Origin of the sequence: Mucilaginibacter pallidiroseus (assembly GCF_007846085.1) — a bacterium.
GTDB classification, from domain to species: Bacteria; Bacteroidota; Bacteroidia; order Sphingobacteriales; family Sphingobacteriaceae; genus Mucilaginibacter; species Mucilaginibacter pallidiroseus.
On record NZ_VOEJ01000010.1, the window covers coordinates 1 to 57,671 of the forward strand.

Annotated in this window: 52 protein-coding genes and 1 rRNA gene (1 of these 53 running past the window's edge); 25 read left to right on the plus strand and 28 right to left on the minus strand. The window is 43.2% G+C overall.

The annotated features are described in order from the left end of the window. Positions 1 to 85: ribosomal RNA gene (gene rrf, locus FPZ43_RS17525) — 5S ribosomal RNA — on the plus strand; the annotation flags it as partial. Between the two features lie 126 nt (positions 86 to 211). Here the strand turns inward: rrf and FPZ43_RS17530 are convergent. Together FPZ43_RS17530 and FPZ43_RS17535 are read right to left on the minus strand one after the other, a co-directional pair. After that, complete coding sequence (locus FPZ43_RS17530; RefSeq protein WP_146383244.1) at positions 212 to 1,132, minus strand: helix-turn-helix domain-containing protein; 921 nt, start codon at positions 1,130 to 1,132, stop codon at positions 212 to 214. A gap of 83 nt (positions 1,133 to 1,215) precedes the next feature. Next, positions 1,216 to 2,061, minus strand: a complete 846-nt coding sequence (locus FPZ43_RS17535) for an SDR family NAD(P)-dependent oxidoreductase (RefSeq protein ID WP_146383245.1) — start codon at positions 2,059 to 2,061, stop codon at positions 1,216 to 1,218. Between the two features lie 294 nt (positions 2,062 to 2,355). Between FPZ43_RS17535 and FPZ43_RS17540 the strand changes: the two genes are divergently transcribed. Next, positions 2,356 to 3,243 carry a bestrophin family protein gene (locus tag FPZ43_RS17540; protein ID WP_146383246.1) on the plus strand — a complete coding sequence of 296 codons (888 nt, stop codon included), beginning with the start codon at positions 2,356 to 2,358 and terminating at the stop codon, positions 3,241 to 3,243. Between the two features lie 110 nt (positions 3,244 to 3,353). Here the strand turns inward: FPZ43_RS17540 and FPZ43_RS17545 are convergent, their stop codons facing one another. Beyond that, entirely contained in the window at positions 3,354 to 3,614 is a 261-nt protein-coding gene (locus FPZ43_RS17545; RefSeq protein WP_261381128.1) for a hypothetical protein, read from the minus strand. 110 nt (positions 3,615 to 3,724) lie between these two features. On the opposite strand from FPZ43_RS17545, the gene FPZ43_RS17550 reads away from it, so the two are divergent. Then, entirely contained in the window at positions 3,725 to 7,429 is a 3,705-nt protein-coding gene (locus FPZ43_RS17550) for an ATP-binding protein (RefSeq protein ID WP_146383247.1), read from the plus strand. A 6-nt stretch (positions 7,430 to 7,435) separates the two neighbouring features. On the opposite strand, the gene FPZ43_RS17555 is transcribed toward FPZ43_RS17550, so the two are convergent. Then, the gene (locus tag FPZ43_RS17555; RefSeq protein WP_146383248.1) at positions 7,436 to 8,362 is read right to left on the minus strand and encodes a helix-turn-helix domain-containing protein; all 927 of its coding nucleotides are present in this window, start codon (positions 8,360 to 8,362) and stop codon (positions 7,436 to 7,438) included. A 93-nt stretch (positions 8,363 to 8,455) separates the two neighbouring features. Continuing rightward, the gene (locus FPZ43_RS17560) at positions 8,456 to 9,220 is read right to left on the minus strand and encodes an SDR family NAD(P)-dependent oxidoreductase (RefSeq protein ID WP_146383249.1); all 765 of its coding nucleotides are present in this window, start codon (positions 9,218 to 9,220) and stop codon (positions 8,456 to 8,458) included. A gap of 31 nt (positions 9,221 to 9,251) precedes the next feature. Here FPZ43_RS17560 and FPZ43_RS19370 point away from each other — a divergent pair, with 31 nt between their 5' ends. Genes FPZ43_RS19370 through FPZ43_RS17570 form a run of 3 tightly spaced genes read left to right on the plus strand, consistent with a single transcriptional unit; the run spans position 9,252 to position 11,062 of the window. Then, positions 9,252 to 9,392, plus strand: coding sequence for a hypothetical protein (locus tag FPZ43_RS19370; protein WP_186461885.1), 141 nt, complete (start codon positions 9,252 to 9,254; stop codon positions 9,390 to 9,392). Beyond that, positions 9,382 to 10,122 (plus strand): SDR family oxidoreductase, encoded by a 741-nt coding sequence (locus FPZ43_RS17565; RefSeq protein WP_146383250.1) that lies wholly within the window; start codon positions 9,382 to 9,384, stop codon positions 10,120 to 10,122. The genes FPZ43_RS19370 and FPZ43_RS17565 overlap by 11 nt, the downstream gene beginning before the upstream one ends. Positions 10,123 to 10,165: 43 nt before the next feature. After that, on the plus strand, positions 10,166 to 11,062 hold the full coding sequence (locus FPZ43_RS17570; RefSeq protein WP_261381129.1) for a helix-turn-helix domain-containing protein: 897 nt from the start codon (positions 10,166 to 10,168) through the stop codon (positions 11,060 to 11,062). Positions 11,063 to 11,080: 18 nt separating this feature from the next. On the opposite strand, the gene FPZ43_RS17575 is transcribed toward FPZ43_RS17570, so the two are convergent. The 3 genes from FPZ43_RS17575 to FPZ43_RS17585 are packed head-to-tail and all read right to left on the minus strand — an operon-like array spanning position 11,081 to position 12,878. Further along, the gene (locus FPZ43_RS17575) at positions 11,081 to 11,656 is read right to left on the minus strand and encodes a Crp/Fnr family transcriptional regulator (RefSeq protein WP_146383251.1); all 576 of its coding nucleotides are present in this window, start codon (positions 11,654 to 11,656) and stop codon (positions 11,081 to 11,083) included. 17 nt (positions 11,657 to 11,673) lie between these two features. After that, positions 11,674 to 12,030, minus strand: a complete 357-nt coding sequence (locus FPZ43_RS17580; protein WP_146383252.1) for a hypothetical protein — start codon at positions 12,028 to 12,030, stop codon at positions 11,674 to 11,676. A gap of 56 nt (positions 12,031 to 12,086) precedes the next feature. Continuing rightward, positions 12,087 to 12,878, minus strand: coding sequence for an alpha/beta fold hydrolase (locus FPZ43_RS17585; protein WP_186461886.1), 792 nt, complete (start codon positions 12,876 to 12,878; stop codon positions 12,087 to 12,089). A gap of 292 nt (positions 12,879 to 13,170) precedes the next feature. Here FPZ43_RS17585 and FPZ43_RS17590 point away from each other — a divergent pair, with 292 nt between their 5' ends. Beyond that, the gene (locus FPZ43_RS17590) at positions 13,171 to 13,881 is read left to right on the plus strand and encodes a MarR family winged helix-turn-helix transcriptional regulator (RefSeq protein ID WP_146383254.1); all 711 of its coding nucleotides are present in this window, start codon (positions 13,171 to 13,173) and stop codon (positions 13,879 to 13,881) included. Positions 13,882 to 13,907: 26 nt separating this feature from the next. Here the strand turns inward: FPZ43_RS17590 and FPZ43_RS17595 are convergent, their stop codons facing one another. Then, the gene (locus tag FPZ43_RS17595; RefSeq protein ID WP_261381130.1) at positions 13,908 to 15,239 is read right to left on the minus strand and encodes a putative sensor domain DACNV-containing protein; all 1,332 of its coding nucleotides are present in this window, start codon (positions 15,237 to 15,239) and stop codon (positions 13,908 to 13,910) included. A 178-nt stretch (positions 15,240 to 15,417) separates the two neighbouring features. Further along, on the minus strand, positions 15,418 to 16,716 hold the full coding sequence (locus FPZ43_RS17600) for an MFS transporter (RefSeq protein WP_261381137.1): 1,299 nt from the start codon (positions 16,714 to 16,716) through the stop codon (positions 15,418 to 15,420). Between the two features lie 216 nt (positions 16,717 to 16,932). On the opposite strand from FPZ43_RS17600, the gene FPZ43_RS17605 reads away from it, so the two are divergent. Next, a complete protein-coding gene (locus FPZ43_RS17605; protein WP_146383256.1) occupies positions 16,933 to 17,706 on the plus strand; it encodes a DNA-formamidopyrimidine glycosylase family protein in 774 nt (257 codons plus the stop codon). A 33-nt stretch (positions 17,707 to 17,739) separates the two neighbouring features. Here the strand turns inward: FPZ43_RS17605 and FPZ43_RS17610 are convergent, their stop codons facing one another. The 4 genes from FPZ43_RS17610 to FPZ43_RS17625 form a co-directional block, all read right to left on the minus strand. Continuing rightward, on the minus strand, positions 17,740 to 19,290 hold the full coding sequence (locus tag FPZ43_RS17610) for a DEAD/DEAH box helicase (protein ID WP_146383257.1): 1,551 nt from the start codon (positions 19,288 to 19,290) through the stop codon (positions 17,740 to 17,742). 12 nt (positions 19,291 to 19,302) lie between these two features. Next, on the minus strand, positions 19,303 to 20,037 hold the full coding sequence (locus FPZ43_RS17615; protein WP_146383258.1) for a DUF3891 family protein: 735 nt from the start codon (positions 20,035 to 20,037) through the stop codon (positions 19,303 to 19,305). Positions 20,038 to 20,297: 260 nt separating this feature from the next. Then, a complete protein-coding gene (locus FPZ43_RS17620; RefSeq protein ID WP_146383259.1) occupies positions 20,298 to 21,131 on the minus strand; it encodes a helix-turn-helix domain-containing protein in 834 nt (277 codons plus the stop codon). Then, positions 21,132 to 22,103 carry an aldo/keto reductase gene (locus FPZ43_RS17625; protein ID WP_146383260.1) on the minus strand — a complete coding sequence of 324 codons (972 nt, stop codon included), beginning with the start codon at positions 22,101 to 22,103 and terminating at the stop codon, positions 21,132 to 21,134. 179 nt (positions 22,104 to 22,282) lie between these two features. Between FPZ43_RS17625 and FPZ43_RS17630 the strand changes: the two genes are divergently transcribed. After that, positions 22,283 to 22,648 (plus strand): nuclear transport factor 2 family protein, encoded by a 366-nt coding sequence (locus FPZ43_RS17630; RefSeq protein WP_261381131.1) that lies wholly within the window; start codon positions 22,283 to 22,285, stop codon positions 22,646 to 22,648. Between the two features lie 82 nt (positions 22,649 to 22,730). Next, a complete protein-coding gene (locus tag FPZ43_RS17635) occupies positions 22,731 to 23,474 on the plus strand; it encodes a DUF6683 family protein (protein ID WP_146383261.1) in 744 nt (247 codons plus the stop codon). A gap of 38 nt (positions 23,475 to 23,512) precedes the next feature. On the opposite strand, the gene FPZ43_RS17640 is transcribed toward FPZ43_RS17635, so the two are convergent. The 6 genes from FPZ43_RS17640 to FPZ43_RS17665 form a co-directional block, all read right to left on the minus strand. Next, positions 23,513 to 23,923: a nuclear transport factor 2 family protein gene (locus FPZ43_RS17640; RefSeq protein ID WP_146383262.1), complete on the minus strand. Its 411-nt coding sequence runs from the start codon at positions 23,921 to 23,923 to the stop codon at positions 23,513 to 23,515. Positions 23,924 to 24,081: 158 nt separating this feature from the next. Continuing rightward, positions 24,082 to 24,987 (minus strand): alpha/beta fold hydrolase, encoded by a 906-nt coding sequence (locus FPZ43_RS17645; RefSeq protein WP_146383263.1) that lies wholly within the window; start codon positions 24,985 to 24,987, stop codon positions 24,082 to 24,084. 433 nt (positions 24,988 to 25,420) lie between these two features. Then, entirely contained in the window at positions 25,421 to 26,419 is a 999-nt protein-coding gene (locus tag FPZ43_RS17650) for a hypothetical protein (protein ID WP_222431001.1), read from the minus strand. 58 nt (positions 26,420 to 26,477) lie between these two features. After that, complete coding sequence (locus tag FPZ43_RS17655) at positions 26,478 to 27,371, minus strand: helix-turn-helix domain-containing protein (protein WP_146383264.1); 894 nt, start codon at positions 27,369 to 27,371, stop codon at positions 26,478 to 26,480. A gap of 116 nt (positions 27,372 to 27,487) precedes the next feature. Beyond that, positions 27,488 to 27,811, minus strand: a complete 324-nt coding sequence (locus FPZ43_RS17660; protein WP_146383265.1) for a nuclear transport factor 2 family protein — start codon at positions 27,809 to 27,811, stop codon at positions 27,488 to 27,490. A gap of 19 nt (positions 27,812 to 27,830) precedes the next feature. After that, positions 27,831 to 28,625 carry an SDR family oxidoreductase gene (locus FPZ43_RS17665; protein ID WP_186461887.1) on the minus strand — a complete coding sequence of 265 codons (795 nt, stop codon included), beginning with the start codon at positions 28,623 to 28,625 and terminating at the stop codon, positions 27,831 to 27,833. Between the two features lie 203 nt (positions 28,626 to 28,828). Here FPZ43_RS17665 and FPZ43_RS17670 point away from each other — a divergent pair, with 203 nt between their 5' ends. From FPZ43_RS17670 to FPZ43_RS17740, 15 genes are all read left to right on the plus strand, one after another. Beyond that, positions 28,829 to 29,740: an AraC family transcriptional regulator gene (locus FPZ43_RS17670; protein WP_146383266.1), complete on the plus strand. Its 912-nt coding sequence runs from the start codon at positions 28,829 to 28,831 to the stop codon at positions 29,738 to 29,740. A gap of 510 nt (positions 29,741 to 30,250) precedes the next feature. After that, positions 30,251 to 33,367, plus strand: a complete 3,117-nt coding sequence (locus FPZ43_RS17675) for a SusC/RagA family TonB-linked outer membrane protein (RefSeq protein WP_146383267.1) — start codon at positions 30,251 to 30,253, stop codon at positions 33,365 to 33,367. An 11-nt stretch (positions 33,368 to 33,378) separates the two neighbouring features. Continuing rightward, complete coding sequence (locus tag FPZ43_RS17680) at positions 33,379 to 34,737, plus strand: RagB/SusD family nutrient uptake outer membrane protein (RefSeq protein WP_146383268.1); 1,359 nt, start codon at positions 33,379 to 33,381, stop codon at positions 34,735 to 34,737. A gap of 19 nt (positions 34,738 to 34,756) precedes the next feature. After that, positions 34,757 to 36,103 carry a DoxX family protein gene (locus tag FPZ43_RS17685; protein WP_146383269.1) on the plus strand — a complete coding sequence of 449 codons (1,347 nt, stop codon included), beginning with the start codon at positions 34,757 to 34,759 and terminating at the stop codon, positions 36,101 to 36,103. Positions 36,104 to 36,115: 12 nt separating this feature from the next. Further along, positions 36,116 to 37,720, plus strand: coding sequence for a hypothetical protein (locus tag FPZ43_RS17690; RefSeq protein WP_146383270.1), 1,605 nt, complete (start codon positions 36,116 to 36,118; stop codon positions 37,718 to 37,720). Next, positions 37,717 to 39,180 carry a phytoene desaturase family protein gene (locus FPZ43_RS17695; RefSeq protein ID WP_146383271.1) on the plus strand — a complete coding sequence of 488 codons (1,464 nt, stop codon included), beginning with the start codon at positions 37,717 to 37,719 and terminating at the stop codon, positions 39,178 to 39,180. Before FPZ43_RS17690 ends, FPZ43_RS17695 begins: the two co-directional genes overlap by 4 nt. Next, positions 39,164 to 40,420 carry a YeiH family protein gene (locus FPZ43_RS17700; RefSeq protein ID WP_146383272.1) on the plus strand — a complete coding sequence of 419 codons (1,257 nt, stop codon included), beginning with the start codon at positions 39,164 to 39,166 and terminating at the stop codon, positions 40,418 to 40,420. Before FPZ43_RS17695 ends, FPZ43_RS17700 begins: the two co-directional genes overlap by 17 nt. 3 nt (positions 40,421 to 40,423) lie before the next feature. Further along, on the plus strand, positions 40,424 to 41,005 hold the full coding sequence (locus tag FPZ43_RS17705; RefSeq protein WP_146383273.1) for a c-type cytochrome: 582 nt from the start codon (positions 40,424 to 40,426) through the stop codon (positions 41,003 to 41,005). A gap of 5 nt (positions 41,006 to 41,010) precedes the next feature. Next, positions 41,011 to 42,234 (plus strand): sulfite dehydrogenase, encoded by a 1,224-nt coding sequence (gene soxC, locus FPZ43_RS17710; protein WP_146383274.1) that lies wholly within the window; start codon positions 41,011 to 41,013, stop codon positions 42,232 to 42,234. A 193-nt stretch (positions 42,235 to 42,427) separates the two neighbouring features. Then, a complete protein-coding gene (locus FPZ43_RS17715) occupies positions 42,428 to 43,678 on the plus strand; it encodes a YdcF family protein (protein WP_146383275.1) in 1,251 nt (416 codons plus the stop codon). A gap of 20 nt (positions 43,679 to 43,698) precedes the next feature. Beyond that, positions 43,699 to 44,574: a hypothetical protein gene (locus tag FPZ43_RS17720; RefSeq protein WP_222431002.1), complete on the plus strand. Its 876-nt coding sequence runs from the start codon at positions 43,699 to 43,701 to the stop codon at positions 44,572 to 44,574. Positions 44,575 to 44,937: 363 nt separating this feature from the next. Then, on the plus strand, positions 44,938 to 48,231 hold the full coding sequence (locus FPZ43_RS17725; RefSeq protein WP_146383276.1) for a SusC/RagA family TonB-linked outer membrane protein: 3,294 nt from the start codon (positions 44,938 to 44,940) through the stop codon (positions 48,229 to 48,231). Between the two features lie 23 nt (positions 48,232 to 48,254). After that, on the plus strand, positions 48,255 to 49,790 hold the full coding sequence (locus FPZ43_RS17730; protein ID WP_146383277.1) for a RagB/SusD family nutrient uptake outer membrane protein: 1,536 nt from the start codon (positions 48,255 to 48,257) through the stop codon (positions 49,788 to 49,790). A 53-nt stretch (positions 49,791 to 49,843) separates the two neighbouring features. Further along, complete coding sequence (locus FPZ43_RS17735; protein WP_146383278.1) at positions 49,844 to 51,892, plus strand: glycoside hydrolase domain-containing protein; 2,049 nt, start codon at positions 49,844 to 49,846, stop codon at positions 51,890 to 51,892. Between the two features lie 15 nt (positions 51,893 to 51,907). After that, positions 51,908 to 52,771 (plus strand): glycerophosphodiester phosphodiesterase family protein, encoded by an 864-nt coding sequence (locus tag FPZ43_RS17740; RefSeq protein ID WP_146383279.1) that lies wholly within the window; start codon positions 51,908 to 51,910, stop codon positions 52,769 to 52,771. 88 nt (positions 52,772 to 52,859) lie between these two features. Here the strand turns inward: FPZ43_RS17740 and FPZ43_RS17745 are convergent, their stop codons facing one another. The 8 genes from FPZ43_RS17745 to FPZ43_RS17780 form a co-directional block, all read right to left on the minus strand. Further along, complete coding sequence (locus tag FPZ43_RS17745; protein ID WP_146383280.1) at positions 52,860 to 53,768, minus strand: helix-turn-helix domain-containing protein; 909 nt, start codon at positions 53,766 to 53,768, stop codon at positions 52,860 to 52,862. A 13-nt stretch (positions 53,769 to 53,781) separates the two neighbouring features. Next, positions 53,782 to 54,135, minus strand: a complete 354-nt coding sequence (locus FPZ43_RS17750) for a hypothetical protein (RefSeq protein WP_146383281.1) — start codon at positions 54,133 to 54,135, stop codon at positions 53,782 to 53,784. Between the two features lie 15 nt (positions 54,136 to 54,150). Continuing rightward, positions 54,151 to 54,339 (minus strand): hypothetical protein, encoded by a 189-nt coding sequence (locus tag FPZ43_RS17755; RefSeq protein WP_146383282.1) that lies wholly within the window; start codon positions 54,337 to 54,339, stop codon positions 54,151 to 54,153. Positions 54,340 to 54,358: 19 nt separating this feature from the next. After that, the gene (locus tag FPZ43_RS17760; RefSeq protein ID WP_146383283.1) at positions 54,359 to 54,793 is read right to left on the minus strand and encodes a DUF2147 domain-containing protein; all 435 of its coding nucleotides are present in this window, start codon (positions 54,791 to 54,793) and stop codon (positions 54,359 to 54,361) included. Then, on the minus strand, positions 54,790 to 55,593 hold the full coding sequence (locus FPZ43_RS17765; RefSeq protein WP_146383284.1) for an SDR family oxidoreductase: 804 nt from the start codon (positions 55,591 to 55,593) through the stop codon (positions 54,790 to 54,792). The genes FPZ43_RS17760 and FPZ43_RS17765 overlap by 4 nt, the downstream gene beginning before the upstream one ends. Positions 55,594 to 56,033: 440 nt before the next feature. Further along, on the minus strand, positions 56,034 to 56,948 hold the full coding sequence (locus FPZ43_RS17770) for a helix-turn-helix domain-containing protein (protein ID WP_146383285.1): 915 nt from the start codon (positions 56,946 to 56,948) through the stop codon (positions 56,034 to 56,036). 13 nt (positions 56,949 to 56,961) lie between these two features. Continuing rightward, positions 56,962 to 57,216 (minus strand): Atu4866 domain-containing protein, encoded by a 255-nt coding sequence (locus FPZ43_RS17775; RefSeq protein ID WP_146383286.1) that lies wholly within the window; start codon positions 57,214 to 57,216, stop codon positions 56,962 to 56,964. Between the two features lie 2 nt (positions 57,217 to 57,218). Continuing rightward, positions 57,219 to 57,671, minus strand: the 3' portion of a protein-coding gene (locus tag FPZ43_RS17780; RefSeq protein ID WP_146383287.1) for an SDR family oxidoreductase. It continues 405 nt past the right edge of the window; 453 of the gene's 858 nt are visible here — the last part of the coding sequence; its start codon lies off the right edge, out of view — the gene reads right to left on this strand; it ends in the stop codon at positions 57,219 to 57,221.

Genomic DNA, 57,671 nt, shown 5'->3' on the forward strand with positions numbered 1-57,671 from the left:
CTCTTCCCATTCCGAACAGAGAAGTTAAGCCCGCCAGAGCCGATGGTACTGCAGTAAAATGTGGGAGAGTAGGTCGGTGCCATCCTTTACTAATCAAAACCCCTTCAATCAAAAGTTGAAGGGTTTTTTGCGTTTATATGGATTTGATAGTCTTAATACCGAAATAAAAATGTGCAGTTTACTGCGCATTTTCTCAAATACCGTGTTTTATTTAATTGAAAGCTTTCCTAAATTCAAGGGGAGATAAATTTGTTTTGGTTTTAAATAGCTTACTAAATGATTGGGAATGTTCAAAGCCAAGCGAGTACGCAACTTCGCTTACACTCAGGTTTGTGGTGGTTAACTTTTCCTTAGCTTTCTCTATTAACTTGTCGTGAATGTGTTGCTGCGCGTTTTGGCCGGTGAGCGAGCGCAGCATATCACTCAGGTAACTTGGCGATAAATTTAATTGGCTGGCGATAGAAGCCACAGTGGGTAACCCTTTATTAGCGGATGCATCGCCAGTAAAAGACTTGTCCAATATTTCTTCCATCTTTTGTAGTAGTGTATTGTTAACCAGCTTACGAGTTATAAACTGTCGTTTGTAAAAGCGGTTGGCATAGCTAAGCATTAGTTCAATCTGTGCTATTACTACATTTTGGCTAAAATCATCTATCCTGCTTTCAATCTCCGTTTCAATCATTTTGAAGATATTCATTATAGTTGCTTTTTCGTCGTCGGACAGGTGCAAGGTTTCATCAGCTGAATAAGAGAAAAAACCGTATTGCTTAATCGTTTTTGCCAAAGGATAGCCTAAGAGAAAATCAGGGTGAATCAATAAAGTGTATTCTGAACAAGCGCTTACATCGTTATCGTTGCCGCCAACTACCTGGCCTGGTGCAGCAAATAGTAATCCACCTTCATCAAAATCATAATAGCCTTGCCCGTATTTTAATTTGCCGGCCAGTTTTGGTTTGTATGAGATTTTGTAAAAACTCAATACATGATTTTGCGCCATGTCACCCAATTGCACCTTGGTGTTGGTACCGTTAAGCAAACTGATCAACGGATGTTTTGGTGCAGGCAAGCCGAAAGCTTTGTGCGCGTCCGACAGCGATGTAAATTTATGCGGAATAGTTTCTTCCTTCTTCATGACATTTTATTAAAGCAAAAATAGCCGATATTATATACAAATATCGGCTACGTTTGCTTATTTGTTAAGTAGTGACCTTGAGATTACTTTATATTGCCTTGTGCTGATGCAGATACCTCTTGCCAGGCTTCCCAGGTTGCCATGCGTTCTGCATAAGCACTTTGCGTCCATGCCAGGTTATTACTGCCGAGGTTAAACCTAAGCGGCGGATTTTCTGAATCAACAACTTTAAATAACGCTTCTGGCGTAGCATTTGGGTCGCCGCGCTCCATTGATTTTAGGCCAGTGAAAAATTGTTCCTTATATCCTCCGTAAATATCCATGCCATTTGCAAACTTCAATGAACCGGGCGATCCGAATTCTGTTGCATAGGCGCCAGGTTCTATTATGGTTACCTTGATACCAAAGTCTTTGACCTCTGCTGCCAAAGCTTCATGAATTGCTTCAAAAGCCCATTTAGATGAGCAATAATAGCCTATTACAGGTAACACAACGTGCCCTAAATTACTTGAGGTTCCCATGATGTGGCCGCTGCCTTGCTCACGTAGAAGCGGGAGCGCCGCTTTTATAACCGCAAGCGTCCCGAAGATATTGGTGTCGTACATTGCTTTCACGTCATCGGCACTTGCTTCCTCAATGGTGCCCACTAATGAGTATCCTGCATTGTTAAGTACTATATCCAGGCGACCGAAATGAGCGTGTGCAGCTGCAACAGCTTTATTCACTTGGTCGGTGTTGGTTACATCTAGCGCTAAAGTCAGTACGTTTTCGCCGTAAATTTCATTAAGAGCGGCAATGCTGTCGAGGTTGCGCGCCGTAGCTGCAACTTTGTCGCCGCGTTTTAACGCTGCCTCTGCCCACACTCTACCAAACCCGCGTGAAGCGCCTGTAATAAACCATACTTTATAAGCGTTACTTTGATTTTCCATTTTTTAACTATTTAAATTGTTATTACAAAAGTCTGTTGCTGCGCTTATTCTGTTGTATGCTAATTGCGGGCATTTGTAATCGTTTTGCGGATGTTTGCTAAGCTATCATATCAAACCGCAAGGATTATTAACAGTGTCAAATTTTGACTATTATTTTTAAAGGATGAGATGCGGTTAATTAAGCCTTAGTTTTTATTCAGCAAAATCAAACCATTTACGCAATTTGCAGTTTACAAAGCTGTTGCAGGATTATAAGTTTTTTATAGTGTGACCTAATTATCCTTAATTCATTATATGCTAATTAAAAAAAGAATATCAATTGTATATTTCTTAAAAACCGTTAAGTGGGACATCATAGCCATTGCCATTTACGCAATACTTGCCGGGGCTTTTGATCATTACGGGATGCTGAGGCAAGTGTCAATACCATTGGCTCTTACTGCGTTTGCCGGTACCGTATTATCATTGTTGCTTGCTTTCCGTACGTCACAATCATATGAGCGTTGGTGGGAGGCGCGTGTGGTTTGGGGGGCTATAGTAAACGATAGCCGCACACTAATTAGGCAGGTAAAGCAGTTTATGCCTAACACTGCAGAGGGATTAGAAGTAGCGAAAGACTTTGCACGTAGGCAGGGTATCTGGTGTTTTGCATTAGGAGAGGCGCTACGTAAGGTTGATAACAGCAGCAGGGTCAAGGCATATTTTGAGGAGCACAAAGTTGATGCTGGTAATAAACCAAACAATATCCTGGACATACATGCTGACGAACTTGCAAAAGCGTGCGACAAGTTTGATGTAAACCCTAATAAACAGGTGCAGATTGATGCTACCATTTCCCGCCTGTGCGACAGTATGGGTAAATGTGAGCGCATAAAAAACACTGTATTCCCCAGAGCTTATAGCGTGTTAATACATTTTTTGATTTATGTATTGATGACATTGCTTCCTTTTGGTTTAGAAGATCAAGGTAAATTGGTAGAAGTTTCACTAACGATAATTGTGCCCACGCTATTTATTATAATTGAGCAAACCGCCATACTGATGCAGGATCCGTTTGAGAACCGCCCGACTGATACGCCGATGACCAATCTTGCTATGTCCATCGAAAATACTTTGATGGAGATGGTAGGCGAAAAGCCGGTTAATAAGATCGAGCCACCGGATACATATTACATCTTGTAGTTTTTAAGCAAAGCTTGAACATATAATAAAGAGCGCCGCAGTTAACTACTACGGGCGTTTTTTTAAGTGTTTATTAAATAATTCCCGAATAACTCCTTCAACCTGGATAGTTATCTTGCTTGTTTACCAGCAACGGCCATGTTTATCAATGCAGCTTTGGTTTCGGACCACTTGTGGATTTTGAGGCCGCAGTCGTGATTAATCCATATATTTTGCGCAGTTAATAAATCGGCCGCTTTAGTCAGTAGCGAAACTATTTCTTCGGGACCGTATCTCAGAGTGCTTGCAGTGAAATCAGGACTGCTGACACGTGTATGTCTGTAACGATTAGCCAGATTACTATGCTTAAATGAGTTAGATATGCACAGCAAAATTATAAAACTAAATATTCTTTTTGAGGTTGGAAGGGATGAGTTATCTTTAGGCGTTTCTCTTCTTCGTTAGCGATGCTGCTGTTGACTTTAACGTTTTTACCATATTAATGAATTCAATTTTATCCGAAAGTACGGAACAGTTCCTTTCCGGCGGTGGCGAAATGGGTAAGCTTATCCGCTCGATGGACTGGTCAACAACTGCGTTGGGCCCGGTTGAAAACTGGCCACAAAGTTTAAGAACGTCCGTAAGCCTTTGCCTGTCTTCCACATTTCCAATTCTGATTGCGTGGGGGCCAGAGACCATACAAATTTACAACGATAGTTACCGGCCTATATGTGGTGCTAAGCATCCCGAGTCGATGGGGATGAATTTTAGGATTTGTTGGGAAACTGCATTAGAAGTTGTTGGCGACGCCTTTAGCCGCGGCGAACAGGGCGAGGGTACATATATAAACGACCAGCGCATGTTTCTGGATCGTTATGGTTATCTTGAGGAAGCCTGGATGACTTTTTCTTTTGCACCCATACGTGATGAATCGGGCGGTGTTGGCGGGATTTTCCATCCTATTACCGAAACTACGGTTAAAATGTTAAGTGCGCGCCGCACACAAGCACTTCGTGATTTAGGTGCAGCCTTAGGTAAGGCTAAAAGCATACAGGATATTGGCGCTATAACTACCGAAAGATATAATGATTACCTGCTTGATATTCCATTTATGCTGGTTTACCAGCTGGATCATCAAACTGATACGGCGAAGCTAATAAGCGCTGCAGGAGTTGCTTCGGGGAATTCTTTAACGCCGGAAACTATTTATTTAAACAACAATACTTTTTGGCCTTTCGCCGAGGTTCGCTCATCCGGTGGGATACTAGAGGTGAAAGAACTGACAACTAAGTTTGGCGATCTTACCTGTGAGCCCTACCCTGAGGCCCCACACAGCGCCATGATTTTGCCTATCCGCATTAGCGGGCAGGATGATGTTTTTGGTTTCATTGTGGCTGGGGTAAGCTCGCGTCGCGCCCTTGATACCGATTATATAAACATGTATGATCAGTTGGCCAATACTTATAATACGGCCGTATCTAACGTTTATGCATATGAGCAGGAACAGAAACGTGCCGAAGCCCTGGCCGAAATTGACCGATCAAAGACGGCTTTTTTCAGCAATGTAAGTCACGAATTTCGTACCCCGCTTACGCTGATGTTAGGCCCTCTGGAGGATATGTTAAGCCAATCTTCACTGCCTGCAAACTTTAAGGCACCTGTTGAATCAACACATCGTAACGCCTTACGGTTATTAAAACTGGTTAATAATCTGTTGGATTATAGCAGGGTAGAGGCTGGTAGGGCGCAAGCAGCCTACCAACCGGTAGACCTAAGCGAGCTAACGGCAGACTTAGCCAGCAGCTTTCGGTCTATCATTGAGAAGGCCGGTATGGAGCTTACTGTTACAACGGGTTTGCGAAGCACTGCTTATGTAGATAAGCAGATGTGGGAAAAAATTGTACTCAACTTGCTTTCAAACGCATTTAAATATACACTTAGGGGGCGCATTGATGTTACACTTTCGCAAGAGGGAAACGCAGCGGTTTTGAAAGTGAAAGATACCGGGGTGGGCATACCCGAAAAAGAATTACCACACATGTTTGAGCGTTTCCACCGGGTCGAAAACTCCGCAGGGCGCACGCATGAGGGCACAGGTATAGGCTTGTCATTAGTAAACGAATTAGTACACCTGCACGGTGGCCAAATAGCCGTTGAGAGTGTTGAGCACGATGGCAGTACCTTTACCGTGAGTATCCCCTTAGGTAAAGCACACCTGCCCCAGGAACATGTGCTTGAAGCATCAAAGGATACCGACTCTGCAGCACTTAAGGGTGCATTTATACAGGAAGCATTCAGCTTGCTTCAGGAAGGCGCTCAAACCGAGCTTGGTGCTGATGCTGCAACAACAACCGGCGATGTTACCGCTCACCAGGATTTTTCAATACCTGCCGATACCTGTATTTTGATAGTTGATGATAACGCAGATATGCGCGCGTATTTAAAACGGTTACTGGAACCTTACTTTACCGTGCAAATTGCATTAAATGGTGCCGATGCATTGATGAAGATTCATGAGATGCAACCGGACCTTGTTTTGAGCGACATTATGATGCCGGTAATGGATGGTAAGGCAATGTTAGAACAACTCAGGTTAAGACCCAACACTTCCCGTTTGCCGGTAATCTTCCTGTCCGCACGCGCGGGCGAGGAGGCGCGTATAGACGGATTGGAAGCCGGTGCAGACGATTACCTTGTAAAGCCATTTTCTGCAGCGGAGCTGCTTACAAAAATAAGGGCACAAATCAAGATTACAAAGGCACGTAGCTACGCCGAACAACAGCTACGCAACCTGATAACCGAGGCACCTGTGGCTATAGCAATTTACAGGGGTAAAGAGCATACTATTGAAATGGCCAACGAGCGCATGTTGCACTATTGGGGCCGCACAGCCACCGAAGTTACTGGCAAAACATTGGTTGACGCTACTCCCGAGCTTGCCACGCAAGGCTTTTACGAAATAATGGATAGTGTATTCAATACTGGTGAGCGCTATGTATCCGGCGAGGTTCCTGTGATTATGATGCGTGCCGACAAGCAAAAAACACAGTATATCAATTTAACTATAGAGGCGCTTAAAGAAGATAACGGCCGCGTTAGTGGCTTAATGGCTGTAGCCGCTGATGTTACCGAACAAGTTGCTGCACGCAAGGAACTGGAAAATATTAACGACACCCTGAAACTTGCCATGGATGCTGCTAATTTGGGAATCTGGCGGTCTGACTGGGGAACAGACAACCTTTTTGTATCAAATATTGGCCGTATCATGCACGGCATCCCATTGGACAAGAGTTTATCTTTTGATGAAACGCTGGAAGTGGTAGTTCCGGAGCATCGTGAGCGTTTTGTGCAAGCCATCAAATCTGCTGTGGACACAAAGGGGCGATTCAGTGAGGATTACCAGATTCAACCATTTCATGGCGGTAAAAGAAAATGGCTAAATTCTACCGGCAAGGTAGAGCTTAACGAGAATGATGAGGTGGTTGGTGTAATAGGCACATTGCTTGATATTACCGAATCTAAAGAAGATAACCAGCGTAAAGACGATTTCATTGGTATGGTAAGCCACGAGCTGAAAACGCCCCTAACATCTATGGGTGGTTACACGCAAATGCTGCAGATGCATGCCAAGCGGTCAAGCGATAAGTTTGCTGAGGAAAAACTTGTGAAGTTGGGCAGCCAGGTTAAAAAGATGACTACGCTTATTAATGGTTTCCTTAACGTATCCCGTTTGGAAGCAGGTAAAATACATTTAAATATCCAGCACTTTAATTTAAAGGAGCTGATCGAAGAAGCGATTGACGAATCACAAAGCAGCACCGGCACTCATGAGCTAACATTTGAGCCATGTGAAGGTGTGACCGTAAACGCCGACCGTGATAAGATCAGCTCTGTACTATCTAATTTGATAGGTAATGCTATTAAATATTCGCCCAAAACTACCATCGTAAATATTGGGGTGACATCAACCGAACACAACATTGTTGTAAGTGTAAAAGATGAGGGTATGGGTATAGATTCGGCAGACCTGGAAAAATTATTTGATCGCTATTACAGGGTAGAGAGTAACCTGATGCAACACATATCGGGATTTGGCATCGGTCTCTATTTGAGTACCGAGATTGTCAACCGACATGGCGGTAAAATTTGGGCTGAAAGCGAGTTGGGTAAAGGCTCTACTTTTTATTTTTCGTTGCCAAAGGCTTAAAAAGTTTTATGTACCTGCAGCTACTGATGCGCGGTATTGTACGGGGGAAACTTTCGTTTTAAGCTTGAACAGCCTGCTGAAGGATTGCGAATGCTCAAAGCCCAACTGATAAGCCACTTCGCTAATAGTCAAGGTTGTTGTAGATAGTAATTCTTTGGCCCGCTCTATGAGTTTTTCGTGTATGTGCTGTTGCGCATTTAGCCCGGTGAGCGATCGCAGCATATCGCTTAAATAGTTTGGTGTATAGTTCAGTTTATCTGCCAGATACTGCACCGTGATTATGCCTTTTACTGCGGGCTGCTGCTCAATAAAGTAATTGTTTAACAAAGTTTCCAATTGCGTTAGCAACGTACCACCTGCTGCATGGCGGGTTAAAAATTGCCTTTTATAAAAGCGCTTCGCATAGCTAAGCAGTAATTCAATCTGAGCAATAACCACTTCATGGCTAAAATCATCTATCCTGCTGTTAAGCTCATCCTGGATGATGGAGAAGATTGCCGACACAGTTGCCCTTTCCTTGTCGGATAGGTGCAACGCTTCATTGGAAGTATATGAAAAAAAGCCATACTGTTTGATCTTTGACGCCAGCGGATACCCCTGTAAAAAGTCCTGGTGAAAGATGAGCGAATAGCCCTCGTTACCTTTGTAAATTGCTGTGCTGCCAACAATTTGATTAGGCGCGGTAAATACCATGCTGCCCTCATCAAAATCGTAATAACCCTGCCCGTATCTGAATTTTCCACCCAATTTACTAATGAAAGAAATTTTATAAAGTGTGGTTACATAACTTACCGGCAGCTTGCTCAAATTAATACTTTCCTCACGTGTATCCAGCAGGGTTATCAGTGGGTGTGTAGGGCCCGGTATATCCAACGTACGGTGAATCTCGGTTATCGAGTCGAGCTTTGTAATTTTTGGCTGGCCGTTTTTCATATCGGAAATTAATAATAAATAACCGGCCGCTGTTTCAGCCGCCGGTCATTTATGGGGTGTAATCTAAGATTGATGTATGGCTAACATTGCTGTTTACCAAGGCATCGGTCCATCGGGCCCTGTAAAGCCGCCGGTCGGGCCATCCGTTTCCAGTGCTACGCGTATAGGTTCGCGCGAGCCAACCTCAAGGCTATCGGTACCCCGGAAATTGTTAAGCGCCGTAGCCGTGTAGCCGGGGCTGGTAGCATTTACTTTTATGCCTTCTTTCTCCAGCTCTAAGGCAAAAGCAACAGTCACCGCGTTCAATGCGGTTTTTGATGCTGCGTAAACAATGCCGAAATGTTCACGGGCCCAGCATTCAGGGTCAGTTATCCAGGTGAGCGAACCAAGACCGCTCGAAACATTCACAATACGTGCAGCAACTGATTGGCGCAACAACGGCAAGGCGGCTTGCGTCATGGCTATAACGCCAAATACATTTGTTTCCCAAACGGTGCGTACCTCATCAAGCGAAACCTTTACTGCTCGGCCGGATGCCATTAGCTCCTCCGGGTTTTTAGGCGCCGTGCCGCCATGAGAAATACCTGCATTATTTACCAGCAAATCCAGTCGGCCATGCGCGTTATTGATGGTTTCGATAGCGGCACTAATGCTTTGCTGACTTGTAACATCCAATTGAATGGCCTTTGCATTTTTACCAATTTCTGTTGCCGCTTTTTCGCCGTTCTCCAATTTGCGTGAGCCTACATATACAATGTAACCGTTGGCTACAAGTGCTTTGGCAATTTCATTGCCTACTCCCTGGTTTGCACCGGTAACCAGTGCGATTTGTTTATTTGATGCTGTTTGATCTTCCATAGAAATAAATGATTAATTAATAAATACAAAAGTGCTTATCATACCTGTGGTTATCGTAACTAAATCAAGGGAAGTTGTAACCAAAACGGCTACACATTTAACCGTAATGGCTACATCTGTAAAGCGCCGTTTTAACAACTTTGCTATCAAATTAATTGATTATGGAAAATAGAATAGCAGGAAAGGTAATAGTAGTTACAGGTGCCGGCAGCGGCATAGGGAAAGCAACGGCAGAACTATTGGCAGGCCTTGGAGCAAAGGTTGTTTTGGGTGCCCGCCGTACAGAAAATATCAGGATGGTAGCAGATACAATTAACCATAGCGGCGGGCAGGCTGCGTTTTTAGCAACCGACATAATTCAAAAGGAAGATTTGAATGCGTTGGTAGGGTTTGCTATTAAACAATTTGGCCGTTTGGATGTGATGATCAATAATGCAGGCATCGCACAGTTACAGCGTATGGAAGAAGTTGATATAAGCGGTTGGGAACAAATGATTGATGTAAACATAAAGGGTACATTGTACGGTATCGCCGCAGCAATGCCCGAGTTTCTTAAAAATGGGTCCGGGCATTTTATAAATATCCTGTCAACCGCAGGGATTGCCATTGTGCCTGCAATGGGTGTTTATGCAGGGACTAAAAATGCTGTACGCACCATAAATGAAGCGCTACGCCAGGAGTCTGAAGGGCGTTGGCGGGTTACAGGTATATCACCAGGTTTTGTGGCATCGGAGTTTGTGAGTAATATAAAGAATGAGGCCATAAGGAGCGCCAGCCAGGCAACTGCAGATAAAATCGCTATCCCGGCTAAAGCTATTGCCGAGGCCGTTGCTTATGCCATTGGCCAGCCCGATATCGTTGATGTAGGAGATATAGTTGTACGGCCAACGGTTCAAGGCTAAAATCTTATGCCTATATTTATTATTAAACAGTAAATGTTGCCAAGTGAACACATTAAGATTTAAGTCGATAACGGATTTGATGCATCGCCTCGGTTTAAAATCACCCGCCAATCCACTTATCGCGCTGGTTAATTACGACCAGGAAAGTGTAAATCTCCGGGATGCAGGCCATTGGTTTGAGCTTGATTTTTACAAGGTAACGTTTAAGAGAGATTTTAAGGGAAGTGTGAAATACGGACCCGGCGCGTACGATTTTAAAGAAGGGGGGATGGCATTTCTGTCACCGGGTCAGGCTGTGCAGATGACAGCGGATATCAACGACTATCAGGGTTACGCTTTGTACTTCCACCCTGGTTTGCTAATGCAATATCCATTAGCACAAAGCATTCATCATTATGGTTTTTTTGACTACACAGTTGCCGAAGCGCTTTTCCTTTCCGAAAAAGAAAAAGACGTTATTGAAGCGCTTTTCAAGGCTATAAGTTTGGAGTTGGCTAACAACATCGATCAATTTAGTGCTGACGTACTTGTATCGCAACTGGAGCTATTACTTAATCACAGCAATCGCTTTTATAACAGGCAGTTTATTACCCGTAAAAATCAGCATCGCGAGTTGATTGCTAAGATAGACGCATGGCTTAGTGACCGTTTTGATGATACGCTTATAAATGGTTTGCCATCACCCCATGATATTGCTGCGCACTTAAATATCTCACAGCGTTACCTATCAGATATGCTTAGGGCGCTTACCGGAAAAACAACACAGCAGCATATACATTTGGCATTAATTGAAAAGGCAAAGATACTGTTGAACCAAACGGATATGACTACTGCCGAGATTGCTTATAGGCTGGGTTTTGAACATCCGCAGTCATTTAATAAGCTGTTTAAGCAACGTACGCACATCACGCCGGTTCAGTATAGGCAACAAGTAAACTAAATATCGAAAAAAAAATCGCTAAAGATTTTTCTCTTTACGCATCATGCTTAAAAAGGCCGCGGTAATGCCAAGATAGCTTGCAATATCCTTTTGGTTGATGCGCTGCTCCAGGCCGGGATAATGTCGCCTGAATTCGAGATAGCGTTGTTCGGCCGTAAGCGATAGGTTTGATGTTACGCGCCGCTGAAACATGTCAAAACCGTTTTGAGTAAGTATGCGGAAAAAACGCTCGAGTTTTGGTATTTGGTTAAACAAGTTTTCTAAGTCGAATAGGGTAAAGCAACACAGCTCCGAATCCTCCATTGCTTGTATGGTGTTGGTGGCTGGCTTGGCCTTAAAGAAACTGGCAATATCACTGGCCCACCAATTTTCGGGAAAGAAGCAAAGGTTATGCTCATGGCCGTCGGTATCTGTATGGAACATTCGCAAACAGCCCTTGTCAACAAAATAAATATGCCTTTCGGTTTTGCCCGGCTGCACAAGCACCGTCCTTTTGTTAACCGCTTGGCGATGCATAGCAGATAGTACCTGCTCCTGTTCCTCAGGAGAAAGTACTACGTGCAATGCTAAGTTGGCTAGCAGTTGTTGAGACATACAGGCAAGTATAGTCTTTATAAATTAATTTGCCTGGTCATTATCAATTTTAGCTCTGCAGTGCCTGCCAGGCGCAGCGGGTTTGCAATGGTATGATAAACCTCACTTTGGGCGATAGAGAAAAAAGCTTCGGCACTTGGATATTCTACTAGCACCACTTCGTCCCATTGGTCGTTATCGTCAGCAATGATATTGGCAACAACCTCACTTACTACTTTAACATCAACACCGTCTATGCCCAGCTGCTTTACTACTTCCTCAAAAGCAGGTATGTATTCTTCGAAATACACCCTTTTGTCTTTAAATTTAATAAGGTTAAGCATCAACACAGGGCCTTGACCTGGTTTGATGTCGGGAAATTTGATGTCTTCCATAAATCAAAGGTCGGTCTATGCTGTCTTAAAAAAGTTCAGGTAGTTGAAGAGTTTAGCTATGCCTTTAAAAATTTTATGATGTGTTCATTCACAACATCTGCTGAGTCGATCTGTGCAAGATGCTTTGCCCCTGCAATGGAGACATATTTAGCCGATGGCAGCTTCTCAGTTATAGTTTGCATGATAATCGAACTCATATCTAACTCGCCGCCAAGCAATAATACCGGCACTTTTATGCCGTTTAAACGTTCATGCATGTCTGTCCCCAAACAGCCTTCCAGCACATTGGCTATGGAGCTACCAACATTTTGACTGGCCTGGGCATGATATAGTTGGTATGACTGGCAACCTTTGGCCGATTTGGCAAACACACCATTTACCAGCGTAGGCCAGCTTGCTTCAAACCAATCAATCATACCCTGCTCGTCTCTTAGCTGGCTCATCCATTCGGCAGCTCCTTTTGTAAATTCCGGTGATGTTGTATCGATGAACGTATTGATCAGCACGGCCTTTTCCACCCGCTGGCTACGCTGACTGGCGGCTATCAATGCCACCAGGCCGCCAAGGGATACACCGACAATACTTACTTTAAAAATGTTCAGCGCATCAAGCAGTGTCCAAACATCTTTAACCAAATCTTTAATAGGAATAGGACTTGCTGCCAGGGTAGATGCGCCGTGGCCGGCCATATCTATAATGATGACCTGGTGCCCTGTTATTAGAAGTGCTTCAGTTTGATAAATCCAATCACGGCCGGAACCGCCCAAACTGTGCAGTAAAAGTACAGGTTTGCCTTTACCCAATACAACATAGTATAGCTTACGGTTATTTATTTGAAGGTAACTCATATTATTAGCTTCGGCTTGATATATCATATTTCTATGGCTATGCTTCCATTCAAGCTCAATTTCCACGTTAACCACTTGTGCCAGAAATGTGCAATCCCATTATGATAACGTTGATAATGCAATATTAAATGTTTAAATTTAAATAATTAAATAAATAGTACGAAAACATTTTAATATTTGGTATTTCATGAGTCAGCTTGATAATTAACGGTATGTTGCTAAGCGCTAATTACAGGAGGCTTCTGCAGTAGTAATATATGCTGAAGTTTAATAACATTTGATAATTTTGGCTATGGATAGGAAAGAGATACTCTTAAAACTGATTTCGGATTTTTGCGATTATGAATCGCACAAGCCTCCAAAAGCAGATCTATCCTATACAGATTTTCTTGGTTACTTAAACGCGCAGCACAGCACCGAACAACAACCCCTGCGCGATGTTTCCGGGCCGGAAGAGCAATGGGTGCAAAAGGACCGTAGTGTTAATGTTGATATAGCTGTTCTGATAATTTTCTTATTCAGGTATGCAGTTTTTTACGGTAAAAAGGCGCTCAAAGGCAGCCCTTTATCAACGCTGGATGAGTTTTCATTCATGATCGTATTGATGACTCACAAGCATCTGACAAAAACTGAACTAATAAATAAACTTATCATAGAAAAAACCTCGGGGGTCGAGGTAATTAAAAGGCTCTTAAAGAACGGCATGTTTGAAGAGCATAAAAACCCTGATGATAAACGCAGCGTATTAGTTTCCCTTACCGAAAAAGGTAAAAATACCGTGATAGAACTTTTACCAAATATGAGATTGCTGGGTGATGTGGTTGTTGGGAATTTAGCTGAAGTAGAGATATCATCACTTTCGTACCTGCTACGAAAATTAGATTATTTCCATAACGAAAACTACGTACAGCACCGCGAAAATGCCCTAAGCGAAATGGTGGCAGATCCCAATAAAAGTCGCGAAGTAACTTCTAAAGATAAGGGGATACAGAAGCCAGAATAAACTTTTTTGGGAGATTAAATAGTCCTTTAAGTACGTCGTTTAAGCTTATTGCTTTTTAAGAATTGCTGCGTTTTAATGTTCTCCCACATAATGAGCTTTTCCTCGATTCGATAAAATGCCCGGATGTCACCGTCTTGCGAAATTACAAGGCCTAAACTGCCTGGATGGTTGTAGCAGTAAGCAATAATGGAGCGGTGCCTGGTACCAAAGTGATTCGGATCAGCCGGGATAAGCGATTTTGGGCTGGCGGTAGCCGTTGGCGACACAAATATCTTTTTTGGCATTCGCCTGGCTTTTAACACTCCGCCAAAACCTTTTGACACCATGTCGCGTGAAAATAGGAGTACCCCATCTACACAGGTATGCGAAGCCAAAAATGAAATACAACCCTTAATTTCGTCCGCAATTTCCTGCTTCGCAAGCAACGACTTGGATTCTTCAACGTACCAGTTCTTGTCAATTACTTTTTTGCCTTCGCTAATGTAATCTTCAATTAAGGTTTCGGCTACGTAGTTATTAATGGTTTCCTTAGCATAATTGCTAATTGCATGCTTAAGCCGGTCGTATTGTACAGTGTACTTGATGTCTATATCATCGTGATTATCTGCAATTAAAATCGCACCACCATGATGATAGTTTTGGATGCGGAGCAGTAACCTGGACAGTGTTTGAATCCAGATACCGTTTAAAAAGCTTTCCCAATCCTCAAAAGTTTCTCCAGTATGTGTTGTCTTTAAAAACGTTCTTAGTTCTGACTTCAACTGGGCGGCATTACCCTTCAATATCTTTGAAATAGGGCCGATTGTAAAAACATCGAGGTAACGGGGGATAAGTACATTTTGCTTCAGGGTTGCCAGAAGTTCATAATCAAACAAAACGTTTAGCGTACCTATATCATTAATGCTAACCTGGAAAAGACCGGGTTGCTCAGAACCTGATTCCGATTCGTAATTGAGGAAGCTTTGGTAATGAATAGCCTGGTCTATCATGCCCCATATAAAAAGCTTGCCTTGCTGATCGTAATAAACAGCAAGCGATGTGCTAGACGGATCTGATGCTTTAGATAACTTAACTAATGATTTGATGCTCAGTTCTATTGGTGTTTCAAAATTGATGCAACTCCAGCGTTCGGCCACAATGTTTCTCGGTGGTTTGGGGTCGGGATTATTAGGATCAATTAGTGTAACGGTCACCATTACCAGGTCGCTTTCTTCTGTGCGCATGCTGGTAAAAAACAGGCACTCAAACAATTCTTCCATCACATTAAGCGGCGGAACGGGCAGCGCAATTTTACTGTGCTTGAGTTTTTCAAACACATGAAATGCGAGGTCTTTTGGTTGAGCGTTAGGCAATGCCATTTTGGTTGTTTAATTGATCACTAGTGTATTAACAGTTGATGTGCTGTAAGGTTGGCTATATATGTTAACGTTATATACGTAAGTTAATCAGAAAATATTTTAGCCCGAGCGTTTAACAGCAAGTTTCTGTACATATTTATAAAATGGTCAGTAAAATGATAACTCTTAATTTATTCATTTAAAGTAACTTATTTTTTATCAATACCGGTTGTATTTGCAATGCCGGCCTTTCAAATATTTTTCGGGCTATGAGCAAAAAGACGATACATCCGCACGCGAAGCCAATGGTTGGTGCATTTACAAATTTCATAGCCCAGCCGGAAATATAGGAACCCATTACATCGCAAAAGTTAACAATAGCCATATAGGCTGTAAACTGCGAACCTTCAATTTTTTTGCGACAAAGCAACATGAGTACAGGCATGGATGCTACGCTGAACATCGGGTCGGCAAAGTTCCAGATGATGAGTCCGGTAACGCTTAGTGGTTTAAATTGCCACAGCAAGCCATAGCTGCTGAAAAGCAGGAGGAACAAACAAATGGCTACCATTACCCATGATTGCAGTTTGGCAGGGCCGAATCTGTCGGCTATCACGCCACCGCTTAGGGTCACTATCAGGGTCGCTATAACGCCCCAGCCACCTTGCAAAACGGAAACGGCATTATCTGCCCAGTGCAAATTATGGATGAGATGAAAGGAAAATGCACGTATAAAGATGCTGATGCAAGTGTACACTACCGCAATCTCGCCAAAGGTTTTAAAGTTGCTTAAATCGGTTATGGCCTGGTATAATTGTTTAAAAAGCCAGCGCAAGTTTGGGTTGTCAACCCTTGCTAACGCGGGTGCTTGGACTTTGCTTCGGCCTTTAAATGAAATCATCAAACTGTCGCTTTGGTCGAGTTTTATGCAAAACGTAACCAGCGTCATTAACAGTAATAAAACAGATTGCGATAAAGCGGCATAAAAGAAGCCGTAATAATGCATTACGGTTGATAACCCGGCCGACCCTATGGAAATACCCAACAAGTAGCCGCCGCGCATAAATGCATTGACGCGCCCACGCTGTGTTTCGGGCACTATTGATATAGCAATAGCATCAACACTGGCATCCTGCACGCTGGCAAAGTTGCTGTGCATAAAAAACAATACCGACATTAAGGCGAGCTGATTAACCGGATCATTAATTAACAATAAGCTTAATGAAGCTATGGATGCCAAAAGCTGCGTGAGCACTACCCAATGTTTACGATGCCCGATAACCGAAAATTGGTACCTGTCTATAATTGGCCCCCAAATAAATTGGATGATCCACGGAGCGCCCACTATAGCTACGAATGACCCAACAGATTGCGATGACAGGCCTTTGCCTGCCAAATAATTTGCCACAGCAGTAAGCGCAAAGCCTGAGGGAATGCCCTGCATTATGTATAAATAGAAAAAAGTAAAATACCGGAGCGCGGCACTTTCCTTTAGCACAGGGAATTTAATTGGCAAAACTTTGGATTAAATTGGTGTCTTAGGTATAGATATCGGATCTTAAATTAACAAAATCCGCGCACCTTTTTATTCATCATTCAAATAATCATTAGATGATTTAAGAATATCCTGTAAAACAATGTTGACGCTTATCCTTTGTATCGCCGGCAAAACAGAAATAATATTAATCTGTAGTAAGATAAATTAAAAATCACCATGGCTGAACTACCTGATCTTACCGTATTTGCCGACATATTATCCCGAAAGTTTACGGGACAAACAGTTGAAGAAATAACTATAACTGAAGCGCGGAAACTTAACGTAAGCGCCGATAAGTTAAAAACTACCCTGGAAGGTAAAAAGTTAGAAATGGTAACAAGGGAAGGTAAAACGCTTCAATTCCATTTTGCGGGCGGGGAGGCGTTGGGCCTGCATTTAATGCTGCGCGGCGAGTTAGTTGACCTGGAAGCCGATGAAACGCCCAGGTTTCAGGTTATGGCGATGCGATTCGATAATGGTAAAGGCTTTGCAGTAGTAGATCTGCAAAAACAGGCAACCCTGACCTTGCAGCCGCCACCATTAAATGTACCGGATGCATTGGCAATGGATGGTGAATACTTTGCAGATCTGCTCTCGAAAAAGCGAACATTAATTAAAACCTTGTTGATGGATCAAAAATTGGTGCGGGGTATAGGTAACTCTTATGCCGATGAAATTTTATACCATGCCGGGATCTCGCCATTTTCCGTCGCGAAATCGATCCCTGCAAACCGGGTATCAAAGCTTTATAAAAGCATCGCGGATGTACTCAACAAAGCCGTAAAACAAATTGCTGAAGCCAATGACGATGAATTACGAGGCGAGCTGAAAGACTTTATGACTGTTCATAGCCCCAAACTTAAAACCACCGCAAAAGGTGAAGCAATAAAGACAGAAAAAATTGGCGGCCGAACCACCTATTATACTGATGCGCAGGAACTGTATATGTAATACAGCCTGCACATTTAATGTTATATGGACAAATTATGCCGATAATGGCATAGGATTTTCGCGTTGCTTACGCTGCATAACCTTGGTTATGATAGTTTTAAGCTTGCTGTTGTAATCTTCTTTGAGCCAGTCGGTGTAGTTTTTGGTTACTTTGCCAAGGCATTTGCCATACTGCTTTACGCGCCATTCAATTTCTTTTTGCAGCTCATCAACCAATTGCAATGCTTCTGATATCGACTCACTGTTTTCCATACACATTACAGCATGCTGCCTGATAGCATCGCGCAGCACAATTTTTCCTTTTTGGTTACTATCAATAGCCTGCTGGTAAGCTCCCTGGATATCAAAACTCATTGATAGCGTGTTTGGAAATTTAGCCTTTAAATCAGCAGGTATGGCGTGTTGCTCCGCTGTCGATTGTGCATGCAGGCTCTCGGCAAATGCTTCGGGGCGCTCAAATATCAATTGCCAATCCATCGGTTTATGCCACTCGCCAAAGCGGTCGGTATTGTTACCAAGGTCGATAATGGTGAATGTTTTTTTGTTAGGTAAACGCCTGGATCCGCGTCCAATCATTTGGTGGTATAACGTCACAGAGGTTGTAGCCCTGTTCAAAATAACCGTTCGTACCGAAGGCTCATCAAAGCCAGTGGTTAATATCGAAACAGATGTAAGGATTGCATTGCTGGTTTTTTTAAACCACCTTAATATTTCAGCCCTTTCCGCGGGCGGGGTATGGTTATCCAAATGCTTAACAGCGTACCCTGCATCGCTAAACATTTGGCAAACGTTTTTCGATGTAAATATCCCGTTATTAAAAATCAGCGTTTTCTTATTCTTGGAATGTTCTTCGTAGGCGTGCAGCAAAAGTTCCATCATTGCAGGCGAAGAGTATAGCGCATCTGATGTGCTTATGGTAAAATCGCCATTTATACCCGTTTTGAGCGAGGCCAACTCAACGTCGTAGCGCCAGTTGGTTGGCTTAGCCAGGTATCCCTGGGCAATCAGGTTTTCAATACTTTCGCCAACCAGCAACTCGTGGTAATTTTTATACATTGGCGTATCTGCATTGGAGCTGAATGGTGTTGCGGTTACTCCAATAATATATGCATTGGGAAACTTTCCAAATAGCTTTTGAAATGAATTATGGTGCGCCTCGTCAATTATCACCAAGCCAATGTCATTTGTGTTCATCAAGCCATCTTTAATACGGTTGCGCAAGGTTTCAACCATCGCAACAAAACATGTGCAACACTCTTTGGATTTTAGCTGTTTCACCTTGCTGTTAATGACCTTATTGGGTACGCCAAGCTTTTTTAAAGTTGCCGAAGTTTGCGCACAAAGCTCGGTACGGTGAGTTAGCACAACTACACCTTTATTATAGTGGCTAATAAAACGCTTCGCTATCTCTGAAAAAATGCGTGTTTTGCCGCCACCTGTGGGTAGTTGGTGAAGTACGCGCTTGTCTTTGGTAATTTGAGATAGCTTGTCAAATAACGCATCTAAATCGCGCTGCTGATAAGGATAAAGGTCGCTTGCAGTTTTTTTAGATTCGGACTGTATTGTGTTGAATATGGTTTTCATCAGGTGAATGTGCTAATTGTTATTTTTTTTAAAGCTTATCGTTCTGGTTTGTCGCGTGCAGTTTTGATAAGCCTTTTTAAACTCATCGTCGCTCTTGTAACTTAATTGCGGTAATAGGCAATATTCATAGTAAACATCAAAATGCTCTTGTTCAAAAGGCCAGGGCTCAACGGTTAATGTGGCCTGATCAAGCGCTTTAAGCCGGTGCATTTTTCCGTCAGGGCCTTTGCTTATTTCTATCGATCGGCCCTCGGGCTGGCTTTCGTTTTTACAAAGCAGTAATGACAATGCATCGCACCACTCCAGCAAACGGTAGTCATGTTCCAACTGTTCGGCCGAGAGATCAAGGTGTTTAAGCCATTTATTTCGCTGCGCTTTTTGTTCTTCTATGAATTTTTTTACATCCTGTTTGTTATCTGCATTGCCTTCACATAAAAAATGCAAGTGCATGGATGATAGCAGGGCAATGTAAGTGCTCTTGTTGTAGGCCCGGGTCATTGTATCAATGCAATGCGCATATTCCATTTTCCGCATCGAAAAATCTACAGGGCCGCCCTGACTGGTAAGCAAATCGATGCATTCAAGTTCCGTTTGTGCGTCATCGTGCTCTGCAACGGCTAATAAGGTTTCTATCCAACGCTCGGTACGCACCTTGTGGTGCCAGGCGTTTGCAATAGCTGCCGCCAACAAGCCATGCGCACGTTGCGAAACAATTTGCCAACCCAATGCCGTGTAATTGACGATCATAGTAACATTATTGATTTAAATTTTGAATCTGTTTTATAGCGGAAAAATGCCCTGGTTGATTGAGCACATGAAATCGTATCGGCTTATATATTCTTGTTATATCGATTGTAGTGCCACAATTCCTTTTTAATGCAATAATTCAATAAAATTTTAGAAGGCGCTTTATATCAGGTGATTAAGTGGCAAACAGATGGGTATGCAAAATAGCAGGACGTGTACTGTAATAGTTAGTGTTCGGCTTTTAGGATACCGATTTTTGACTAAAGTTTTTGAATGGCATTTTCGAGCCGAATGTCGGTAGGTGCTTTGCCAAACTTTTTCTTGAAAGAGTGGGAGAAGTGGGAGAGGCTTTCAAACCCCAGGTCGAGATATATAGCAGAGGGTTTTTGATGCTTTGTTTCGATAAGATGCTTGGCTTCCTGCAGGCGTTTATCTTGCAGCCACTGCCGGGGCGGTATGCCAAACACCTTTAAAAAGTCGCGTTTAAAGGCGGCAAGGCTGCGTCCGGTTAATTGTGCAAATTTTTCGACAGGTACATTAAAGCGAAAGTTATTCACCATGAACTTTTCCAGATCTATTTTGTACGGCTCTGCAAAGTCGAATAAAAAGCTGCGGAGTATCGGCATAGCAAGCATTAATAATTTAACACCTTCTTTTACTTTCAGGATGCCCATTTCGTCGGTCATCTCCGCTCCGGAGCTACGTGCGTAAGGCACGATAGATTGGAAGTAGCCCTGCAGGTACTCGTTAGACGGGATCAGGATATTTGGCGGGCCAATGTAGTTTTGGCCTACCTCTATCTTTTCTTCCAATATTATTCTTCTTAGCAAGTCTTCCTGCAGGGATATAACAATGGTTTCATAGTTTGCACCGGGCAGCGGCGTTTTGGTAATGGTGCCAAGCTGGTTTTTGCCTATCAGCAGCATTTGCCCGGTACTCATGGATATAGTTTGGGCAGAGGTTTCGAGCGTAAACTGCCCCGATACCTGCAACACCAGGGTATGGTGGTTCCAAAGGCATACTTTTTCCCGCCGCTCGGCCGAGAGGTAGGAGTAAAATATAACACCGGGTAAAATCTCTGCCGGACTAATCATTTAGCGTTGTAAGTAAGTGCCGCCTTTTATAGCTCCTGGTGCAAAAGTACTGTTTAACAAGGTCATTTCTTCGGGCGTAAAAGCAATTTCCATAGCCGCAATGTTTTCGGGCAGGCGCGATCTGCGGCTCATGCTTACCAGAGGCATAATGTGATTTCCTTGTGCGTTTACCCATGCTATAGCAACCTGGGTTGGGGTGCATCCTTTGTTTGCCGCCAGTTGCTTCAATACTTCAACTTTTTGCAAATTAGGAATTAAGTTTTCACCCTGGAAACGAGAGAAGTGATTGCGGTAATCGTCGGCAGGGAGTGGGGCTGTCATGTCGCCGGTTAGCAGTCCCTCGGCCGTATTGGCAAAAGCTACAACAGCAATACCTAATTCTTTTGCTGCCGGCAATAAATCAGCTTCAATACCACGCTCTGCTAATGAATAGCCTATCTCCAAAGCACTAATAGGGTGTACGCTATTAGCCTTACGAAGCTGATCGGCAGTGATTTCCGAAACGCCTATATGTTTCACTTTGCCCTCTTTAACCAAATCTGCTACAGTACCTATGATGTCTTCTACGGGTACGCTGTCGTCCATACGGCTAGGCTGGTATAGGTCAATCGTTTCAATACCTAACCGTGTCAACGAATAGTTGATGAAGTTTTTGATAGCAACAGGGCGCAGATCGAGCCCCAGCCACTGGCCGTTATGAAATATAGCACCAAACTTTACGCTGATAAATGCGTCGTCGCGACGATCTTTTATGGCCTTGCCAATCAGCATTTCATTGTGGCCGGATCCGTAAAAATCGCCTGTGTTTAAAAAATTGATGCCATTGTCAAGGGCTTCATGAATGGTGGCGATGCTTTCTGTTTCGTTTGGTGTAGGCCCGCCCCAGATAGATGACATGCGCATACAGCCCAAACCTAATTTTGATACAAGCGGGCCGTCTTTGCTCAGTTGAATTTTCTCGATGTTTTTCATAGATCAAATATCAGGCGCAAAGCGTAAGTGTTATTTGCTTATACGGCTCACATTTTATGCTTGTATGGCTCACTTTTTAGCTATCGTTTTTGGTACATGTTAAATTGTGGGAAACAAAAGTGTGACGTTACGTGCAACAGTAATTTTATAGTATTAGTTTGGGCATTAAAAAAAATGCCATGAGCGAAGGTCAAAAAATGAAGGTAGATGACATCATCGAAAAAGCCTACAAGGGCTTTAACAGCAGGGATATTGATAGCGTGTTACCGCTAATGCACCAGGAAATACACTGGCCCAAAGCCTTTGAAGGGGGGTATGTGGTTGGCCCGGAAGCCATTCGCGGGTACTGGACACGGCAGTGGAGTGAAATAAACCCTATTGTAAAGCCACAGGCCATTATAGAACGTGAAGATGGCAAAGTGGAAGTGCTGGTCCACCAGTTAGTAAAAGATCTTGATGGCAATACAATTTTTGATGGTAATGTGAAACACGTTTATGAAATACAAAACGGTTTGCTCTTAAAAATGGATATTGAAACTGATTGATTGGGTTGCTAATTGTAAGTGGTGGCTTTTAACAATCAATTTAGCCATCAAAGCGTTATTACCTAAACATAATGCTAACACTATGAAAAGATTTAAAAGATTAATCAGCGCCTGGTTGCTCACCTTACTTGGATTGTGTGTTAACAACGCAGCCCATGCCCAGCAATCAGTTGACCTCATCATGGACAACTTTACCAGCAGCGTAATATCTCAAACAACTACTCTACTCAATAACTCGGCAGTCGAGAGTTCAATGCGTAATGCCTCGCGCAAACACGGTGCAGCGAAACCTGTAATTAAAAACGTTAATCTGTCCTATACGCCCAGCAGTGCGCTGCAGCAAAAAACTTTCCAGGATTTGAGCAGGAAACTAACCGCCAAAAACGCAGCTGCAGGGCAGGCTATCAATAACGCACTTGGTGCGGGTAAAACAAATTATAATCAGCTTTTCGCACAATTGGTGCAAGAGTCAGGCTTGCCTGCTAACAACGCTGCCACAGCCCTGGCTGCTTATTTGGAAGTTGGCTATATGATTGTGAACAACATACAGGGAGCCGGCATAATTACACCGGCTATGGACAAAGCGCTGCAAAGACAAGCTGCCGGCATACTCAGCCAAAACAGGAGCCTGACATCACCAACTGCCGTGGCTCAATTGGGGGAAACCTTAAAACTTCAGGCTGTGGTGCTATATCTTGGCTGGCAAAGCACGCTTAAAACTAATCAACTTTCCGGCTTTCAGGACAACATCAAACAGCAGTTTAAAGGTATGGGGCTTGATTTGAGCCAGGTTCGCCTAACCAGTCGTGGGTTTGTTAAAAAGTAATTTAAGCAAGATTGCCGTAATTCTTATAGGTCGCATTTTTACAATCTGCGATCCGCTTCCTCGATAGGTACACCATTTATGCTGGCATATCTTTTTTGCATCAGCCCATTTTCATCAAACTCCCAGTTTTCGTTGCCATATGCACGAAACCATTTGCCTTCATTGTTGTGATACTCGTACTCAAAACGTACGGCAATCTTATTATCGGTATATGCCCAAAGCTCTTTTTTAAGCTTGTACTGGTACTCGTTCTCCCATTTGGCAGTCAGGAATTTTACAATTGCTTCGCGGCCGCTTAGAAATGTTGATCTGTTGCGCCATTCGCTATCAACTGTATATGCTTTTGCAATTCGTTCAGGATCTTGTGTATTCCAGGCATCTTCGGCCATTTGAACTTTTTGTACTGCCGTTTCATGATTGAAAGGTGGCAATGGAAATTTTTGCTCCATGATTATCGTTGATTAATAATTATATAACCAAAGGTAGCCTCGAATAAATTTTATATGTGGTGTTTTTCAAGGGTAATGCGGTATTATTCTGACATTTTTTAAAAGGAACAGACAGCTTTTTGGTTGCCTGTTCGCTTAGTTTTACTGAATGGTATTTATTAAGATCTTGCAAATTTTTCGAGTTCGGTATTAAATTTATCCATCTCTTCGATAAACAAAGCGTGGCCGCTATTTTCGAATTTTACGATGTAAGAGTTTTTAAGTCCTTTGTGCAATTGCTCTGCAAAAACAAAGTCACACAGCTTATCTTTTGTACCATGGAATATAGCTACAGGTATTGTTATCTTGCCTAATGCAGGGCGTAAATCCAAGTCTCGTAATGATGTAATTGCTTGTGCGGTGGCGTAAGGAGATGCATCAGCACTAATGCTTGCCAACCAATTGGCAGTAGTTACGGATAGGCTGGTTTCGGTAGCACCAAACCCTTTGCCAAAACCGTCTATTAGTTGTTGCCTGTTGGTTTCTATAGTTTTGATGAGGCCGGCGGCACCCTCGTCGGTAATTCCGTATGGATAATCTGTGCGTTGTTTCCATGAGGGGGCCGCCGCGCCGAATAAGGCAAGTTTGCTGATATGTGCGCCGTTATACTTAGCAGCATAGTGGGTTACAACCGCGCCCCCCATTGAGAAGCCGCCTAAAACAGCATTTTTAATTTTTAATTTTTCAAGAACCACTTTGATGTCGTCAGAGAATGTGTCAAAATCATATTTACCAAATGGTCTGTCGGATTTTCCAAATCCCCTGAGCGAGATACCGATTACCCTGAAACCTTTTTTTACAAGGTATTGGTACTGATACTCGTACATCGAGTCGTTTAGTGGCCAGCCGTGGATCAATACAATCGGTTGCCCGTTACCAAGGTCGGTAACGTGAAGGTTGACGCCTTTTTCCACCTCTATGTATTCTGCACGGCCTCCTGAGGCAAGAGTTCTTTTAGTTTGAGCATTTACGCTTTGAAAAGTTAATGTAATCAACAGGGCGAAGATTGAGATTAATGTTTTCATTGTTCTTTGTTTTATGTTATGTTTTTATTGCTCTTGGTTAACATTACAAAGGTGAGGAGATCCGGTCGCCTTGGGAATGGACAAATAGCTGAGTGTCTTGCATATTTTTCCCTAATGCAGATGGTGACAGTATTTCAAAATCCTTTTTGAGGAAAAGCGGCCGCAATGCCTAAACCTATGGGACTATAACATATATCGAAACCGTACTGACCTGGAGAACAATAAAACACAATACAGTTATAAACTTGCCGAGTGACATGATTTGAACCAATTACGGAATGTTATAATAGCCACAACAAGTCGATATTGTAGCGCTGGTGCGTTAAAGTGCATAGCAATATCTCACTGATGCCATAACATAGCGATACAATTAAGGCGCCTAAGGCAACAGGCATACAAGATGTGCCGAAGCTGTTATTACAATTAGCAGTAGTTAGCTTTGGTCGTAGAAGTAGTTTAAAAGTGATAAGCGCTTTTGAACAGTGGCTGATTTTATAGGCTCATAACTAAACTTATCTTCACCGTTTTTTGACACCACAACCCGGAAAGGTTGATTAAGATACTTGGTAAGATGGTAAACTGTAAGTAGCTCGGCCAAATCTTCATGCCAACTGGCTGTGCTATAAAGCGAAACAAAAGGTGTTTTGCTCAAGCCTAGGTATACCGCTTCAGCTTCGTCAATTTTGTAACGGCGGCCGCCTGGCATGAAACGGCTTTTGATGGCAATAGAGTCGATAACAGCCAATGAAAGGGTATTATAATTTTTCCATATACCATTTGAGAAGCCGGCTATAAATTTATTTGGTTTGAGTTTGCCACCTACCGAGTCAACCACGTTTAGTCGAAGCGATCCGTCAACTACGTGTGTGCCCTCATGTAAAAGTATATAAGTAAATGCGCTTAGCCAGCCAGCTTCGATAGACACTTTAGACGTTGAGTCGCCACCTGCAAAGCACGTACGTTCTTTTTCGTTAACCCATTCGCTAACATTTTGATGCAGGATACCTGCACGAAAAGTAATATGATACAAATTTATCCCACGTTTAACCACCACGGGCGATGTAAGCGCGGTATTCGGCATATTATCCAAAAAGCTGAAACTTTTTAAATGTTGTTTTAATACACGCTGATGCAAAGGTGGCAGCACTTTAAAGGCCGCAGCCACAATTTTTAATTCCTCCTTAGTAAGTTGGTGTTTTGTAGGCGACATTCCCGCTTCCCGAAACATTTTTAAAACATCGTTCGGGGTGGTATCAACACGCTTAACAAATGATTTTTCCGGATCAAGCCCATTTTCTTGTTGAACCGATTTTAAAGTCATTCTTTTAACAACGCCCTTGCTACGCTGGCCGAAGCTCTCAAAAGTTGTAAACACAAACAGTATACAACTGATAGCTATTAATGCGGTACGATTATATTTGAAGGAAATCATAGTATATAATAAAGTATAGGTTTGCAGCAGGCAACTTAGTCGAACATTTATATGGGAATCATACTTCCGACATGGCCATCGTATCTATTTTATCAAGACTTGCCTGTCCAAGAAATTTTGCCTTAAAGCCCGATGGTGATTCGCCGGTTTTAATTAAGAACAATCTGCTGAAGTACGCCGGATCATCATACCCTAACTCATAAGCAATTTCCTTAGCCGTCATGGCGGTATGTACCAGGAGGCGCTTGGCTTCTAATATGATGCGATTTTTAATCACCTCATTGGGTTGTGGAAGGTTCATCCTTTTGAACTTGTGTGTGAGGGTTTTAGGAGCAACAAGCATCAGGTCTGCATAGTCTGCGACGGTATGCTTTTGTTTATAATGTGCTTCTACCAGCTGTGTAAAGTGGCGAAATGTATCCGGGTCATTATTTTGATCGGTAAGAACTCCGCCAAGATGCTGTTGCTTCCATAATCGCGTTGATTTGATGAGTAACTGTTTCAGATACGTGCGGAGCATTTCCTCATGAGATGATTCCTTTAGCAAAAACTCACTTTCCAATTGAGTAAACAAATAGTTTATAAACGTAGCCTCCTGATCAGGAACGGCTGTCATGGGCATATTATTGATGTTATTAAATAACAACCCATCACAAGCTACCTCTTCGTCATGTATCTGTATACAGTAAAAGTCGTGGTTGTAAAATACAAAGTATCCCAACTCACTACACATATTTTGAATGCTAAGCACCTGGTTGGGGCTTATAAAAAAGAGTGCAGCTCCCTGGGTATGGTAAACATTAAAATCTACCTGAACAGTACAACCTTTAGGCAGGTAAAGTGCCTTGATGTATAATTTGTACGTGTCCGAATTTATCAAGTCTATACTGTCTGTATTAACGTGCAAAAAGCCGATAGTTTTAAGGTTGCTATCAAAAATGTTGTTTGTCATCCTGGTCAGTAATTGCGTTAGCCTGAGTGGGTAGTATCAATCAATATCAGAAAACCGCCATATCTAAGATAGGCGATTTTCTGATAAATCAATTATCGCGTTGCGAGGGTAACTAATTACTCGGTGACGCTAAGCGACTCGATAAGATTGTCTTTAATCCCGAAGTGAAACTTCAACACGATAGGGCTGCCGGGAAAGGTGCCCGATACATTTGCGGTTAGCACGCTGTTGGCGCCGGATTGCTCATAGTTAAGCGGCTCCAATTGCGACTCGTAGTTTTCCATCGCTTGTTTAATCCACTGTTCTATTTCCTGTTTACCATTGTGGGTTTTCCCTTCATCATGAACAATAGCGTTATCTGTAAAGCATTCAGCAAAAGCGTTGCTATCTAAACTGTGCTGCGTTTCTATAAAACGCTCTACTACTTGTGGTATTTCCATTATTGATGTGTTTTGATTATTAAACTGTTGGTATTGTTCCGCCGTCTATCACGAAATTTGCTCCTGTTAAGTAATTTGCTTTTGGTGAAGCTAAAAAGCCCACCAATTCGGCTACCTCTTCGGGTTCGGCAGGCCTTCCATAAGGTATGCCACCCAGTGCATCCATTACTTTTTGCTGGGCTTCTTCTACGGTGCAATCTGAATTTTTTGCAATCTCGCCCAGCCACGCTATTGACGCTGTTGTGTTTATCCATCCAGGAGAAACCGTTAACACCCGCACGCCTTTTGGCGTAACCTCTTTAGACAGGCTTTTACTGTAGTTTATTAATGCTGCCTTTGAAGCAGCATAAGGCAATGTCGAATCATATAGCGGCAATATGCCCTGAATGGAAGCGATGTGAATAATAACACCACTTTTCCGATCAATCATTTGCGGTAAAAATCCTCTGTCGAGCCTAACCGGGGCAAGTAAATTTGCTTGAAGGGTTGATACCCAATCTTCATCACTTAATGTTGCAAAACCACCTGCAGGTGTTGATGATCCGCCAAGGTTGTTGATTAATATATCCAACCTGCCGTGGGTTAATAGCACTTTATCAATTACTTGTTTTGCGTCGTCCGCGTTGCTTAAATCAGCAGGTATAAAATGCATGCTGCTGTTCTCTTCTTCAGGAGGGTTCCTTGCGGTAATAATTACTGTTGCACCAGCTTGTAAAAGCCTTTTCGCTATTGCCTGCCCGGCACCTTTGGTGCCACCAGTTACCAGTGCTATTTTGCCAGATAATTCCTGGTCTTGATTGATTTGATTTGTCATGATCTTGATTGTTGTTTTTTAAAGGTTGCTGATTATGCCACAAATCTCGGCGATGTAGAGGCTTTAAAGCATGGCCGTATAAGGTCGAAATATGTTCAGAATTCCCCGTTTAAAGTGATGAGTGATGGCGCTGGATTATAAATTATTGCTATCTTCAGCCGTGTTGTTGGGCATAAGTAAGTACAAGCCGACGGTACGTTTCAATGGGTACAGCAAAAAATAAGAAGCAGGGCATCGAGAAACTTACCCTTGACCTTTTAAAATCAAGGTTAGATATTAATACAAATTTTAAAGGCCTTTATGTATTTGATACGGATCACAGGGAAATGGATACGTCCGAAATCTCTCCGTATCGCGGAGATCATAATTCCATTCACCTGATAACCGCAGGAGAGGTAAATGTGAAGATTAACCTGTTTGAGTATACGCTTAAAAAAAACGATCTGGTTTTGTTTACAAACAACATGATCCGTCATTTCGGAACGGTAACGCCTGATTGTACAGCTACAAATGTGCTATTCTCCAATGATTACCTGCTCAACTCGGCAGTCCCCTCAAAAACTGCTGAGGCGTACAACTATCTCACCAGTATAATTAACCCTGTTGTTAGCCTAAGCAACCATCAGCTGGAGCCGTTTAAAACGTTACTTGCAGCACTTGCACAAAAGATGAAGCATGGCCGCCCGAACAAACTTTATGCGGATGAGATTTTAAGGCACCTATTTTCTGCGCTTATTTTTGAGGTAGGGGCACTATATCAATCAGACACTAAGCCTTACATAGTATCAAGCAGCCGTAAGGAGTATATGGTACACCAATTTTTAAAGTTGGTGACGGAGAAGTTTAAAGAGGAACGAAGTGTGCAGGCCTACGCCGATATGTTAAACATTACACCAAAATATTTAACCACTGCTACACGTAGCCTCACGGGTAGAACCGCCGGAGATTTGATTGATGAAATGCTCGTTGTAGAAGCCAAAGTGCTGTTGAATGAATCGGGTATGACCATAGCGCATATTGCAGAGTTGCTAAACTTTAGCGATCAATTTTCATTCAGTAAATTCTTTAAGAAGCACTGCGGTCAAAATCCAAGCAGCTATCGTCGCTATGTTTAAACAGTTTTAAATCTATTAATGAAAACTTGTCACACACCTTGGATAGGTTGACAGGCATTAGTGTTTCAATGGCTTTTCTAATGTATAGTAATTGGAACAGATTACATCCTGACAAGTTAAATTATAAAAAATCATTTCATAGATTATTGTGTAAGTGGAATTAAGGGCAACTGCACAAATTGCATAGTTATTTGAGATAGAAATTCCTGCCCATAAATAATAATATAAAATCTATAGGATTGGTAGTATTTATTTGTATGTTTGCAGAACGTTAATATTTAATTACAGAGATTCCTATATCCTACACATTTGAAATGAAAAATTTACCCGGTTTATTGGCACGAAAGCGTGCAGGCTTATTAAGCCCCTCGTATTATTGGTTTTCATTTTTCTCTCCTGCTATACGTTGCTGCGCTGCGTACTGTTGTTGCTGTTAAGCTAACATCTTAATGTACATTTCCGGCCTTAGTTCTTTAAGCCGGCACTAAACACAAATTTCTTAAATACACAATGAAACATTTCTACAAAAATAGAGGTGTGTGGCTGCTTGTTGCATTGTTTTTAATGCAGATAGGAGTGGCTCATGCCCAAACTCAACCAATAATTAACTCCACATTGCATGGGGTTGTATTAGACAGTAAAACGAAAGAACCGTTACCCGGTGCTGTAGTAAAAATTGAGGGTACTACACATGCCGTGGCTACAGATGTTAATGGCAAATTTAGTTTTATTACGGGGCAAAAGTTTCCTTATAATCTTATCATTACATATACCGGCTACAAAAAACAGGAATTAGTGGTCAATGGTAGTCCGGTAACCATTTTGCTTGCCGAGGATATAAATCAATTGAATGATGTAGTGGTAGTGGGTTACGGTACCAAAACCCGCAAAGACCTCATAAGTTCGGTATCTACAGTCAAGGCTGATGAAGTTAAAAAAACACCTGTTGCCAGCTTTGATGCACAGCTGCAGGGTAAGGCTTCAGGTGTGCAAATCAACTCGAATACCGGTGTTCCTGGCGACGGCGTATTTGTACGGGTAAGGGGCACAACGTCCATAAATGCCACCAACGATCCCCTTTATATTGTTGATGGGGTCTTCCTAAACAACACAAGCTTGCAAACCATTAGCACCGGTGGACGCTCAACATCGCCGCTGGCTGATATTAGCCCTAATGATATTGAAAACATAGAGGTACTTAAAGATGCAAGTGCTACCGCCATTTATGGATCGCGGGGAGCAAATGGTGTTGTGATCGTGACGACAAAAAGAGGTAACTACAACGCAAAACCCCGGGTTAACTTTAACGTATCACAAGGCTGGGCATGGCAACCTAAAGACAAGCTCTGGAAACTTACAACCGGTGAGCAGCATGCCGAAATTGTAAATGAATTTTACCGTAATTCATTTGCTGATGCTACTGCCGCAGGTAACGCAGCAGGTATGAATACATACAGGAATGTGCCTTTCCGGGCCGCCAATGATAACCCAACAGGGACGCCGGCCCCTCGCGGCCTTCCGTCTGAACAGAAAACTTACGACCGTTTAGGAGAAATATTCCGTACGGCACTGCTGCAAAACTATGATCTTTCGCTTGACGGTGGTTCCAAAGACACAAAGTATTATATAGGTGCCGGCTATACCAAGCAGCAGGCAGATATTAAGCCGATAGACTTTAGCAGGGCTAATTTTAAAGTAAATCTCGATCAACGCGTTAGCGACCATGTACAGATAGGGACAAGTAATAGTATATCACGATCGTACCGTAACCAGGCACGCGCCGGTGACGGCCCGGCCGGTGGCCTACTGCAGTCGGCATTACATACGCCGACTTACTTACCCGAAAACAACGCAGATGGTACACCTGCGCGCTATGCCGGGTTTGACAACCTGCAAGTACTGTTAAACAACTACGATGTAAACACCGTTAGCCTTCGGTACATCGGAAATGTGTTTGCAAGTGTAGATATTGTAAAAGGATTGAAGTTTCGTACCAGCTGGAGCGTTGATTATAACAACTACAACGAGTCTGAATACTGGAACGATAAAACGCAACTCGGCGCATCTCCAACCAATGGTTTAGGTACATCTGCCATTACGCAAAATACGGCCTGGATAAATGAACAAACGCTTACCTATCAAAAGACGTTTGCGCAAAAGCATAACTTTGATGTTGTTGTAGGTAACACACTGCAAAGCAATACAACATCGCTTACTTCGGCTCAAGGCTCTGGTTTTCCTAATAACGCTTACACAGATATTTCATCTGCATCAACACGCACAGCAAACCAAACATGGTCAAGGTATAACCTGTCATCATTTTTTTCGCGCGTATCATACAATTACGCCAGTAAGTATTATTTGGAGCTAAGTGCCCGCGCCGATGGCTCATCTAAGTTTGGTAAAAACAACCAGTGGGGTTATTTCCCCTCAATTGGCGGCTCGTGGCGCGTAAAAGAAGAATCCTTTTTGAGAGATAACAAAACCATTAGTGATCTTAAACTACGTGCCAGCTATGGTATTACCGGCAACCAGGGTGGTATAGGCCCTTATGCTGCCCGTGGCTTATGGACAGGCGGTGCGGGTTACCCGGATAATGTTGCCGGTGGCGATAAAGCCGGCACTGCACCACAACAACTGGCCAATGATAACCTTAAATGGGAAAGTACAGCCCAAGCCAACATAGGGTTTGATTTGGGTTTGTTAAATAACCGCTTAAACTTTGCTGTAGATTTTTATCAGAAAAAGACCAAAGACGTGCTGCTTCAATTGCCCGTACCATATTTAACAGGCTATAGTACGTACTACAGCAATGCCGGTAAAATAAACAACAAAGGCTTCGAAGTAAGTATCAGTTCTACAAACTTTAAAACAGCAGATTTTAGCTGGTTAACCAACTTTAACATTTCCGGCAATACAAATAAGATCGAAACATTGCCAGTACCTATCAACCAATACAGCCGTGATTGGATAAGGATGCAGCAAGGCTACTCCATGTATTCTTTTTGGATGTATAAACAGCAATACGTAGATCCACAAACAGGTAATGCCGTGTTTGAAGATGTAAATGGAGACGGCGCAATCACAGTGGCCGACCGGCAGATATTGGGAAGCGCGCTGCCTAAATTTTATGGCGGTTTAAGCAATACATTCACTTACAAAAATTTCGACCTGAACATATTTTTTACTTTTCAGCAGGGTAACAAAGTACTTAATCTGAACCGCTTTTTTGGTGAAGGTGGTGGCACACGCGATGCGAACCGCGTGATATTTGCAAGCCAGCTTAATCGCTGGCAAAAGCCAGGAGACGTTACCGATGTACCGCGCCTTACCGCTTACGGCAATAACTACACCCTTGAACAAAATAGCCGCTTTCTGGAAGATGGATCATTCATTCGTTTAAAGAACCTGACACTGGGTTATACATTACCAAAAGCAATTACACAAAAAGCCGGCATTCAATCGGTACGCTTTTACGCAGTAGGCACCAATTTGCTACTGTTTACCAAGTATACCGGGCCTGACCCGGAAACAAATGTTGGCGGCGGCCAAAGCGTACAGGGGATCGATCTGGGTACACCACCACAACCACGTTCAGTTCAGTTGGGGGTTAACGTAACACTTTAATGCTACAAGTCATGAAAAAACTTAATCATATAAAATTCGCATTGGTCCTGGCAGTCTTAGTAGCCGGATTTACATCCTGCAAGAAGTTTCTGGACGTTCAGCCAAAAGATTCCGTATCAGACGAGGAAACTATCTTCGATCGGGCATCTGCCGAAACTGCTGTCAGGGGGCTTTATCGTGCCTTATCTGCCGATGGTTATTACGGGGTAAACTTTGTCTCCATAGGCTATTTATCTGGCGATAATGTGCAATGGACAGGCTCACAATCCATCGTACAGCAATTTATAGATCATAACGTAAAAGCCGATAATGCAACGGTTTCCAATATCTGGCTGGCTATCTATACCACCATTAACCGGGCAAATTACATCATAGCCAAATTGCCCGAGGTTAATGATGCTACGCTTACAAGCACCGTTAAAAACCAGCTTTTGGGCGAGGCTTATTTTGTACGAGCATTAGCTTATTTTGATTTGGCTCGAACCTGGGGCGGTGTACAGATAGTTACTACACCAACGCTGGCTGCTTCTGACAAAAAAGGCATAGCCCGCAGCACAGTGGAGCAAACCTACGCACAAGTGCTTACTGATTTGGATGCAGCAGAATCACTTTTAACCGTTTTATCAGCGCCAAATCCTGTGCGTGCAAATAAAGAAACCGTTTACGCTTTAAAAGCTCGTTTCTACCTGTATCAAAAGGACTGGGCAAATGCTGAAAAGTATGCAACGCTTGTATTGGGTAATACCACCAATTACAGCCTGCTTAAACCATACAGTGCCTGGTTTGCAAACAATGCAGTAGGCACACGCGAGTCTGTTTTGGAGCTTGCCTATAGCGCAACTTACACCAACGGGCACCGTGGGCAATGGCAGCCGCCTGCAAATAGTGGTACCCGCCAATGGGCGCCAAATGCAGCTTTAACAGCTTTGCTTAGCAATACATCAACTGCAGGAGGCAGGAGTGCACTTATAGCAAAAACCAGCGCGGGATTGGTGTATGGAAACCTTTACTACCGCAGCCCCGCCACTGATCCGGCTTACGTTATACGCATTGCCGAATTGTATCTGATACGTGCCGAAGCAAGGGCAAACCAAAACAGTATCGCGGGTAGTCTCGCAGATCTTAATGCGGTACGCGACAGGGCTGGTTTGGCCAGTGTATCTTCCGGTTCAAAAGACGATCTGCTATTGGCTATAGAAAATGAGCGCCGCCTGGAGTTTGCGCTTGAAGGTCATCGCTGGTTCGATTTAGTACGCACTGGCCGGGCAGCTACGGTTTTGGGTGTAACAGACAGCAAAAAATATTTACTGCCGATCCCCGTCGATCAATTGAATGTTGATCCGGCTCTGACTCAAAACCCTGGATATTGATTATTTAAAATACTAAGTCATGAGTACATCCATCACACCCTGGACTAACACCGAGAAAAACGTTTTCCGGTTTCTGCTCATATTTTTTGTGTTGCTTGTGGTTCCGTTAGACTGGAAATACTATGCACATATATTATCTATTAAATGGACGGATCTTCAATTCAGCGACATTTTTTATATCAGCAGGTACACCCCGCAGCCAACGGGCTCATATCACCCTGAAATATGGGGTTTAGCAACGCTTACCGACGTTGTTATCATTGCAGTGCTTGCGCTGGTTATTGCCGTTGCTACTCCTTTTATTGTAAAGCGAGAGTTAAATTACCCGTTAGCAAAATATTGGCTCAAAACGCTACTGCGTTACAGGCTGGCTATTGCCTTGCTGGCGTACGGGTTCATCAAATTTTTTCCATTGCAATCACCGTACCCGTCTATCAGTAGCCTGAATACAGCCTACGGCGAATTTAATAGGTGGAAACTGTTTTCGCTCGGGTTGGGCATCACGCCGGGTTACGAGTCGTTCCTTGGGTTTGTGGAATTATTGGCAGCAGGTTTATTGCTCTTTAGACGAACGGCCTTATTCGGCGCTATCATTGTGCTGCTATTTACCGGCAATGTTTTCTTCTCTAACCTTGCTTATGAGGGTGGGGAGGGAATCTACAGTATTTATTTACTTGTGATAGCGCTATACATTGTAGCCTATGATGCATTGCGGTTATATAACCTCATTGCGTTAAGAAATCCAACCTTGCCAGATACAGTAAAGCCTGTTTTAAAAAACTCGCAATGGATAACACTGGCAGCTGCAAAAGCAGGATTGATTTTGTTTTTTGTGTTTATCTATGGCTTTAAAACTTATGCCGCTTATACAAAAGGTGGTTATCATTATCCAAAAGGTAAGGGTATTGCCGGTACAGCGGGCTTGTATAATGTAACAGTATTTAAATTAAACGGTAAAAATCATCCTTACTCGGATACCGACTCCGTACGTTGGCAGAACGTGGTTTTCGAGAAGTGGAATACCATTAGTATTAAAACACTTCAACCTAAATTGATCGATTCATCACTCACCGAAGAGGTACACCCAAATGAATTTGAGCGGAATTACGAATTGGCTGGCAGTGGCGAGCGCAATTATTATCATTACACAGTTGGTAAGCAGGGTAATCTTTTGCTGGCCAACAAAAATTCACATTATAAGGATGATAAGCTTACGCTGCAATTTTCCCGTCCCGATTCAACGCATATCATTTTGCAGGGCTTAAGCGCTACTAAAGATTCGGTGTATGCGGAGCTAACGCTTATACCAAAAAAATACCTGCTTAAAGAAGCAGTTGGCGGACGAAACAGATCATTAAAACTTTAAGACATCAATATTATGTCAGTTGAAGAAACAATACAATCGCCAACGATTGGCAATCTATCGCAAGATAAAACTACTCCATTAGCCAATCGGACATCCATAAGCGGAAACCGTAAATGGACTTTCGGGCAAAAGTTTGCTCTACGGACAGCAACCATTTTTTTTACCATCATGTCCATCCCGTGGAGTGTAGGATGGTACAAAAGCCTTTTTGCCATAAATTGGTTTAGCATCCATTACCGGGATCTTTATGACATAGCGCGGTTTCAGCCATCGCTTTATCGGTTCGAAAACCCGGCTTATAACCTCTTAGGATACGGCGATTGGGTGCAGGTATTTGCTATTGCGCTGGTGGGTGCGGGGCTTTGGTCGGTGATAGAGAAGCGGGATAGCAAGCTTAATTACGACGCGCTTTATTATTGGGTACGTGTAATAGCAAGATACCGCGCAGGTATCGGTATAATTGGTTTTGGTTTTACCAAACTGTTTCCAACACAGATGCCTTACCCGGGCTTAGGGCTATTAAATACCAATTTTGGCGATTTTACGGCGCAAAAAATCTATTGGCTGTCAGTTGGTATTGTGCCCTGGTACCAGGTATTTGCGGGTATTGTTGAGGTACTGGCGGGTTCGCTATTATTTTTTAGGAAAACCACCACGCTTGGCGCGGCCCTCTTAATAGGCGCACTGGGCGATATTACGTACGTGAACTTTGCTTATGATGGCGGCGTTCATGTTTATGCGTCATATTTTGTGTTGTTTGCAGCTTTCCTGCTTTGGTATGATGCAGTACCTGTATACAATCTTTTTATACGCGAAAAATATACTGCCCCTTACACTTATCAGCCATCGTTTAAAGCAAGCTGGTTACGAAATAGCCGGTTGGTGCTTAAAGTAGCAACCATCTTTATTTTCCTGGTGTACTTTACCTACGCTGAGGTGTTGAATTTTAAATATGACCCTTACAAGCAACCGGCCATGAGCGGTGTGCCCAAATTACGCGGCAATTATCATGTCAGCGAGTTCAAGATCAATGGTAAGGAAATTCCATACTCACCGCTGGATTCTATTCGCTGGCGCGATGTGACTTTCGAAAAATGGTCCAGCTTGTCCTATAATGTAAACCGGCCTACGAGGCTTGATCTGAGCAACGGTGGCGGCTCGCCCATGCGTGATATTAATCGCACTTTTGAACTTACCGGCACGGCAGGTGGTAAACGTGTTTTTTACTACGATGTAGACACCTTGCATCATACGCTTTATTTACAGGATAAATATGTAGACGCTATTCGTCGTGGCAAAGGGAAGAAAAAACCTAAGGTGGATAGCGGTAACGATGCCAATTGGATCCCAAAAGACGCTAAAAAAGATATCCAGGATGAGTATTCGAGAATAGATCCTGTAGCGCTGTCAAACCGTCGAAAAAAAGGTATTGCCGAAGAGTTGAAAGATAAGCGCAAGCGAAACCACATGATATTGAATTATCAAACCACCGATGGAAATCATGTGATACTAAATGGAATTGATGAGCACCGCGACTCGGTTTACATTGTATTGGACAGATTCCAAAAAAATTATGTTTTAAAAGACAGTAAATTGGAGGCCGGTAAATATCAATGATTGGCGAACCTGCATATCAATATGATGCCGTAGTAGTTGGCAGCGGCCCAAATGGTTTGGCTGCTGCCATATTGATGCAGCAGCAGGGCCTTTCGGTATTGATGCTTGAAGGTAAAGACACCATAGGCGGCGGCCTGCGCACAGCAGAACTAACTTTGCCTGGCTTTAAACACGATATATGCTCAGCTATACATCCTATGGCTATAGCATCGCCATTCTTCAAGACTCTGCCTTTAGACCAATTTGGCCTTGAGTATTTGTATCCTGAAGTTGACGCTGCACACCCAATGGACGGTTCACCCGCCGCCGTTTTAATGCGCTCCATAAACAGTACGGCAGACGGTTTGGGTGCCGATGGCCAGGTTTATAAAGATTTGATTGAGCCTATAATCGATGCGTGGCCCAATATTGCTGGTGACGCCTTAGGGCCGATTGCATTCCCCAAGCATCCATTGCACATGGCTAAATTTGGTTTAAAGGCCATACAACCTGCAACCTGGTTAGCCAAATCTTTTAATACTGAAAAAGCAAAAGCTTTATTAGCCGGAATGGCAGCACATGCCATTCAGCCACTCACAAATTGGGCAACTTCAGCGATAGCGTTGGTACTAATGGCTAATGCCCATATCAAAGGCTGGCCGGCTCCAAAAGGCGGTTCGCAACAAATTGCCAATGCTTTGGCAGGTTATTTTCTTTCGCTTGGTGGTAAAATTGAAACCAATACCTACATCACGTCATTGCATAAATTACCTGCCGCCAAGGCCTATCTGTTTGATATAACGCCAGATCAACTCATGCAAATTGCAGGCGAAAGATTATCAGCATTGTACACAGCACAATTAAAGCGGTATAAATACGGAATGGGCGTTTTTAAACTTGATTGGGCACTTAGAGAGCCAATACCATTTAAAGATGATGATTGCCGCAAGGCCGGAACGCTGCATTTGGGTGGTACATTTAAAGAGATAGCCGCAGCCGAGCAACGTACAAGTAACGGACATCATCCCGAAAAGCCGTTTGTAATACTCGCACAACCTACAGTGTTTGATCCCACACGGGCATCAGCTGGCAAGCACGTAGCCTGGGGGTATTGTCATGTCCCCAATGGATCGGTTAAAGATATGACTGAGGCTATCGAAAATCAGATAGAGCGCTTTGCGCCTGGTTTCAGGGATACCATTATTGGCAGGCATATTTTTAATACGCAACAGTTACAACTTTACAACCCTAATTATATTGGTGGCGATATAAATGGCGGTCTTTTAGATATTACGCAACTCTTTACTCGGCCGGTACTTAAAGCGTCGCCTTACCGCACGTCTATTAAAAATATATACTTATGTTCCTCATCAACACCTCCGGGCGGGGGCGTACACGGTATGTGTGGCTATCACGCCGCTAAGCGGGCACTCAAAGAAATTTTTAATATAACAGCAAATAGAAATGACATCAGTAACTAAAGTAAAATTGCATGAAGATTGGGTAGTAGTGGTATTGGGATTCATCATTATTGCGCTGGCCATATCTGGTGTGCTTTTACCGGTACCTGCATTAGGCTGGAAAAACGCGGATGAGTTGGGTAATAAAGTTTTATCTGCTCACAATTTGTGGCTTATTGTGCTGCAATTTTTATTTGTTGGGGCAATAGGTGCTATTGGGGTGTTTTTATCCGGAAAACGCTTTGGCGATTATTTTAGAGGCTTTCCCATTGTGTATATCCTTACAATTTTGGCCCTGATACTCGCGGGCAGCAGTCAGGCCAAGGCTTTAAACCTGGAAGGGGTTATTTTTAGTTTAGTGTTAGGATTGGCTATCAGCAATGCTTTTGACTTACCGCAGTGGCTGCGCGATTCGCTTTCTACGGAGCTGTTTGTGAAGATAGGCCTGGTGCTGTTAGGTACATCTGTAATTTTTGCCGATATACTTAAAGCCGGTTCTTTAGGGCTGATACAGTCGTTGGTGGTTGTAACTTCGGTTTGGTATTTTGCTTACTGGGTTTGTAAAAAACTTAAGGTCGACGACGAGATAGCCATGATGATATCAAGTGCCGTATCTATCTGTGGTGTATCGGCGGCCATAGCCACGGCAGGCGCAATAAAAGGCGATTCTAAAAAGCTTTCATACGTTATATCAATGGTACTCATCACAGCTATACCGATGATGATTTTTATGCCTGTCATCGCAGGCTATTTCAATTTTCCGCAAGAAGTTACAGGCGCCTGGTTGGGCGGTAGCATTGACACTACCGGAGCTGTTGTGGCCTCTGGCACCCTGGTGGGCGAGGCTGCTTTAAAGATAAGTACAATAGTGAAATTTTCACAAAATGTTTTGTTGGGTATAGCAGCATTTGCCATCTCCATTTACTGGACATACACCAAGCACCCTGCCGCTAACGATGCAGAAAAAAAACCAACGCTAAAAGTGATATGGGAGCGTTTCCCAAAGTTTGTAATAGGCTTCATTGCAGCCTCGCTGTTATTTTCATTTCTCCTGTCGCCTGCTACGGGTGCCGCTGTTAAGGATAGCCTTAAAAACCTGCAAGGCTTATGGTTTGCGCTGGCCTTTACCAGTATTGGTTTGGAAACCAAGTTTGCCGACTTGTTTAATAAGGAAAGCCGTAAGCCACTATACGCATTTCTTGCGGCACAAACCTTCAACATATTTGTCACCCTGGCAATAGCATTTTTGCTGTTTAGATAGTGTATGATTAGGTGGATCAACGATAACTTTAAAACAGGCATAGCAGTTTTTACGCTGCTAGCTGTGTTTGGTTGTGGCCATAATTCACAAAAGGATTGGCCTGATTCATTTGGTTACGGTAAAACAGCAAGCAAGGCTGATATTATAGCCAAGGATATCGACGTTCGTCCTGATGGTGTAGGTTTACCTAAAGGCGCAGGCAGGATTGATACAGGTGCGCTTATTTTCGCTGAGAAATGCGCCATGTGCCATGGCGTTGGCGGGAAACTTGTGAAAGGCCAGAAGCTGCCTGCCCCGGCTTTGGTTAGTGATACAAATTTTGTGAAGCGAAAGGGAAACACTGTGGGCAACTATTGGCCCTATGCCACCACGCTGTTTGATTACGTAAGAAGATCGATGCCATATAACGCGCCGGGCTCGCTCACCAATCAGGAGGTTTATGATATTACGGCATACCTGCTCTATGCAAACGGTGTAATTAAAAAAGGAGCTACCATAAATGCACAAACGCTGCCGAAAGTGGTAATGCCCGCGCGTAAATATTTTGTAAATGATGACCGCCGCGGCGGCAACGAAGTGCGATAAAAAAAATGCAAGGAAAAAAAATAAGCCGCAGGTCGCTTTTAGGTGGTGCAGCAGTTGCTACTGTGGCGTTAGTACAAACGTCGGTAGGTAAGGTTTTGCAACCTATCCAAACCGCTACACCGCCGGAAGACCCGACAAAAACTGTTGGTCCGTTGCCGAGCAAAGTTGGTACACGTTCGCCATTTGAAAATTCGGTTCGTAAACCCTCTGATATATCATCTCGCACCCCGCTGCAGGATATGTACAGTACCATTACGCCCGCAGATTTGCATTTTGAGCGCCATCATGCCGGTATCCCTACTATCGACCCGAATAAATATGAGCTGTTGATACACGGCATGGTAAAGCGCCCCATGAAATTTTCCCTGCATGATTTAAAACGTTTCCCGGCCGTTACACGCACTTGTTTTATAGAATGTGCAGGTAATTTCCGAACCGGAAAGGAGGATATGACGCCGCAAGAGATTCTAGGCCTAACCAGTCAGAGCGAATGGACTGGTGTAATGCTCTCAACACTTTTACGGGAAGTTGGCGTCGACCCAAAATCTACTTGGTTTTTGGCCGAAGGATCAGACGCAGCTATACTCACCAGGAGTATCCCGGTATCAAAGGCGTTTGATGATGCTATGATAGTATACGCTCAGAATGGTGAAGCCATCCGCCCGGCGCAGGGATATCCTGTGCGCTTACTCTTGCCTGGCTGGGAAGGCAATACTAACGTGAAATGGCTGCGCCGGCTTGAGTTTGGTGATCAACCATGGATGACGCGCGAAGAAACCAGCAAGTATACCTACCAGGTTGGCGAAAAGGTGCGCCAGTTTAGTTTTGAAATGGATGCACGGTCCATCATCATTTACCCTTCTTATCCGGGCAAAGTAGAACCTGGTTATATCGAGATTAGGGGGATTGCATGGAGCGGCAGGGGCAAGGTAAATAAAGTGGAAGTGAGTACCGATGGTGGAAAAAACTGGGAGATTGCCAACCTGCAGGAGCCTGTACTAAGCAAGGCACATACCTATTTTCGATATTTGTGGCATTGGGACGGACGCCAAACTGAGATACTGAGCCGGGTTACCGATGAAACAGGTTACATACAGCCCACCTTGCAGCAGCTTAAAGACGCCCGAGGACCCGAAATGGGCGGATATCACTTAAACCCTATAACTGCCTGGACGGTTAAACGTGACGGGTCGGTTTGGCTTAAACCGGAAGAATTTAAAAAATTGTAGTCGATACGCGCAGTAATCATAGGTTGCGAGGAGCCTTTATTATAAGCTTTCAGTGCTACAGAAATTGAGCTATTAACGTGTCACGCAGACACAAATCTTCTATCGAAATTAACGGAATATATCATACTTAATAACGGCAGGTTAACCTCACATTAATAATCTATGTGCTATTTTGCAGTTTTATACTTCGTTTATGAAAAAGTATTTACCGCTTATAATTCTGCTGTTTGCATTTATAAAAACTAATGCGCAATACTCAGGTGCATTGCCTTCATACAAGCTTGTATCAGGTAATGATTGGGCAAAAGCAAAAAATTATTACCTGCTTACTTTATTGCAGCAGGATGCCGAAGCAGCTAAATTATTGAAAGCAGATGCAGGCCTGGCAAAGCTTACCGCCGATAAAATTGCACTGTTAAAATCTTCCCTTGCCGAATGTAAAGACGCGCTTTGCCTGCCTGCCAAACTGAAGTTTACAGATGATGAAATAAATACCGTTGCCGAACGCCTTGCAGCTTTGTGCAAACCCGGAAGTGCGCTTGATAAATTAATTAAGACACATATTATTCCATCGGGTACTTATTTTCAGTTTCAAACCCTCGCACCGGCGCAATTACTCGAAAAAGCCTGGCGTCAGGATGCAGCTGCAATAAATCATACCATTGCTGTATACGCTGAGGGGGCCAAGCCAAACTACCCGCAAATTGATTCGATAAGCTATAATGTTAAAAAGCGTGGTTATTACACCCTTATGTATGATTGCTCGGCAGAGGTAAATGAAACCGTAAATGCCAGAAGCTTGTTCTTCGAGCCATCGTTAAAAGGTGCGCTTACCTACCTCGAAGTAAACGAGCGCATGCAGGCCGGCGATTATGAGCCAATGGCAACTACCGTTAATAAGCCAGCTGCCGACAAAGTTAAGCTTACCAAATGGGCTAATTACCCATACACCCACATTGTAGTGCCGGGCGCGGGCCCCGACGATCCGAACACACCCTTTAGCGGCGAGGGGATGTTGCGCTGTAAATCGGCAGCACGGGCATATTTCGCTGGTAAGGCGCCATTCGTGGTGGTATCGGGCGGGGCGGTACACCCGTTTAAAACCAAGTACAATGAAGCTGTTGAAATGAAAAAATACATGATTGCCAAACTGCATGTGCCGGCAAGCGTAATCATCATTGAACCTCACGCACGGCACACCACAACAAATCTGCGTAATGATGCGCGCATAGCTTTCAGGTACGGCATTTCCTTTAGCAAGCCCGGCCTTATTGTTACCGATAAGTATCAGAATGATTTTATCATGAACATGGATAAACGTTGCCTGCAAGAACTTGGTTACCTACCCTATAAGTTAGGTAAGCGCCTAAGTGATACCGAACTGGAATTTTATCCGCTTGTAAACTCGTTGCAGATTGATCTGGACGAGCCAATGGATCCCTAATCATATATTGTTGTTAACCTATGAACACCTTTAAAGTAATTGCGCTGACCCTTTTTCTTGGCCTGATGACGGCTGCCTTTGTTGCAGACATTAATGTTACCCTCGATTGTGAAGCTACGGTTGACTCGCTTGGCGCTTGCCAGGGTGTAAGTAAGATAGGCAACCGGTTTTTTTTGTATGGAGATAGGGAAGTTGGCGTTATTCGTGAATTTAAATTGCAGGGAGATAGCCTGGCTTATATCAATAAAGAATACAAATTAACACAAAATGGGCAGGACGTTATAGGCCACCCAACAGGCATTGCTTATAACGGAAAAGGGCCGGTGTTTATGGGTAATTCTATCAGGTTAAACAAGGAAGGCACAAGTTGGAAAGCAGTTATTTACAACATTAACTGGCAAGGGTTGCTTAAAACAGGTACGCTTGACGGCAACCTGATAAATACCATTGAGGACGATGCCTGTATACAGGGTACACGCCCCGAATATGTTAAATACAAGGGTAAATGGTACGTTGCCACCGCCGATTACGGCAACAAAGGCAACGAAGTACGGTTATACGATCCGGAAAAGCTGGCTGCCTGTAAAAAAACTTCGGAGCCAGGGGTGCTCTACAAAAGATTTTCCTGTTCGCCGTGGGTGCAAAACCTGCATTGGGTTGCCAATAAAGGCGTTTTAATATTGGTGCAAAATCAAATAGAGGGGCGCAAATGGCGCTTTACTTATGTCGATCTACAGAAATCTGTTGATAGCGGTACCATGCAGGTAATTAAACAAATTGATTTAAACAACAGGGCCGATGAATTGGAAGGCTTTACCTTTATTGACAGCAACCGGGGTATAGCAGTAACCTCATCCCGCAAAAACAACGTCAACTACACATCTACTAACTGGTAATTGTTTAGCTCACCTGGATCTCATGCCTGTTTACACATACGTAATACAAAGGCTGTCTTCTTAATAAAAAATTAACTTTTTAAAAGGCTTGGCTTAAGATGCCCGGAGTAGCTTTGTTGCCATTGTAACAAACGCGGCCCCCTGGTATTATCTTTTATTTATCTGAGGAGCGTGTTTGTTATCAATAATTAAATTTAACTATTGTATCTAAGCCGTTTGCCTATGTAATACTTCAACAATTTCCACTCGTATTAAAAGCGACAAAAAATACAAAACCGGAGTTGCGCCAACAATGATCCGGTTCTGTGAGCTATTGTCAATTTAACTTTTCTGCAAGTCATTTTAACATTAACATTTAAAAGTATGAACAAAAAGATTACTTCCAATCTTTTGCTACGGACTTTTAATAGTATCAGCCTTATTTTACTATTAGTCCTTTCAACGGCAGTACATGCCACTAATAATTTAACACTAACAGCACCACTTCAGCCGATAACAGGTGTTGTTACCGACGAAAATAACGATGCTTTGCCTGGTGTAACGGTGCGCGTAAAAAATTCAACCAACGCTACAAGCACCGATGTTAAGGGCCGCTATACCATCAACGCCGAAAAGGGTGCCGTACTGGTTTTTAGCTTTGTAGGTTACTTAAACCAGGAAGTTACCGTAGGCGATGGCATATTGAACGTGAAAATGAAACCACAGTACAATATGCTTAACGAGGTAGTTGCCATTGGTTACCAAACCATGCGTAAAAGCGATGTTACGGGTGCCGTATCAAGCGTTAAAGCAAGCGAACTTAACCTTGCTGCACCAACATTGGGCCAGGCACTTGTGGGGAAAGTTGCAGGCGTGCAGGTATCTCAAACATCTGGCGCGCCGTACCAAAGCACCAAAATACGTGTGCGTGGTATAGGTTCATTCAATGCAAGTTCCGACCCGCTTTATGTGATCGACGGTTACCCGGCAAACAATGATGTATACATCAACCCCGACGATGTGGAGTCTGTTGATATATTGAAGGATGCTGCTTCGGCAGCTATCTACGGTTCGCGCGCATCTGGTGGTGTGGTACTAATTACGACCAAACGCGGCAAAAACAAAAAAGGGCAGTTTGAATACCATGTACAAATGGGAGTTGATCAGCTTGCAAAAAAAGTCGACTTGCTGAATGCCGATGAATTTGGCCAATTGGTTATTGACGGTCGCAACAACGCCTACTACGATCTTTGGACAAACGCAGGCGGTACATGGAACGATGCCATGTACTCTGATACAAATTCTGTACGTGTGTCCAAGTTGTCAAGCAGGGGTATCTCGGCTGCTTCAAGCGTTCAGATACCTGATTACCTGTATGATTTTGCCAACCAGAAACTTATCCATCAAACGGTTAATACCGATTGGCAGGACGAGCTTTACCGCAATGCGTTTTTTCAGAAACACACCTTATCATTTTCGGGCGGTAACGATGCTACGCGTTACTACGTAAGCGGTGGCTATCAAAATCAGGAAGGTATCATTGTGAGCTCGGGCCAGGAACGTTACAACTTTAGAAGTAACATCGAATCGGACATCAGCAAAAAGCTGCATGTTGATGCAAATGTATCTTATACATCAAACTACAACCACGAGATACAGGAAGGGCGTTTTGACCACGGCCCTATATTAGGTGCTTTAATCTATATGCCATTCTTCCCGGCTTACAATGCCGATGGTTCATTAGCCACAAACGCAGCTGCCTCACAATCATCAGCCTATGGTTTTCAAAGTGTCGAAAATCCGGTAGCACTTGCAATCCGCACCAAAATTACACGTAAGGGTTACCGTACCACTATAAACGGAGCAGCATCATACAAAATATTAGATAACCTGGTATTTAAAGCGCGTGTTGGTGCCAATACCTATAACGAAAAGTATGATTATTACCTGCCAACCACATTAAGCAGCGGTGCAAACCCTCCGGGATCACCACAGGCCATTGCGGCAGCTACAGCTACGGCACAATCAACAACCATAACGGATCAACTTGCCGAGTTTACGCTAAATTATAATAAGCAAATAGGCAAACATCGTATAGATGCATTGGGTGGTTACACCATTCAAAAAAACATGAGCGATGTTATAAGCATAACAGGCAAGGGCTTCCAAAACGATAACATCCCCGAAGTTACAGGCAAAGGGGCCGAGGCGGGTTTCTTGACACTTAATGATGCTACAGGTAAATCAAACTTTACCTTGCTATCGTACTTTGGCCGTGTTGGTTACAATTATGCAGGTAAGTATTTCCTTACAGGGTCATTCCGTGCAGATGGGTCATCACGTTTTGGTCCGCAGAACAGGTATGGCTATTTCCCGTCTGTTGCCGCCGGCTGGACACTGTCTGAAGAGCCATTTTACCATGATTTTCTTGGCGAGCAATCAACCGTTAAGTTGCGTGCAAGCTGGGGTTTAAGCGGTAACTACAACATAGGTAACTACAGCTACCTGCAAACATTGGCGAGCCCAACAGGTGTTGTTTTCGGCAGCACAAGCGCGGTAGCCACTGCTACTTATGCAAACGGAATAACCGACGAGAAACTGGGTTGGGAAACTACATCTCAATACAATTTTGGTGCAGATATAGGTTTATTTAAAGGCCGCTTATCTGTTATCGCAAATTATTATTTAAGCTACTCGTCAGATCTGCTTTACAGGCAGCCAATCTCTGCAATATCTGGTGCAACAACCATACTTACCAACCTGCGCAATTCTGAAATCAGGAACAAAGGATTCGACTTTCAGTTAGATGGCCGTGTTATAAATGCCAGGGACTTTAACCTGAATCTTACCGGTAACATCTCCATTAACCGCAATAAGGTGACTAAGCTGAGTGGTAATAACACCATCATTATTAACGGTGCCGAGCGTTCTTATCTAACCAACATTACGCAACAAGGCCAGCCGGTAGGTATGTTTTACGGCTTTAAAGTTGCCGGTATGGTAACCCCAGAAAACATCAATAGCGTAGCGCCATCTGCATCGCAATCAAACCCGCTGCACGTAGGCGACCTGTATTTTGTTGATACAAACGGCGACGGTATTGTTAACGACGCCGATAAGACGGTAATTGGTAACCCATATCCTGATTTTACTTACGGTTTTGCAGTGAGCCTTAACTATAAGAAAATAGATTTCAGTGCATCATTTAACGGTTCACAGGGTAATGACGTGTTGGATGGACAGGATTATTACCTGTACAATATGGAAGGCTCAGGAAACAACTATGCCGACGTTGTAAACCGTTATCGCAATGCGCAGCAAACCGGCGATGGTTCGGTATACCGCGCATCTCGTGCGGGTACGCAAAGTAACAGCACCCGTTTATCGACCTTTTATCTGCAAAACGGATCATTCCTGCGTTGCAACAATATCACATTAGGTTACACGCTGCCAAAATCACTTGTTTCAAAAATTGGTATGAGCAACCTGCGCATTTACTCGAGCGTGGTAAATGCCTTTACCATTACCAAGTATAAAGGTTATAACCCAGAGGTTGATTACAACTTCTCGAGCGGTGCATCAAACAGCGTGCAACCGGCAAACCTTGCGCCTGGTGTAGATTATGGCGTTTACCCGCTGGTTAGGTCATTTAACCTTGGTATAAGGGCAGCGTTTTAATAAATATTAAATCTTAAGAAGAAATGAAAAAGAGGATTATTATAAGTGCGAGTGCTGCTTTATTTACATTGGCACTTAACTCGTGCAAGAAAGATTTTTTAGATCAAAAAAACCCGAATGCAATAGCCGTTACCGAAAGTTTCCGTACCCCATCTGATGTATTGAGCGCTGTAAATGGCATCTACCAATCGCTGCGCAGCAGTAATAACATTGGCGAGAACAGCGGTTTATGGACAGACGAGCGCAGTGACGATACAGGCAGGAACGACAACCAAAGTAATGCCGGCGAACCGTTCCAATTTGGCGACTTTTCAATATTGCCAAGTAACACCTACTTAAAAAGCCACTGGGCTTCACTATATGCTACCATAACAAGGGCCAATATCGTGCTCACAAATTTGGATCAAGTTACCTTTGCAGATGCAGCATTGAAGCAGCAGTACAAAGCGGAGGCGGAATTTTTGCGTGCGGTAGAGTACTTTCAACTTGTGCGTACCTGGGGCGATGTGCCATTGGTTACCAAACAACTAAAATCAACAGACGAGGTTACAGCTAACACTTTCCGCGAAAAGCAGGCCGTGGTTTATCAGCAAATAATCGCTGATTTAAAAGATGCTTTAAACAGCAATTTGCCAAATCTGCAATCGGGTGCTGGTCTTGGCCGTGCATCTAAGGCAGCCATCAATACCCTGCTTGGCCAGGTTTATTTAACAATGGCTACCACTCAAGACCAGGCAAACCGCACGGCTAACCTTAACGATGCTAAAACCTACCTGCTTGCTGCTTACAACATGCGCACGTTTGGCGCTTTAAGCAGCATTCCATACACAGATGTTTTTGACGTTGCAAAGAAAGCAACCTGCCCTGAAATTATCTGGCAAATAGTAAACCGCCAGGGAGATGTTACTTATAGTTCATCAATAGCTGCTAACAACCAGGCACAAGGCGAAACTATCAACTCGTTGAAGGTAACGTCGGGTGTGGGTGGTAACGTTACGCCCGATATGATAAAAGATTACGAAACGGGTGATGCGCGCAAAACATTCTCTGTAAAGTTTGCGAGTAACCCGGTAGTGAACGATTATTTCATAACCAAATATCGTGATGCCAGTTCGGCTGCGTCAAACCTTGGCTATGGCGGTAATGATTGGATACTGATGCGATATGCCGACGTTATATTAATGCTTGCCGAAGTGAGCAACTATCTTGGCGAAACCGCAAATGCTATACAATACCTGGATATTGTGCGCACAAGGGCAGGGATGCCAACCTATGCAGTATCATCTGCTAACGCGGCTTATGCTTCAAAGTATCCAAACCTACGTTTAGCCATTTTGCATGAACGCCGTGTTGAACTTGCCTTTGAGCATCACCGTTGGTTTGATTTACTGCGCACATTTACCGATACCGAGCTTGTTGCCTTTTTCAAAGCCAAAAGTCAGTCGGATTTTGGTATAGCAAGGCTCGCCAACTTTACCACTAAAGACAGGTATTTCCCAATACCTTTTGATGAAACCAAACTCGATCCGGTAAAAATGTATCAAAACCCGGGTTATTGATAACCACAGAAAAAGGAGGATTGAAATTCCTCCTTTTTCATTTCTTTGCGCTTATGAAAAAACTGTTCCTGTGCTTGTTCTTATTCCTGGCCAACTTTGCATTTGCACAGGTAGCCCATAATGTAAATGTATTTTTGGGTTCTTCCGGTGATCATGGTCAGATGTCGCCGGCAGCGTCGTACCCATTTGGAATGCTGAGCATAGGCCCCCAAACCTATCCAAAGCTTCACATGGGGTATGAAAATAAAGCCAAAATATTTTTGGGCTTTACGCATAATCGTTTTGAGGGCGTAGGTTGCCAGGGTAGTGGCGGTAATATATTAATAAAGCCGTTTATTGGCGATAATGCTGAACACTGCACGCTCATCAAAACTACTGAAGAGGCGGGTGCCGGATATTACCGTGCAGGCTTTGCAAACGGTATTAAGGCTGATATGGCTGTGTTGAAAAATGCCGGCATAGAAAATTACACCTTTCCGCAAGCAGGTAAAAAGGGTTTTTATATTGATTTAAGCCATACTTTGGCCAATCCCTTTGTCGCAGAAGAACATCGCTACATCCCCGGCGGTATAAGCGGTTGGGTCGATGCGCGTACAACATGTGCAGCCGGTACGTACCGGGTGTATTATGCAATAAAGTTTAGCAGCACTATCCAGCTTAGTAGTTTGGGCGAGCACAAACTGCAGGGCTACATAAATGATAACGAAAAGCAGGTGCAGGTACATGTTGCATTTTCAAGTGTTGATGAAGCGCACGCAATTGCATCCCTTCGTAATGATGATTTTGATGGTGTCCGCAAGCGAAGCAGTGCCGATTGGGATAGCATACTTGGTGGTATAAAAGTTAAGGGCGATCCCGAAACCGAAAAGCTGTTTTACTCATTGTTATATCGCACTGTACAATCGCCTTATCTGGTATCTGAGCCTGACGGAACTTACCGCGCAACAAACGGCTCTATACAAATAACTGATAATGCTATTTACAACGGATGGGCAATTTGGGATAATTATCGTACACAACTTCCGCTGCTATCATTGCTTTATCCCGAACGTTATAAAAGCATGATCACCTCGATAGCCAATATGTACAAGTATGGCAAAAAAGATTATGCTACCAACCATGAGCCATCGAACACTGTGCGTACAGAACATGCTATTGTTGTACTGCTCGATGCATACCGCAAGGGATATAAGGTGGATTTTAAAGCAATAGGTGACTCGTTAAAAGCAGAAGTTGATAAGCTTGATTTTACCCATCCCGACAAGGCATTAGAGTCGAGCTACGACACATGGGCTTTCTCACAGATCATGAATATTGTTGGAAACAAACAGCTTGCGCAGCAATATAAGTTAAAAGCCCTGGAGTATAAAAACTATTGGAATAAGGATTTTAAAGATCTAAGCAAACGTGATGTTGACCGGGTGTCGGCACGCGGTATGTACCAGGGCACTATTTGGCAATACCGCTGGCTGGTTCCTTTTGATAACAAAGGTTTGATTGATTTGACAGGCGGCCAGGATGCTTACTTAAAACAGCTGAATGAGTTTTTTGATAACGACTATTATAACCACGCTAACGAGCCGGATATACAGGCACCGCTGATGTACAACTTTACGCCCGAACCATGGAAATCGCAGGCGCTGGTAAATAAATATGCCGCAGATACGGTTGTGCAATATTACTTTAATGATAACAGCAGAGGGATAGATCCGTTTGTAGGTGTTATATACCAAAATAAACCCGACACCTATGTGCGCACCATGGACGACGATGCCGGTGCAATGTCGGCATGGTATGTATTTGCAGCCACAGGGATTTTTCCGGCATCTTCGGGCTGGCCGGTATATTATCTTAATGTGCCCTTGTTTAACGAGGTGGAACTTAACGCTGGCCGCAAAACCTTTATTATAAAAGTCAAGAATTTTGCCAAAGGACATAAGTATATCCAATCAGCGAAGCTGAATGGAAAGCCACTAACCCGAAACTGGCTAACACACGATGAAATCACAAAAGGAGGGGAGCTGATCATCACAGCATCTGCTACGCCGAACAAAGAATGGGGCACGAAAAATCAGTGGATATCATCGATAGATATGCAATAAAAATTTAAATAGACAATGAAACTTAAGCTATTACTTACAAGCCTCATACTCAGCGCAACATTTTATAATGTTGCTGGGCAAAATAAAGTTATGGTTGCTGCGCACCGCGGTGACTGGCGTAATGCTCCCGAAAATTCATTACTGGCATTTAAATATGCTGCAGATATGGGTGTAGATATTGTAGAGCTCGACCTGGGTAAAACCAAAGATGGTGTTATCATTATCATGCATGATCAAACGATTGATCGCACAACTAATGGTAAAGGGAAACCCAGCGATTACACGTTTGAAGAAATTAGAAAGTTTGGTTTGCGCAATGGTCTTGGACGCGTTACGCCAAATGTTATTCCTACACTTGAGGAAGTAATGCTTGCGCTTAGGGGTAAAAGCGTAATGGTAAACCTGGATAAAAGCTATCCTTATTATGAGGAAGCATACGCTATTTTACAAAAAACAGGCACACTAAAACAGGCAATATTTAAAGCAGAAGTTACCTATGCCGAGCTTAAGCAACGCTACCCCGACCTTGTGGATAAGATTACATACATGCCTATTGTAAATTTAAGTAAGCCTGAAGCTAAGCAAATCATCAACGATTACCTGGCAAACATGAAGCCTTTTGCTTTTGAAATGAACTTTGGTAAGGATACATCGGCCATACTTGCCAACAATAAATTTATAACTACCAAGGGCGCTCGCGTATGGCTAAACTCGCTATGGGCATCACTTAATGCCGGGCATGATGATGATACGGCCATAGAAGGCGGCAATTTTAAAGACAGCTGGGACTGGCTTATAGCGCACGGCGCAACCGTAATACAAACGGACCGGCCCAAAGAAATGATTAAGTACCTTAAGGCGCGCAAGTTGTATAAGTAGGAAAATAAGTCATAACATAGCGCGAGTGCCGATATCAGGTGTTAAAACGTTTATGCAAAGAACGGGCTAAGCGAATCTTAATTGTTCTTTAGTTGAACGATGCCCTAAACTCCAGCGGCGACTGTTTGGTTTTATTTTTGAATAACTTGCTGAATGACTGCGAATGTTCGAATCCGAGTCCGTAAGCAATTTCACTTACAGAAAGCTCAGTGGTAGATAGTTGCTCTTTTGCTTTATCTATCATTTTTTCGTGGATTATCTGCTGCGCGGTTTGACCAGTTAAGTGCTTTAAGAGGCTGCTTAGGTATTTGGACGACATATTTAGTGTTTCAGCGAGATATTGAACGGTTGGCGCTCCTTTTGACAATAACGCTTCGTTATTAAGATATGTGTTTAAGATGGTCTCCAGCCGCTCCAATATTTTATGATTGGTGACCTTTCGGGTAATAAACTGGCGCTGGTAAAATCTTTCGGCGTAGTTTAAAAGCGTTTCGAGGTTAGCGATAATAATATCCTGACTAAACTTATCTACGTTAGAATTGTACTCGTTCCTGACGTTTCTGACAATATCATTTATGACCGACTCTTCCTTGTCCGACAGGAATAAAGCTTCATGTGTAGCGTAGCCAAAATATTCATACCTTTTAATCTTGGCGGCAAGCGGTGTATTCCATAAAAAATCAGGATGAATAAACAGCATCCAGCCATCCAGTTGGGCAGGAATGCCGTTTTCATCTCCGCGCAATATTTGCCCGGGTGATAAGAAGGCCATCAAGCCTTCATCGAAGTCGTACTTTTGCTGGCCGTAAATCAGGTTATTACAGCCTCTTTTCATCGAAATTACGTAAAGGTCAAACACCACTGCATCAATGTCGTGGTCATTCTTCAGCCCTTTCAAATCAACCACACTGATCAGCGGATGATGGGGTTTAGGCAACAACATGAGGCGATGTATCTCAGTTATCGAACTGATACGGTATGGCTTAGCATTTTGCATAAGGCAATATAGTTTAATTTTTAAAGGGATATTTTAGCCAAATCATTAATAGCGGCATCAATAGGAACGGGATTTCTATCAGGGCCATTTTGATATTGCCGGACCGTAGCGCCAGGCACATAATCAGTATGATAGACATTGCATTGACCATATTACCCAGGAAGAATGTCTTGGGAATTAGCAGCAGGATGCCTGTAGCTAAAGTCAAAGCTACAAAGGCCGGAATCATGGACACGCTTATACCAAGGCTTTCCATCATCTTGAAAGATTCGGGATTTCGCTGGTAATGTGCCGTATCCCATGCATGCTTAAAACTTAAACATACAGCTACCATTAACAACAAGGTGGCAATTATATTTCTGACCATAGCTTATTTGATAATTTAGGTATTTAGTATATAACTCATAACCAGCGTCATGGGTATGCCGATCATCGCGCTGGTTAAGGCTCTTTTTGCTTTATTAGGATAGTAATTTTTGTATTTAAAGTATAGGTAGATGCCCACTGGCGGCACGGCATTGCAGACCATGAACCAAAATCTTGACAGTTCGTCGTTTTGTGTGTTTTTCATGTTTAATGGGTTTGATGTGCTATTGTACGCGTTTCCATTTAAAAGTTTTTCCCAGCATTGGTACACCTTTATAACCGCGCGTTTCAAGATCATTAATGCTATTCAATTTACCCTTAATGCTGTAAGTGTTGCCATCTTGAACACTGTACAATTTACCACCTACATATTCATCATCCTTAAAAGTAAGTGCGGAGATATGGGTAAGGCCCTGTACCAGTCTTTCTTTAAGTTTAGGGTCGGGGTTTCTCCTATCTTTCTTTGATGTTTTCCCATCCGCTTCAAACATATCCTTTGACCACAGAAGCTTTCCCGAATAGGTATCGCCTGATTTATAAATCTCAATTTTGTAGTCGGGGCATTGCCAGGTTCCAATAATTTGGTCGGCCGGAAGTTTCTGACCAAAGGATGTAATTGCTGCAAAAAGCACGACCACCGCTAAGATTGTTCTTTTCATTTTGTTTGGTTATTGGCTTTAATATTCAATTGTTTAAATCTTTCAAACTCTTTATGGCCAAAGTTTATAAGTGCGCCGGGTACTATCCTGCTTGCCCATCTGATTACACCTATTAAGGTTGGATATAGCTCCGGCTTATTCTGCTGCATCCCTTTAATAGCTATCTTGACCATTTTGTCAGCTTCCATTGTAAGGGACGAGTTTGAGTCTGTTGGCAGTACCCAGTCCTTCTGCAAGTTCGTTTTAACACCTGGAGGGATCATTTCAAATACCTTTACGCTGGTGTCCTTTAACTGCAAACGCAAGGCCTGGGTGTAGGCACGCACACCCGCTTTGGAGGCACTATAAACCGGCGCAACCGAGAAGGGCATGAAAGCTATGCCCGAAGAAACATTCACAATAGCTGCCGATGGTTGTTTGGCCAGTAACGGCAAAAATTGATGTGTCATTTGTATTAAGCCTGAAAGATTGATGTCAATCTCGCGAGTGATATTTTCCAAGCTTGGGGTAGTGTCCTGCAGATCGAGCAAACGCATTTCGCCTGCGTTATTAATAAGGATATTTAGATCAGGAAATTGTTGCGATACCTTATAATAAAGCTTCCTGATGCTTTCGGCATCACTTACATCGCTTTGAAAGATGTGAATTTTTGGAAACTCCTTTTGAGTTTCCGTTAGTTTAATTAAGTCACGTCCGGTGGCTATTACGGTGGCTCCAATTTTGGTAAGCTGCCTAACCAATTCAAGTCCTATGCCACTGGTGCCGCCGGTGATGAGTACAGTGCTTCGTTGTAAATTCATATTGCTGTTGTTTTATACAGCAAAGTTGCACAATGCGGGAGGGCAGGACGTATGCAAAAGTCGCAAGGTTGTAGCCGAAAGTCTAATTACCAATGTTGGCAATGATCTTCCATAGGTAACGCTTACACCATTTACTACGTTTGTTGCGAGTATTACACATGGCAACTCAGTTATATTCAAGGGATCGTAATCTTCTTCACCTCAGATCACGCATCAATAAGCGAAAAGGGACAATGAATGAATTTAAATCGATCCTTAACAGCAGACTTATACACATTAGAGCTCAATAAAGCAGGCCTCAGCAAACATGCCAAGGCTTGTTCTTTAAAAAGCGAGTCTACCGAAGTATGACCGCATAACTGGCTATTTAATATAAAATCTGAACCGAAGAGCAACGGTTTTGGCCAAGTTGTCCAGTTCTACAATTGGTTACTTTAACTTCAATTAAACGCTTGGCGAAACTCTATAGGTGTAAGAGCTGTTTTTGCCTTGAAAAGCTTGCTAAAAGATTGCGAATGCTCAAAACCGAGGCTATAAGCAATCTGGGATACTGACAGTTCTGTGCTCGAAAGCATTTCTTTAGCTTTTTCGATCAATTTGTCATGAATAAATTGCTGGGTACTTTGCCCGGTCAGTACCTTAAGCAGTGTGCTTAAATAGTTGGCAGATATATTTAATTCATCAGCCACCTGTTGTACCGTCGGTATTCCTTTTTCAATCAGTTTATCCTCCGCAAAATGCTCCTGCAGCAAAACTTCCAATTTATCCAAAATCTGGTGATTAGTTATCTTGCGTGTAAGAAATTGGCGATTGTAAAAACGGTCAGCGTAAATCAGCAGGTATTCCAGTTGATTAATGATGAGCGATTGGCTAAAACGGTCCATATTCGATTGATATTCCTTTTCAATTTTTTGGAATATCTCGGCTATCACAGCCTCTTCTTTCTCAGAAAGAAATAAAGCTTCATTTACCTTATACTGAAAGAACTGGTAGTTTTTTATTTGTGCGGCCAGTGGCGTATTCCAAAGCAGGTCGGGGTGAACCAGTAAAAGCCAGCCGGTTTGGTTAACCTCCACATTGGGCTTTATCTGCACATGCATTAATTGTTGCGGCGCAAAAAAGGACAGCACACCCGAATCAAAGTCGTAAGGTTGCTGCCCATAATTAAATTTAGCCTGCACATTCCGCTTTAGCGCGAACATATAAAAGTCCTGCAGCCATTTTAAGTTTTCGGTATCATCAGGATATTTAACCTTGCTGTAATCTATCAAACTTATCATAGGGTGTTCGGGCCCGGGCAAACCATAATAGGAGTGCAGGTCTGATAGGGTATGAAAACGGAATGTGCCAGGCATAAGATAAAATTATTTATTTTTCCTTGTAAAAGATCATGCCGCCGTGGTAAAGAACACCATCGCGAAACTCGCCATCAGCAGTAAAACCTGTATCATCTTTGTAATCGATATGGTCGCCTTCAATCCAGTACTTACCCTGGTATGCGCTTTTGCGGTTGCCACGGGCTTCATCATAACGGCCGTTTGGCAACAACTCCTGGCGCACATGGCCATCTGCGGTAACCCACATGCCGAGGCAATCTTTTGTATTTTCTTTAGTCGTTGCCATTATTACTCTGTTATTGCGGTTGATTCGGTCAAATCCAAGTTTGCAGCTAAGGCCTTTTCAATAATATCGATTTTGCCTTTAACCAATGCAGCCGTATCCACGCCCATAAAGAAATGCACAGGAGGCTGTTCTTGTTTGCTTAGCTCAATAAATGCGCTTGCAGCCTTTTTAGGATCATTAGGTTGGTTACCGCTGATCTCGTTCAGGTGCTGAGCCTCTACCTCGCGTGCATTGGCATAGGCGTCTATGGCATTGGCAGGCAGCATGGCAGAATCTTTTTCCAGAAAGCTTGTACGGAAATAACCCGGATAAACCAGCGTAGTATGCACGCCGAATGGTGCCATCTCCACAGCCAGTGCCTCGGTATAACCGGCCATAGCGAACTTGGTAGAGCAATAGATACCGAATGCCGCATAATTGCCTACAAAGCCCCCGATAGATGCGATGTTGAAGAT

Coding starts and splice junctions, on each gene's coding strand:
- FPZ43_RS17530 (WP_146383244.1), bottom strand. CDS start 1,132: ATGAAGAAGGAAGAAACTATTCCGCATAAATTTACATCGCTGTCGGAC.
- FPZ43_RS17535 (WP_146383245.1), bottom strand. CDS start 2,061: ATGGAAAATCAAAGTAACGCTTATAAAGTATGGTTTATTACAGGCGCT.
- FPZ43_RS17540 (WP_146383246.1), top strand. CDS start 2,356: ATGCTAATTAAAAAAAGAATATCAATTGTATATTTCTTAAAAACCGTT.
- FPZ43_RS17550 (WP_146383247.1), top strand. CDS start 3,725: ATGAATTCAATTTTATCCGAAAGTACGGAACAGTTCCTTTCCGGCGGT.
- FPZ43_RS17555 (WP_146383248.1), bottom strand. CDS start 8,362: ATGAAAAACGGCCAGCCAAAAATTACAAAGCTCGACTCGATAACCGAG.
- FPZ43_RS17560 (WP_146383249.1), bottom strand. CDS start 9,220: ATGGAAGATCAAACAGCATCAAATAAACAAATCGCACTGGTTACCGGT.
- FPZ43_RS17565 (WP_146383250.1), top strand. CDS start 9,382: ATGGAAAATAGAATAGCAGGAAAGGTAATAGTAGTTACAGGTGCCGGC.
- FPZ43_RS17575 (WP_146383251.1), bottom strand. CDS start 11,656: ATGTCTCAACAACTGCTAGCCAACTTAGCATTGCACGTAGTACTTTCT.
- FPZ43_RS17580 (WP_146383252.1), bottom strand. CDS start 12,030: ATGGAAGACATCAAATTTCCCGACATCAAACCAGGTCAAGGCCCTGTG.
- FPZ43_RS17585 (WP_186461886.1), bottom strand. CDS start 12,878: ATGAGTTACCTTCAAATAAATAACCGTAAGCTATACTATGTTGTATTG.
- FPZ43_RS17590 (WP_146383254.1), top strand. CDS start 13,171: ATGGATAGGAAAGAGATACTCTTAAAACTGATTTCGGATTTTTGCGAT.
- FPZ43_RS17595 (WP_261381130.1), bottom strand. CDS start 15,239: ATGGCATTGCCTAACGCTCAACCAAAAGACCTCGCATTTCATGTGTTT.
- FPZ43_RS17605 (WP_146383256.1), top strand. CDS start 16,933: ATGGCTGAACTACCTGATCTTACCGTATTTGCCGACATATTATCCCGA.
- FPZ43_RS17610 (WP_146383257.1), bottom strand. CDS start 19,290: ATGAAAACCATATTCAACACAATACAGTCCGAATCTAAAAAAACTGCA.
- FPZ43_RS17615 (WP_146383258.1), bottom strand. CDS start 20,037: ATGATCGTCAATTACACGGCATTGGGTTGGCAAATTGTTTCGCAACGT.
- FPZ43_RS17620 (WP_146383259.1), bottom strand. CDS start 21,131: ATGATTAGTCCGGCAGAGATTTTACCCGGTGTTATATTTTACTCCTAC.
- FPZ43_RS17625 (WP_146383260.1), bottom strand. CDS start 22,103: ATGAAAAACATCGAGAAAATTCAACTGAGCAAAGACGGCCCGCTTGTA.
- FPZ43_RS17630 (WP_261381131.1), top strand. CDS start 22,283: ATGAGCGAAGGTCAAAAAATGAAGGTAGATGACATCATCGAAAAAGCC.
- FPZ43_RS17635 (WP_146383261.1), top strand. CDS start 22,731: ATGAAAAGATTTAAAAGATTAATCAGCGCCTGGTTGCTCACCTTACTT.
- FPZ43_RS17640 (WP_146383262.1), bottom strand. CDS start 23,923: ATGGAGCAAAAATTTCCATTGCCACCTTTCAATCATGAAACGGCAGTA.
- FPZ43_RS17645 (WP_146383263.1), bottom strand. CDS start 24,987: ATGAAAACATTAATCTCAATCTTCGCCCTGTTGATTACATTAACTTTT.
- FPZ43_RS17650 (WP_222431001.1), bottom strand. CDS start 26,419: ATGATTTCCTTCAAATATAATCGTACCGCATTAATAGCTATCAGTTGT.
- FPZ43_RS17655 (WP_146383264.1), bottom strand. CDS start 27,371: ATGACAAACAACATTTTTGATAGCAACCTTAAAACTATCGGCTTTTTG.
- FPZ43_RS17660 (WP_146383265.1), bottom strand. CDS start 27,811: ATGGAAATACCACAAGTAGTAGAGCGTTTTATAGAAACGCAGCACAGT.
- FPZ43_RS17665 (WP_186461887.1), bottom strand. CDS start 28,625: ATGACAAATCAAATCAATCAAGACCAGGAATTATCTGGCAAAATAGCA.
- FPZ43_RS17670 (WP_146383266.1), top strand. CDS start 28,829: ATGGGTACAGCAAAAAATAAGAAGCAGGGCATCGAGAAACTTACCCTT.
- FPZ43_RS17675 (WP_146383267.1), top strand. CDS start 30,251: ATGAAACATTTCTACAAAAATAGAGGTGTGTGGCTGCTTGTTGCATTG.
- FPZ43_RS17680 (WP_146383268.1), top strand. CDS start 33,379: ATGAAAAAACTTAATCATATAAAATTCGCATTGGTCCTGGCAGTCTTA.
- FPZ43_RS17685 (WP_146383269.1), top strand. CDS start 34,757: ATGAGTACATCCATCACACCCTGGACTAACACCGAGAAAAACGTTTTC.
- FPZ43_RS17690 (WP_146383270.1), top strand. CDS start 36,116: ATGTCAGTTGAAGAAACAATACAATCGCCAACGATTGGCAATCTATCG.
- FPZ43_RS17695 (WP_146383271.1), top strand. CDS start 37,717: ATGATTGGCGAACCTGCATATCAATATGATGCCGTAGTAGTTGGCAGC.
- FPZ43_RS17700 (WP_146383272.1), top strand. CDS start 39,164: ATGACATCAGTAACTAAAGTAAAATTGCATGAAGATTGGGTAGTAGTG.
- FPZ43_RS17705 (WP_146383273.1), top strand. CDS start 40,424: ATGATTAGGTGGATCAACGATAACTTTAAAACAGGCATAGCAGTTTTT.
- soxC (WP_146383274.1), top strand. CDS start 41,011: ATGCAAGGAAAAAAAATAAGCCGCAGGTCGCTTTTAGGTGGTGCAGCA.
- FPZ43_RS17715 (WP_146383275.1), top strand. CDS start 42,428: ATGAAAAAGTATTTACCGCTTATAATTCTGCTGTTTGCATTTATAAAA.
- FPZ43_RS17720 (WP_222431002.1), top strand. CDS start 43,699: ATGAACACCTTTAAAGTAATTGCGCTGACCCTTTTTCTTGGCCTGATG.
- FPZ43_RS17725 (WP_146383276.1), top strand. CDS start 44,938: ATGAACAAAAAGATTACTTCCAATCTTTTGCTACGGACTTTTAATAGT.
- FPZ43_RS17730 (WP_146383277.1), top strand. CDS start 48,255: ATGAAAAAGAGGATTATTATAAGTGCGAGTGCTGCTTTATTTACATTG.
- FPZ43_RS17735 (WP_146383278.1), top strand. CDS start 49,844: ATGAAAAAACTGTTCCTGTGCTTGTTCTTATTCCTGGCCAACTTTGCA.
- FPZ43_RS17740 (WP_146383279.1), top strand. CDS start 51,908: ATGAAACTTAAGCTATTACTTACAAGCCTCATACTCAGCGCAACATTT.
- FPZ43_RS17745 (WP_146383280.1), bottom strand. CDS start 53,768: ATGCAAAATGCTAAGCCATACCGTATCAGTTCGATAACTGAGATACAT.
- FPZ43_RS17750 (WP_146383281.1), bottom strand. CDS start 54,135: ATGGTCAGAAATATAATTGCCACCTTGTTGTTAATGGTAGCTGTATGT.
- FPZ43_RS17755 (WP_146383282.1), bottom strand. CDS start 54,339: ATGAAAAACACACAAAACGACGAACTGTCAAGATTTTGGTTCATGGTC.
- FPZ43_RS17760 (WP_146383283.1), bottom strand. CDS start 54,793: ATGAAAAGAACAATCTTAGCGGTGGTCGTGCTTTTTGCAGCAATTACA.
- FPZ43_RS17765 (WP_146383284.1), bottom strand. CDS start 55,593: ATGAATTTACAACGAAGCACTGTACTCATCACCGGCGGCACCAGTGGC.
- FPZ43_RS17770 (WP_146383285.1), bottom strand. CDS start 56,948: ATGCCTGGCACATTCCGTTTTCATACCCTATCAGACCTGCACTCCTAT.
- FPZ43_RS17775 (WP_146383286.1), bottom strand. CDS start 57,216: ATGGCAACGACTAAAGAAAATACAAAAGATTGCCTCGGCATGTGGGTT.